58 protein-coding genes and 1 riboswitch (1 of these 59 running past the window's edge) are annotated in these 56986 nt (G+C 73.5%); of the genes, 26 read left to right on the top strand and 32 right to left on the bottom strand.

Annotated features, from left to right (window positions below; translation table 11 throughout):
- The 6 genes from SJY07_RS18150 to mgrA all read right to left on the bottom strand — a co-directional run.
- On the bottom strand, positions 1-321 hold the 5' portion of the coding sequence (locus SJY07_RS18150; protein WP_380161007.1) for an acetate/propionate family kinase. 906 nt of this gene lie to the left of the window's left edge; only the first 321 of its 1227 coding nucleotides appear in the window; it begins with the start codon at positions 319-321; its stop codon lies off the left edge, out of view.
- A 54-nt stretch (positions 322-375) separates the two neighbouring features.
- Positions 376-1041 carry a TenA family protein gene (locus tag SJY07_RS18145; protein ID WP_380161006.1) on the bottom strand — a complete coding sequence of 222 codons (666 nt, stop codon included), beginning with the start codon at positions 1039-1041 and terminating at the stop codon, positions 376-378.
- The gene (gene thiD / locus SJY07_RS18140) at positions 1038-1883 is read right to left on the bottom strand and encodes a bifunctional hydroxymethylpyrimidine kinase/phosphomethylpyrimidine kinase (protein ID WP_380161005.1); all 846 of its coding nucleotides are present in this window, start codon (positions 1881-1883) and stop codon (positions 1038-1040) included. The genes SJY07_RS18145 and thiD overlap by 4 nt, the downstream gene beginning before the upstream one ends.
- Complete coding sequence (gene thiE, locus SJY07_RS18135; RefSeq protein WP_380161003.1) at positions 1880-2506, bottom strand: thiamine phosphate synthase; 627 nt, start codon at positions 2504-2506, stop codon at positions 1880-1882. The genes thiD and thiE overlap by 4 nt, the downstream gene beginning before the upstream one ends.
- Positions 2503-3330, bottom strand: coding sequence for a hydroxyethylthiazole kinase (gene thiM / locus SJY07_RS18130; protein ID WP_380161002.1), 828 nt, complete (start codon positions 3328-3330; stop codon positions 2503-2505). Before thiM ends, thiE begins: the two co-directional genes overlap by 4 nt.
- A riboswitch (TPP riboswitch) is annotated at positions 3324-3424 on the bottom strand. Its footprint overlaps the gene before it by 7 nt.
- A 47-nt stretch (positions 3425-3471) precedes the next feature.
- Positions 3472-4506, bottom strand: a complete 1035-nt coding sequence (gene mgrA, locus SJY07_RS18125; RefSeq protein WP_380161000.1) for an L-glyceraldehyde 3-phosphate reductase — start codon at positions 4504-4506, stop codon at positions 3472-3474.
- Between the two features lie 77 nt (positions 4507-4583).
- Here mgrA and SJY07_RS18120 point away from each other — a divergent pair, with 77 nt between their 5' ends.
- Positions 4584-5297, top strand: coding sequence for a GntR family transcriptional regulator (locus SJY07_RS18120; protein WP_380160998.1), 714 nt, complete (start codon positions 4584-4586; stop codon positions 5295-5297).
- 43 nt (positions 5298-5340) lie between these two features.
- Here SJY07_RS18120 and manD read toward each other — a convergent pair whose 3' ends face one another.
- Positions 5341-6552: a D-mannonate dehydratase ManD gene (gene manD, locus SJY07_RS18115; RefSeq protein ID WP_380160996.1), complete on the bottom strand. Its 1212-nt coding sequence runs from the start codon at positions 6550-6552 to the stop codon at positions 5341-5343.
- A 58-nt stretch (positions 6553-6610) separates the two neighbouring features.
- Positions 6611-7333: a DUF2993 domain-containing protein gene (locus SJY07_RS18110; RefSeq protein ID WP_380160995.1), complete on the bottom strand. Its 723-nt coding sequence runs from the start codon at positions 7331-7333 to the stop codon at positions 6611-6613.
- Positions 7334-7411: 78 nt separating this feature from the next.
- Between SJY07_RS18110 and trxA the strand changes: the two genes are divergently transcribed.
- Both trxA and SJY07_RS18100 read left to right on the top strand, forming a co-directional pair.
- On the top strand, positions 7412-7849 hold the full coding sequence (trxA, locus tag SJY07_RS18105; protein WP_328292827.1) for a thioredoxin: 438 nt from the start codon (positions 7412-7414) through the stop codon (positions 7847-7849).
- Positions 7850-8011: 162 nt separating this feature from the next.
- Entirely contained in the window at positions 8012-10162 is a 2151-nt protein-coding gene (locus tag SJY07_RS18100; protein WP_380160993.1) for a SpoIIE family protein phosphatase, read from the top strand.
- Between the two features lie 24 nt (positions 10163-10186).
- On the opposite strand, the gene SJY07_RS18095 is transcribed toward SJY07_RS18100, so the two are convergent.
- Both SJY07_RS18095 and SJY07_RS18090 read right to left on the bottom strand, forming a co-directional pair.
- Entirely contained in the window at positions 10187-10975 is a 789-nt protein-coding gene (locus SJY07_RS18095; protein WP_380160991.1) for a TIM barrel protein, read from the bottom strand.
- Positions 10972-12024 (bottom strand): Gfo/Idh/MocA family oxidoreductase, encoded by a 1053-nt coding sequence (locus SJY07_RS18090; protein WP_380160989.1) that lies wholly within the window; start codon positions 12022-12024, stop codon positions 10972-10974. Before SJY07_RS18090 ends, SJY07_RS18095 begins: the two co-directional genes overlap by 4 nt.
- Positions 12025-12151: 127 nt before the next feature.
- Between SJY07_RS18090 and SJY07_RS18085 the strand changes: the two genes are divergently transcribed.
- From SJY07_RS18085 to pdxY, 3 genes are all read left to right on the top strand, one after another.
- Positions 12152-13141, top strand: coding sequence for a LacI family DNA-binding transcriptional regulator (locus SJY07_RS18085; RefSeq protein ID WP_380160987.1), 990 nt, complete (start codon positions 12152-12154; stop codon positions 13139-13141).
- Between the two features lie 221 nt (positions 13142-13362).
- Positions 13363-13671 (top strand): hypothetical protein, encoded by a 309-nt coding sequence (locus SJY07_RS18080; RefSeq protein WP_380160985.1) that lies wholly within the window; start codon positions 13363-13365, stop codon positions 13669-13671.
- 66 nt (positions 13672-13737) lie between these two features.
- Positions 13738-14589 carry a pyridoxal kinase PdxY gene (gene pdxY / locus SJY07_RS18075; protein ID WP_380160983.1) on the top strand — a complete coding sequence of 284 codons (852 nt, stop codon included), beginning with the start codon at positions 13738-13740 and terminating at the stop codon, positions 14587-14589.
- Positions 14590-14598: 9 nt separating this feature from the next.
- Here the strand turns inward: pdxY and SJY07_RS18070 are convergent, their stop codons facing one another.
- Complete coding sequence (locus SJY07_RS18070; protein WP_380160981.1) at positions 14599-15276, bottom strand: SDR family NAD(P)-dependent oxidoreductase; 678 nt, start codon at positions 15274-15276, stop codon at positions 14599-14601.
- Positions 15277-15396: 120 nt separating this feature from the next.
- Here SJY07_RS18070 and SJY07_RS18065 point away from each other — a divergent pair, with 120 nt between their 5' ends.
- The gene (locus SJY07_RS18065) at positions 15397-17511 is read left to right on the top strand and encodes an HD domain-containing phosphohydrolase (RefSeq protein ID WP_380160979.1); all 2115 of its coding nucleotides are present in this window, start codon (positions 15397-15399) and stop codon (positions 17509-17511) included.
- Positions 17512-17530: 19 nt separating this feature from the next.
- Here the strand turns inward: SJY07_RS18065 and SJY07_RS18060 are convergent, their stop codons facing one another.
- The gene (locus tag SJY07_RS18060) at positions 17531-18730 is read right to left on the bottom strand and encodes an MFS transporter (RefSeq protein ID WP_380160977.1); all 1200 of its coding nucleotides are present in this window, start codon (positions 18728-18730) and stop codon (positions 17531-17533) included.
- 238 nt (positions 18731-18968) lie between these two features.
- Here SJY07_RS18060 and SJY07_RS18055 point away from each other — a divergent pair, with 238 nt between their 5' ends.
- Positions 18969-20039, top strand: a complete 1071-nt coding sequence (locus tag SJY07_RS18055; protein ID WP_380160975.1) for a cell wall-binding repeat-containing protein — start codon at positions 18969-18971, stop codon at positions 20037-20039.
- Between the two features lie 43 nt (positions 20040-20082).
- On the opposite strand, the gene SJY07_RS18050 is transcribed toward SJY07_RS18055, so the two are convergent.
- From SJY07_RS18050 to SJY07_RS18040, 3 genes are all read right to left on the bottom strand, one after another.
- Positions 20083-20880: a thioesterase family protein gene (locus SJY07_RS18050; protein WP_380160973.1), complete on the bottom strand. Its 798-nt coding sequence runs from the start codon at positions 20878-20880 to the stop codon at positions 20083-20085.
- Positions 20881-20920: 40 nt separating this feature from the next.
- On the bottom strand, positions 20921-22342 hold the full coding sequence (locus SJY07_RS18045; RefSeq protein WP_380160971.1) for an MDR family MFS transporter: 1422 nt from the start codon (positions 22340-22342) through the stop codon (positions 20921-20923).
- Positions 22343-22496: 154 nt separating this feature from the next.
- Positions 22497-24239 carry a SpoIIE family protein phosphatase gene (locus SJY07_RS18040; protein ID WP_380160969.1) on the bottom strand — a complete coding sequence of 581 codons (1743 nt, stop codon included), beginning with the start codon at positions 24237-24239 and terminating at the stop codon, positions 22497-22499.
- Positions 24240-24571: 332 nt separating this feature from the next.
- Here SJY07_RS18040 and SJY07_RS18035 point away from each other — a divergent pair, with 332 nt between their 5' ends.
- The gene (locus tag SJY07_RS18035) at positions 24572-24856 is read left to right on the top strand and encodes a KTSC domain-containing protein (protein ID WP_328292841.1); all 285 of its coding nucleotides are present in this window, start codon (positions 24572-24574) and stop codon (positions 24854-24856) included.
- 30 nt (positions 24857-24886) lie between these two features.
- On the opposite strand, the gene SJY07_RS18030 is transcribed toward SJY07_RS18035, so the two are convergent.
- Positions 24887-25903: a HAMP domain-containing sensor histidine kinase gene (locus SJY07_RS18030; RefSeq protein ID WP_328292842.1), complete on the bottom strand. Its 1017-nt coding sequence runs from the start codon at positions 25901-25903 to the stop codon at positions 24887-24889.
- A 1-nt stretch (position 25904) separates the two neighbouring features.
- Positions 25905-26612 (bottom strand): response regulator transcription factor, encoded by a 708-nt coding sequence (locus tag SJY07_RS18025; protein WP_328292843.1) that lies wholly within the window; start codon positions 26610-26612, stop codon positions 25905-25907.
- Positions 26613-26737: 125 nt separating this feature from the next.
- On the opposite strand from SJY07_RS18025, the gene SJY07_RS18020 reads away from it, so the two are divergent.
- Positions 26738-27577 (top strand): DUF4232 domain-containing protein, encoded by an 840-nt coding sequence (locus SJY07_RS18020; protein ID WP_328292844.1) that lies wholly within the window; start codon positions 26738-26740, stop codon positions 27575-27577.
- Positions 27578-27602: 25 nt separating this feature from the next.
- Here the strand turns inward: SJY07_RS18020 and SJY07_RS18015 are convergent, their stop codons facing one another.
- From SJY07_RS18015 to SJY07_RS17990, 6 genes are all read right to left on the bottom strand, one after another.
- Positions 27603-28247 (bottom strand): hypothetical protein, encoded by a 645-nt coding sequence (locus SJY07_RS18015; protein ID WP_380160966.1) that lies wholly within the window; start codon positions 28245-28247, stop codon positions 27603-27605.
- Positions 28244-30094, bottom strand: a complete 1851-nt coding sequence (locus SJY07_RS18010; RefSeq protein ID WP_380160965.1) for a VWA domain-containing protein — start codon at positions 30092-30094, stop codon at positions 28244-28246. Before SJY07_RS18010 ends, SJY07_RS18015 begins: the two co-directional genes overlap by 4 nt.
- Entirely contained in the window at positions 30091-30552 is a 462-nt protein-coding gene (locus SJY07_RS18005; protein ID WP_380160963.1) for a hypothetical protein, read from the bottom strand. The genes SJY07_RS18010 and SJY07_RS18005 overlap by 4 nt, the downstream gene beginning before the upstream one ends.
- A gap of 1 nt (position 30553) precedes the next feature.
- Positions 30554-31456, bottom strand: coding sequence for a DUF58 domain-containing protein (locus SJY07_RS18000; RefSeq protein ID WP_380160961.1), 903 nt, complete (start codon positions 31454-31456; stop codon positions 30554-30556).
- Positions 31453-32424, bottom strand: a complete 972-nt coding sequence (locus tag SJY07_RS17995; protein WP_328292849.1) for a MoxR family ATPase — start codon at positions 32422-32424, stop codon at positions 31453-31455. Before SJY07_RS17995 ends, SJY07_RS18000 begins: the two co-directional genes overlap by 4 nt.
- Positions 32425-32594: 170 nt before the next feature.
- Entirely contained in the window at positions 32595-33572 is a 978-nt protein-coding gene (locus SJY07_RS17990; protein ID WP_380160959.1) for a pyridoxal-phosphate dependent enzyme, read from the bottom strand.
- Between the two features lie 190 nt (positions 33573-33762).
- Here SJY07_RS17990 and SJY07_RS17985 point away from each other — a divergent pair, with 190 nt between their 5' ends.
- Positions 33763-34536: a peptidase gene (locus tag SJY07_RS17985; RefSeq protein ID WP_380160957.1), complete on the top strand. Its 774-nt coding sequence runs from the start codon at positions 33763-33765 to the stop codon at positions 34534-34536.
- Between the two features lie 93 nt (positions 34537-34629).
- Here the strand turns inward: SJY07_RS17985 and SJY07_RS17980 are convergent, their stop codons facing one another.
- Both SJY07_RS17980 and SJY07_RS17975 read right to left on the bottom strand, forming a co-directional pair.
- Positions 34630-35844 (bottom strand): MFS transporter, encoded by a 1215-nt coding sequence (locus SJY07_RS17980; protein WP_380160955.1) that lies wholly within the window; start codon positions 35842-35844, stop codon positions 34630-34632.
- Between the two features lie 94 nt (positions 35845-35938).
- Entirely contained in the window at positions 35939-36577 is a 639-nt protein-coding gene (locus SJY07_RS17975) for a cyclophilin-like fold protein (RefSeq protein WP_380160953.1), read from the bottom strand.
- Between the two features lie 254 nt (positions 36578-36831).
- On the opposite strand from SJY07_RS17975, the gene SJY07_RS17970 reads away from it, so the two are divergent.
- The gene (locus SJY07_RS17970) at positions 36832-37923 is read left to right on the top strand and encodes a PQQ-dependent sugar dehydrogenase (RefSeq protein ID WP_380160951.1); all 1092 of its coding nucleotides are present in this window, start codon (positions 36832-36834) and stop codon (positions 37921-37923) included.
- Between the two features lie 115 nt (positions 37924-38038).
- Here the strand turns inward: SJY07_RS17970 and SJY07_RS17965 are convergent, their stop codons facing one another.
- Positions 38039-38956, bottom strand: coding sequence for an AraC family transcriptional regulator (locus tag SJY07_RS17965; protein WP_380160949.1), 918 nt, complete (start codon positions 38954-38956; stop codon positions 38039-38041).
- A 175-nt stretch (positions 38957-39131) separates the two neighbouring features.
- Between SJY07_RS17965 and SJY07_RS17960 the strand changes: the two genes are divergently transcribed.
- Together SJY07_RS17960 and SJY07_RS17955 are read left to right on the top strand one after the other, a co-directional pair.
- Positions 39132-39899: an SDR family NAD(P)-dependent oxidoreductase gene (locus SJY07_RS17960; protein WP_380160947.1), complete on the top strand. Its 768-nt coding sequence runs from the start codon at positions 39132-39134 to the stop codon at positions 39897-39899.
- A gap of 32 nt (positions 39900-39931) precedes the next feature.
- Positions 39932-40936 (top strand): NAD(P)-dependent alcohol dehydrogenase, encoded by a 1005-nt coding sequence (locus SJY07_RS17955; RefSeq protein ID WP_380160945.1) that lies wholly within the window; start codon positions 39932-39934, stop codon positions 40934-40936.
- Between the two features lie 57 nt (positions 40937-40993).
- Here SJY07_RS17955 and SJY07_RS17950 read toward each other — a convergent pair whose 3' ends face one another.
- A complete protein-coding gene (locus tag SJY07_RS17950; RefSeq protein ID WP_380160943.1) occupies positions 40994-42196 on the bottom strand; it encodes an MFS transporter in 1203 nt (400 codons plus the stop codon).
- A gap of 187 nt (positions 42197-42383) precedes the next feature.
- Here SJY07_RS17950 and SJY07_RS17945 point away from each other — a divergent pair, with 187 nt between their 5' ends.
- Complete coding sequence (locus SJY07_RS17945; protein WP_380160941.1) at positions 42384-43493, top strand: alpha/beta hydrolase; 1110 nt, start codon at positions 42384-42386, stop codon at positions 43491-43493.
- Positions 43494-43561: 68 nt separating this feature from the next.
- On the opposite strand, the gene SJY07_RS17940 is transcribed toward SJY07_RS17945, so the two are convergent.
- Entirely contained in the window at positions 43562-44488 is a 927-nt protein-coding gene (locus tag SJY07_RS17940) for a helix-turn-helix transcriptional regulator (protein WP_328292860.1), read from the bottom strand.
- Positions 44489-44681: 193 nt separating this feature from the next.
- On the opposite strand from SJY07_RS17940, the gene SJY07_RS17935 reads away from it, so the two are divergent.
- From SJY07_RS17935 to SJY07_RS17895, 9 genes are all read left to right on the top strand, one after another.
- Positions 44682-45704, top strand: coding sequence for a zinc-dependent alcohol dehydrogenase family protein (locus tag SJY07_RS17935; RefSeq protein ID WP_380160939.1), 1023 nt, complete (start codon positions 44682-44684; stop codon positions 45702-45704).
- A gap of 29 nt (positions 45705-45733) precedes the next feature.
- Positions 45734-46144: a cupin domain-containing protein gene (locus SJY07_RS17930; RefSeq protein ID WP_380160937.1), complete on the top strand. Its 411-nt coding sequence runs from the start codon at positions 45734-45736 to the stop codon at positions 46142-46144.
- A gap of 67 nt (positions 46145-46211) precedes the next feature.
- On the top strand, positions 46212-47327 hold the full coding sequence (locus SJY07_RS17925) for an alpha/beta hydrolase (RefSeq protein WP_328292863.1): 1116 nt from the start codon (positions 46212-46214) through the stop codon (positions 47325-47327).
- 70 nt (positions 47328-47397) lie between these two features.
- Entirely contained in the window at positions 47398-48063 is a 666-nt protein-coding gene (locus SJY07_RS17920; protein ID WP_380160935.1) for an SDR family NAD(P)-dependent oxidoreductase, read from the top strand.
- The gene (locus SJY07_RS17915; RefSeq protein WP_328292865.1) at positions 48060-48944 is read left to right on the top strand and encodes a 3,4-dioxygenase subunit beta; all 885 of its coding nucleotides are present in this window, start codon (positions 48060-48062) and stop codon (positions 48942-48944) included. Before SJY07_RS17920 ends, SJY07_RS17915 begins: the two co-directional genes overlap by 4 nt.
- A gap of 70 nt (positions 48945-49014) precedes the next feature.
- Positions 49015-49509, top strand: a complete 495-nt coding sequence (locus SJY07_RS17910; protein WP_380160933.1) for a hypothetical protein — start codon at positions 49015-49017, stop codon at positions 49507-49509.
- A gap of 13 nt (positions 49510-49522) precedes the next feature.
- Positions 49523-49966, top strand: coding sequence for a DUF2243 domain-containing protein (locus tag SJY07_RS17905; RefSeq protein WP_328292867.1), 444 nt, complete (start codon positions 49523-49525; stop codon positions 49964-49966).
- Positions 49963-50691: a cytochrome c oxidase assembly protein gene (locus tag SJY07_RS17900; protein WP_380160931.1), complete on the top strand. Its 729-nt coding sequence runs from the start codon at positions 49963-49965 to the stop codon at positions 50689-50691. The genes SJY07_RS17905 and SJY07_RS17900 overlap by 4 nt, the downstream gene beginning before the upstream one ends.
- A 90-nt stretch (positions 50692-50781) precedes the next feature.
- Positions 50782-51252, top strand: coding sequence for a hypothetical protein (locus tag SJY07_RS17895; protein WP_380160929.1), 471 nt, complete (start codon positions 50782-50784; stop codon positions 51250-51252).
- 21 nt (positions 51253-51273) lie between these two features.
- On the opposite strand, the gene SJY07_RS17890 is transcribed toward SJY07_RS17895, so the two are convergent.
- Both SJY07_RS17890 and SJY07_RS17885 read right to left on the bottom strand, forming a co-directional pair.
- Complete coding sequence (locus SJY07_RS17890; RefSeq protein WP_380160927.1) at positions 51274-52071, bottom strand: MBL fold metallo-hydrolase; 798 nt, start codon at positions 52069-52071, stop codon at positions 51274-51276.
- Positions 52072-52175: 104 nt separating this feature from the next.
- Positions 52176-52736: a hypothetical protein gene (locus SJY07_RS17885; RefSeq protein ID WP_328292871.1), complete on the bottom strand. Its 561-nt coding sequence runs from the start codon at positions 52734-52736 to the stop codon at positions 52176-52178.
- 80 nt (positions 52737-52816) lie between these two features.
- Here SJY07_RS17885 and SJY07_RS17880 point away from each other — a divergent pair, with 80 nt between their 5' ends.
- A complete protein-coding gene (locus SJY07_RS17880) occupies positions 52817-53416 on the top strand; it encodes a TetR family transcriptional regulator C-terminal domain-containing protein (RefSeq protein WP_328292872.1) in 600 nt (199 codons plus the stop codon).
- 43 nt (positions 53417-53459) lie between these two features.
- Here the strand turns inward: SJY07_RS17880 and SJY07_RS17875 are convergent, their stop codons facing one another.
- Together SJY07_RS17875 and SJY07_RS17870 are read right to left on the bottom strand one after the other, a co-directional pair.
- A complete protein-coding gene (locus SJY07_RS17875) occupies positions 53460-54962 on the bottom strand; it encodes a methyl-accepting chemotaxis protein (RefSeq protein WP_380160924.1) in 1503 nt (500 codons plus the stop codon).
- 386 nt (positions 54963-55348) lie between these two features.
- Positions 55349-55600 carry a type B 50S ribosomal protein L31 gene (locus tag SJY07_RS17870; RefSeq protein WP_328292874.1) on the bottom strand — a complete coding sequence of 84 codons (252 nt, stop codon included), beginning with the start codon at positions 55598-55600 and terminating at the stop codon, positions 55349-55351.
- 93 nt (positions 55601-55693) lie between these two features.
- Here SJY07_RS17870 and SJY07_RS17865 point away from each other — a divergent pair, with 93 nt between their 5' ends.
- Complete coding sequence (locus tag SJY07_RS17865; RefSeq protein WP_380162400.1) at positions 55694-56890, top strand: threonine aldolase family protein; 1197 nt, start codon at positions 55694-55696, stop codon at positions 56888-56890.
- Positions 56891-56986: the final 96 nt, after the last annotated feature.

The following is a 56986-nucleotide window of genomic DNA, read 5'->3' as shown; positions in this document are numbered from 1 at the left end:
GACGCGGACGGAACCGCGGAACACGGCGCCACCCTGGACGACGCGGTGCCCGACGCCGAGCAGCGGCGGCAGGTCGAGGTCGAGCAGGCGCTGCAGGACGTGCGCGAGGGCGCCGCGGTGGGTGGTGGCGGCCGGGGTGATCGTGCGCGTTCTCAGCTCACCGTCAACGGCGGTCGTCATGTGGACCACGGCGTCCGGGGACCCGATCCGCTCCCCGAGGCAGCTGAGCGCCCGCTCCCCCGTCACCGGGTCCACGAGCGCCAGCTTCACCGAGGAACTGCCGCAGTTCACGACGACGACGGAACCCTGACTGGTCGACACGCTGATCTCCTCACGGTGCTCGTCCCGCCCGTGCGGAACCCCGGATCGACCCTCTCACGCAGCGGGCCAGCCCTCACGGGTGTGGGCGGTCTCCCAGAACATCCACTCGTAGCGCGTCGCGGTCGCGAACGCCTCGTGCATCGCCTCGACGTCACCCGGGGCGGCGAGCGCCGCCTCGTCCACGAACCGCCGGGCCCGCTCCACCGAGAGGTGGAACTCCGGGGCGTCGTAGGCCGCGACCCACCGCGCGTAGGGGTGGTCGGCGACGAGGTCCGCGTGGGCGGCCAGTCGTCGCCCGGCGTCGGCGTAGATCCAGAAGCAGGGCAGCACCGCGGCGGCGGCGACGGCGTAGGGGGCGGTCGCCGCGGCGGCGACGAGGTAGGAGACGTAGCCGAGCGTCGTCGGGGACGCGAGGGCCGGTCCCGTCGGCTCCGGCAACCGCCCGCCGGCGAGGAGGTCGGCGTGCAGGGACACCTCGACGCTCGCGGCGCCGTGCGCGGAACCGGCCCAGAACCCCGCGCTCTCGGGTCCCGGCGCGCGGGCCGCGAGCAGGGACAGCGCCCGGGCGTAGCCGGCGAGGTAGATCGTGTCCTGTTCCAGGTAGTGCCGGAACGTCGCGGGGTCCAGCGACCCGGCGCCGAGTTCGGCGAGGAACGCGGAGTTCTCGACCGCCGTGCGCAGGCCGGCGGTGCGGGTCCAGGTGTCGTCGGTGAAGCTCACGAGCGGTGCTCCCTGAGGGCGTGGGCGTGGTCCAGCGGTCCGTGCCCGGACCCGACGTCGAGGCGGGCTCCGGCGAGGAGGGCGGCCTGCAGGTAGTCGCGGGCGGGTTCCACGAGGACGTCCCAGCCGGTTCCGGGGTGCAGGGCGACCTGGGCGGCCAGCGCCGAGGACAGCGTGCAGCCGGTGCCGTGGGTGGCGGTGGTGTCGACCCGGTCGCGCCGGACGAGCACGGTGGTCTCGGGGCTCCCGGGACTCGCGAGCACGTCGACGCTGGCCTGCCCGCTGAGGTGCCCACCCTTGAGCAGGACGGCGGTGCCGCTGCGCCGCGCCAGTTCCTGCGCCTGGTCCCGGCACTGCGCCACGGAGGTCGCGGCGTCCACGCCCAGCAGGGCCGCCGCCTCGGGGACGTTGGGGGTGACGAGGTCGGACAGCGGCAGCAGCACGTCGCGCACCGCGGCGACGGCGTCGGGGTCGAGCAGCGCGTCGCCGCTGGTCGCGACCATGACGGGGTCGAGGACGACCGGTCCGAGCGCGCGGGAGCGGAGCACCTCGGCGACGGCGAGGACGACGTCGGCCCCGGCGAGCATGCCGATCTTGGTGGCGTGGACGGTGATGTCGTCCAGGACGGTGTCCAGCTGCAGACGGACGAACTCCGCGGGGACCGCGAGGATGCCCCGCACCCCGTGGGTGTTCTGCGCCGTCAGCGCGGTGACGACGCTCGCCCCGTAGACCCCGTGCGCGGCGAACGTCTTGAGGTCCGCCTGGATCCCCGCTCCCCCGCCGGAGTCGCTGCCCGCGATGGTGAGAGCTACGCGGACGGGAGGGGGAACGGGTGCGCTCACGATCCCCACCGGGTCCGCAACGACCGGGCGGCGACCTCGGGGTCCTCGGCGGCGCAGATCTCGGACACGACGCAGAAACCCGCGATCCCCGTGCCGTGCAGCTGCTCCAGGTTCTCGGGGTGGATCCCGCCGATCGCGACGCAGGGCACGGGAGAAGCCCCCACCACGGTCGCGAGACCTGCGGGGCCGAGCGGCGCGGCGGCGTCGGGTTTCGTCGGGGTCGCCCAGACCGGTCCGACCCCGAGGTAGTCCACGACGCCCGGGTCGATCGCGGCGACCTCCTCGGTCGTCGAGACCGACACCCCGAGCAGCATCCCGGGGGCGATCCGCCGGACCTCCTCGACCGGCAGGTCGGACTGCCCGAGGTGGACCCCGTCGACGCCGGCGATGAGGGCGATGTCGACGGCGTCGTTGACGAACAACGGGACACCGCTTCCCCGCAACGCCTCCTGCACGGCCAGCACGAGCGCGAGGCGTTCGCGGTCGCCACCGTCCTTGGCCCGCACCTGCACGGCGGTCACCCCGCCGGCGACGGCCGCACGGACCACCGCGGGAACTCCGCGGGGTCGGCACTGGGCGGTGTCGGTGACGAGGTAGAGCGTGGGGTCGAAACCCCGCCTCACGCGATCCGCCCGGAGCGCGCGAGGTCGTCGCGGACCGCATCGGCGTCGACGGCGTCGAGTTCGTCCAGCCAGCGGATCGCGAAGGTCCCCGGCCCGACCCCCTGCGCAGCCGCGCGTTCCGCGGCGACGGCGACGTGGACGTGGGCGGCGACGGCCGCGACCAGGGGGTCCTCGGCGACGGCGGCGTAGGCGGCGACGAGGGCCCCGAGGGAACACCCCGCCCCGGTCGTGCGGGTCAGCAGCGGGTGGCCACCACTCACCCGGACCGTGCGTCCACCCTGGACGACGACGTCGACGACCCCGGAGACCGCCACGGCTCCCCCGGTGCGGTCGGCGATCTCGCGGGCGGCCACCAGGGCCTCCTCGACGCCGTCGGTGGAGTCGACCCCGCGACCGCCGGCTCCCGCGCCGGCCAACCCGAGGATCTCGGAGGCGTTGCCCCGCACCACGGTCGGGGCGTGCTGGAGCAGCTCGCGGGCGACGCGGGTGCGGAACTCCAGCCCACCCACGGCGACGGGGTCGAGGACCCAGGGGGTTCCGTTCCGGTGGGCGGACTCCGCCGCCAGCGACATCGCCCGGGCCTTCTCGTCGTCGAGGGTGCCGACGTTGACGAGCACGGCGGAGGCGAGCTGCGCGAACGTCGCCGACTCGTGGACGTTGTCCACCATGGCCGGGGAGGCACCGGCCGCCAACAGGACGTTCGCGGTGATCGTCTGCACGACGGAGTTCGTGAGGCACTGCACGAGCGGGGCACGCTCGCTCAGCGCGGCGCGCGCCGCCACGACCTGCTCGGGACGGACGTGTTCTGGTGCAACGGCGGTCATGGCCGCGACATCCCTTCGTCAGCATTACCTGCGTCAGGTTCGACGGGTGTGTTCTCAGCTCCGTGATCTGCGCGGAGCACCCCGTGTCGCGGCCGACAGTAGCACCGTCAGGCCATGGTCAAACGCTGGGTCGGCGCTGGGTCAGTTCTCCCCGCCCGCGCGTGCCTGGGCCCACAGGTCGACGCCGGAGTCGACGGCGAACTCGTCGATGGCCTTCAGTTCCTCGTCGCTGAACTCGAGGTTCGACACGGCGGCGACGTTGTCCTCGACCTGCTGGACGGAACTCGCCCCGATGAGCGTCGTCGTGACGCGACGGTCGCGCAGCACCCACGCCAGCGCGAGCTGCGCGAGGGTCTGACCACGACCGTCGGCGATCTCCTGCAGGCCGCGGATGCGGGCCAGGGTGTCGCCGCCCAGGATCGAGGGGTCGAGGGACTTCCCCTGCGCCGCACGGGAGTCCTCGGGGATGCCGTTGAGGTAGCGGTTGGTCAGCAACCCCTGCGCCAGCGCGGTGAACGGGATGCAGCCGACCCCCTCCGCCTCGAGCACGTCGAGCAACCCCGACTCGATCCAGCGGTTGAACATCGAGTACGAGGGCTGGTGGATCAGCAGCGGGGTGCCGAGGTCGCGCAGGATCCGCGAGGCCTGCAACGTGCGCTCGGGGCCGTAGGAGGAGATCCCGACGTAGAGCGCCTTGCCCGAGCGGACGACGGCGTCGAGCGCCCCCATCGTCTCCTCGAGCGGGGTGTCCGGGTCCGGTCGGTGGTGGTAGAAGACGTCGACGTAGTCGAGGCCCATGCGCTGCAGCGACCGGTCCAGCGACGCCGTGAGGTACTTGCGGGAACCGTGGTCGCCGTAGGGACCGGGCCACATGTCCCAACCGGCCTTGGAGGAGATCATCAGCTCGTCGCGGTAGGGCTTGAAGTCCTCCGCGAAGAGCCGGCCGAAGTTCGTCTCCGCCGAGCCGTAGGGCGGGCCGTAGTTGTTGGCGAGGTCGAAGTGGGTGATCCCCAGGTCGAAGGCGCGGCGGGCGATGTCGCGCTGGGTCTGGAACGGCTTGTCGTCGCCGAAGTTGTGCCAGAACCCCAGCGAGAGGGCCGGCAGTTCGATCCCGCTGCGGCCGCAGCGGCGGAAGGGCATGGACTCGTAGCGTCCAGCGTCTGCGGTGTACGTCACCCGCCGATCCTGCCACGACCACCCCGTGGGAGGCACTGCCGGGCGAGCACGTCGGGCCTCCCTGCGAGACTGGTCCCGTGAGCCCGCCCCCCGCACGGACGTCCCGACCCGCGCAGCGCGCGGGGAGTCCGCGGGGAGCTCGCGCGCTGGTCCTGGACGAGCTGCGCCGCCGCATCGTCGGACTGGAGTACCCGCCGGGCACCCCGTTGTCCGAGAACGAACTCGCGGCCGCGCTGGGGGTCAGCCGGACCCCGGTGCGCGAGAGCCTCATCCTCCTCGTGGAAGACGGTCTGGTGAACGTCGTCCCCCAGGTCGGGACGTTCGTCTCCCCCCTGCGCGAGAGCGACATCGCCACGGCGCAGTTCGTCCGCGAGGCCCTCGAACTGGCCTCGCTGGAACAGGCCGTCCCGCAGGTGGGCGAGGACGACGTCGAGGACCTGCGCCGCTCACTGGAGGACCAGCGCCGTGCGGCGGACCGGGGCGAGCACGACCGGTTCTTCGCCCTGGACGAGGATTTCCACCTCCGCCTGCTGACCGTCTCGGGGCACGCCGCGGCCTGGCGTTCGGTGAGCCGGGCCAAGGCCCACCTGGACCGGGCCCGCCGGTTGTCCCTCCCGCTGCCCGACCAGCTCGGCGTGCTGATCGACCAGCACGAGGCCGTCGTGGACGCGGTGGCCGCGCACGACGCGGACACCGCCGCGACCGCCCTGCGGAGCCACCTGCGCAAGGTGTTCGACGACATCGCCGTCGTCCGGGCCGAGCACCCGGAGTTCTTCTCCGACGACCGCTGAGCACGGTCACCGAGCCGTGCGGCTCGGTGATCGTCGGAGTCGCTCACCAGTCGTGCATGCTCCCGTCGAGTCGACGGTTCACCGGCAGGTAGCGGGGTTCGTAGGGGAACCGCGCGGCCGCCGCCTCGTCGAACTCGACGCCGATCCCGGGGACGTCCCCGGGGTGCATGTACCCGTCGGCGAAGGAGTACGTGGAGCGGAACACCTCCCCCGCGGGATCCCGGTGCCCCATGTACTCCTGGATGCCGAAGTTCGGGATGGCCAGGTCCAGGTGCAACGCCGCGGCGTGCGCGATGGGCGAGAGGTCACCCGCGCCGTGCGCCCCGGAGCGGACGCCGAACAACTCCGCGAGGGCGTACACCTTGCGCAGGTGCGAGATCCCCCCGCTGTGCGACACCGACATCCGGACGTAGTCGATGAGGCGTTCGGTGATGAGGGTCTGGACGTCCCAGATGGAGTTCAGGACCTCCCCCACCGCGAGCGGGGTGGTGGTGTGGGCGCGGATGGTGCGGAACGCCGACTGGTCCTCGGCCGGGGTCGCGTCCTCGATCCAGAACGGCCGGTACGGTTCCAGCGCGCGGCCGAGGCGAGCGGCCTCGATGGGCGTCAACCGGTGGTGGACGTCGTGCAGCAGGTGCACCCCGAACCCGAAGCGTTCCCGGACGGCCTCGAAGACGGTCGGGGCGAAGTCGAGGTAGGCCGAACTCTCCCAGGACCCCTCCTCGGGGCGGTCGGAGTTCGCGGGTTCGTAGATGCGTCCGTCGTGGACGGAGACGCCGTAGGTCTTGGCGACCCCCGGTACCGCGGCCTGGATGCGGACGGCCTTGTAGCCCTGCTCGAGGTACTCGGCGAAGCGGTCGAGGAGCTCGGGGACGTCGTGGCCGTCGGCGTGCCCGTAGACCATGACCCCCGAACGGGAGGCACCGCCCAGGAGTTCGTAGACGGGCAACCCGGCGACCTTGCCCTTGATGTCCCACAGCGCGACGTCGACGGCGGCGATCGCGGTCATGCCGACCGGTCCCCGCCGCCAGTAGGCCCCCTTGTAGAGGTACTGCCAGGTGTCCTCGATGCGGGCCGGGTCCCGGCCGATGAGCAGCGGGCAGACGTGGTCGCGCAGGTAGGACGCGACGGCGAGTTCCCGGCCGTTCAGGGTGGCGTCGCCGACCCCGACGACACCGTCGGAGGTCTCGAGCACGAGCGTGACGTAGTTGCGTCCCGGCGACGAGACGACGACCCGGGCATCGGTGATCTTCATCGGACCCTCCGCGGTGGACTACTGCCACACTAGTGCACCAGCACCAGGCGGGCGAGGGTCAACCGACGTCCACCGCGCTCGCCCCGAGGGTCCCGCTGACGAGGACGCCGGAGTCGGCGACCTGGAACGCGTCGAGGTCGACCTGGGGCGGCACGTCGGACAACGCGATCGACCAGCCGCCGAACCCGGCCGCCTCGAGCAGTCGTTCCGCCCGACTCAGGGGTACCTCCGCCCCCGCCACCTCGGCGCTCACCGGATCCAGCGTCACGGACGCGCCGTCGAGTTCCGGACGGACCGTCACGGCCAGCTCCACCCCGAGGGTGAACACCCGGACCGTCGTCGTCGCCCGGATCGCGTCCCCGGCACGCGCCAGGGCCACCCGCAGACCACCCGGGGACACCTGCTGCGCGAGGTCGGCGTAGGACACCTGTCCCCGGACGGTCCCGGCCGCCAGGTCGACCGTCCCGGACCCGCCGACGAGGACCCCGAGCGGGACGTCGACCTCGGGGATGCGCACCCGCACGTCGCGCAGCGTCACCTTGCCCGCGGGCATCTGCCCGACGTCGACGGTGACGTCGTCGAAGCGTCCCTGCACCGCCTGCCACAGGAACGACCCGCCCGCCACGGTCACCGTGGGGTCGGCGGGCAGGTCGTACGCGGTCCGCAGCTCACCGGCGAACCGTCCGGTCGCGTAGCTGCGGGCGGCGAGGTCGCCCGCGACGAGGATCACCCCGAGCGCGACGACGGTCACCAGCAGACGGATCAGACGGGAACGGGCCACCCGCCCACTGTGCCTGACGGCCCTGGACGGGGAGGACGGAGCGGGAAGTCTTCACGGGTCCTCGTGGTTGGGAGAGGCATGAGCACTCAGGCCCTGACCCTGGAGACCCACGACGACACCGTCAAGGACGGGATCGTCCTGATCGACTTCTGGGCTGACTGGTGCGGTCCGTGCAAGCAGTTCGCCCCGGTCTTCGAGAAGGCGTCGGAGTCGCACGGGGACATCACCTTCACCAAGGTGGACACCGAGGACCAGCAGCAGCTCGCCGCCCGCTACGGCATCACCTCGATCCCGACGCTCGTCGCCTACCGCGACGGCATCCCCGTGTTCGGTCAGCCCGGTGCGCTCCCGGCGCCCGCCCTCGAGCAGCTGATCGAGCAGGTCCGCTCCCTGGACATGGACCAGGTGAAGGAGCAGTACGCGCAGGCCGTGCAGGAGCAGGCCCGCCAGCAGACCCAGGCCGCGCAGCCGTCCCGCGAGGGCGTCCGCGCGGGCACCGACCCGGCGGCCTTCTGAGCGCAGACGCTCCACCGTCACCCCGTCCCCCACCAGGGGGGCGGGGTGTTCTGCGTCCACGGCGAGGAGAACGTCGAGGAGGAGGTCGAGGAGAAACCCTGCGCGAGGTGGTCGCAGGTGGTTCGATGACACCGCTGCGTCCCCGGCCGGCAGGAGGTCCCCGTGCGCTCCTCAGGGCAGGTGCCCGACGCCGTCAGGGCCGCCGTCTTCCGCGCGCTGCCGGCCGGCTACGTGGTCCTCGGCCCCGAGCAGATCGTGCTCGACGCCACGGACGAGTTCCTGCGCCTGGTCGGGCGTCACCGCGCGGACCTCGTCGGCCGTCCGCAGTCCGAGGTCTTCCCGCCGGGACCGGGGAGCCTCCCCGAGCTGTGCGAACGGGTCCTGGCCCACCGCCTCCCCGACGCCGTCCCGCTGGTGCGCCACGACCTCCCGCACGACCTCCGGCACGAGGACGCGCCCGAACCGGCCGAACGCTGGTGGTCGCTGACGGCGACGCCCGTCCTAGACGCCGACGGACGGGTTCAGGCCGTGGTCGGCGGCGCGCAGGACGTCACCGCGTCCGTGCTGGAGCACCGACGGACGGGACTCACCGGGCACCACGCGGCGCTCGACACGTCCCTCCGGACGGCGCTCGACACGTCCCTCCGGTCCCGGGTGCAGGACTCGCGCGAGGTCTCCGCACTGGCCGACGTGGGGCTCCGCCTCAGCGCTGCGCGAACCCTCGACGACGTCGTCCGCGTCGTCTCCCAGGGGCTGACCACCCTGGGTGCGGACGGCAGCGGGATCGCCGTCCCGGCCGAGGACGGGGGGTGGCGCCTCGTCGGCAGCAACGCGTTCGACGACGACTACCGCGCGCGGTGGGAACACGTCCCGCACGACAGCCCGCTCCCGGTCTGCCACAGCGCCCGCACCGGGGAGCGTCTGCTGCTGCCGGACGCCGCCACCGCCGACGCCTACCACCCGGTGATGCCCGCGGTGCGGGAGCAGAGCGGACGCAACGCCTGGGCGCTGTTCCCGCTCGTCGTCGGCGGCGGGGTGCTCGGGGCGCTGGCCGTGGCCTGGACGCAGGACCACACCTGCAGCGCGGACGAACTGGAACTCCTGGAGGGTTTCGCCGCGCAGTGCGCGCAGGCCGTCGAGCGGATCGGCAGCGAACGCGTCGCCGAGGACGAGGTCCGGGCCGTGCGACGCATGGCGGAAACGCTGCAGCGCAGCCTGTTGACGCAGCCGCCACTGCGCGAAGGACTCCAGCTGGCGACGCGCTACCAGCCCGCCGCCCGCGGGGCGCAGGTCGGTGGCGACTGGTTCGACGCCTTCCCCACCCGCTCCGGCGGCACGGTGCTCGTCGTCGGCGACGTCAGCGGTCACGACCAGACCGCGGCGGCCGCCATGAGCCAGGTGCGCAACCTCGTCCGCGGCATCAGCTACGACGGTGACGACCGACCCGCGAACCTGCTGGCCCGGCTCGACCAGGCGATGGCGGGGCTGGGCCTGGAGACCCTCACGACCGCCGTGCTCGCCGTCCTCGACGCCCCCGTCAACGGGGTCGCCGGTCGTCGGCTGCGCTGGGCCAACGCGGGGCACCTGCCGCCCCTGCTGCGCCACCCCGACGGCCGGGTCGAACGGCTCGGGCCGAGCGGGGACCTCCTCCTCGGCCTGGACCCCACGACCGTGCGCCGTGAGCACACCGTCACCCTCGTCCCCGGCGACGTCCTGGTCCTCTACACCGACGGACTGGTCGAACGCCGCGACGGCGACCTCGACGACGGCATCGCGACCGTCGCCGACGCCCTCGCCGCCCCCGACGGTGTGACCGCCGGCGCCTGGGCGGACTTCCTGCTGGGAACCCTCGGCCCAGCCGGGACCGCCGACGACACCGCGCTGCTCGTCGTCCGGATCGAGACCGACACGAGCCCCGACACCCTGCGCTCCCCCGCCGGGGACCCCCAGGAGATCGTGCTGCCCGCCGATCCGCGCTCGGTGCGCGACGCCCGCCGCCTCGCCCGCCGGTGCTGCCACCGCTCGGGTCTGCCCGACTCCGTCGCCGAGACCGCCGAACTGCTGACCAGCGAACTCGTCACCAACGCGATCGTCCACGGCCGCAGCGACACCCGGGTCCGGATCACCGCCACCCCCGACCTCGTGCACGTCGAGGTCTCCGACGACAACGACCGCCGCCCGCTGCTGCAGGCCCCCGACGACGACGCCCTCTCCGGACGGGGCCTCAGCATGCTCGAGACCTCCGCCAGCCGGTGGGGCGTCGACGACGCCGACATCGGCAAGGTCGTCTGGTTCACCCTCGACGCGGTCTGACCCCGCTGACCCCGGGAGCCGGGTTCACAGCGTGAACGCGTTCCGGAACGCCTCGACCGCCGCCCGGCTGTCCCCCGAGGCGAACGCCTCCATCCCCACCGTCCCGCGGTACCCCGCACCGGCCAGCGCGGCCGCGACGACGGGGTGGTTGATCTCGCCCGTCCCCGGCTCGCACCGGCCCGGGACGTCGGCGACCTGGACCTCCCCGATCAGGTCCACGCAGCCCCGGAGGAGTTCCACGAGGTTCCCCTCCCCGATCTGGGCGTGGTAGAGATCCAGGTTCATCCGCAGGTGCGGACTGGCGACCGCCGCGACGAGCGCGCGGGTGTCCGCCGCCGACGCGAACGGGGTCCCCGGGTGGTCCACCGCGACGTTCAGGTTCTCCAGCGTGAACACCACGTCGTGGCGTTCCCCGAGTTCCGCGATCCGGACCAGGGTGCGCTGCGCCGCGAGCCACATGGCCCCCGTGACCTCGACCACGGGACGCACGGGCAGTCCCCTCCCGTCCAGGCCGGTACCGTGCAGGTTGAGGTTCGGACGGCCCCGGCCGCTGAGCGCCTCCGCCGCCGCGATCGAGCGCTCGGCGCTCGCCAGCAGCCGGTCCGCACCGTCGGGGTCGACGAGTTCCCCGTCGACGTAGCCGGTCATCGAGGTGAACCGCGCCCCGGTGGCCGCGAGCGCGAACAGGTCCTTCGTGGTCCAGTCCCAGATCTCGACCGCGAAACCCGCGTCGTGCAGCGTCCGCACCCGGTCCGCCAGGGGCAGGTCCCGGAACACCATCTCGGCGCAGACCGCCAGCGTGAAACCGCTCACCGGGTCCTCGCGTCCACCGTCGCGGCCACGACGGCCGGGTCGACGGGACCGCCGCTGCGCACCGAGGCGATGCAGGACAGAGCGATCGACAGCGCACGCCGGGCGTCGCGACCGGTGACGGAGGGAGTTCGACCCTCGCGGACGGCGGCGACGAACTCGGTGAGTTCACCGGTGTAGGCGTCGGCGAAGAGTTCGACGTCGGAGCGCGGGGTGGGACTGTGCCGGCCGTCGGCGTCGAGGACCTGCAGGGCCGATCGTGGCCCCTCACCGATGCTCAGCATCCCCGCGGACCCGAAGACCTCGCCCCGGACGTCGTAGCCGTAGCTGGCCGAGAAGTTGGCCTCGGCGACGGCGATCGCGCCGTTGTCGAACCGGATCGTGACGACCGCGGTGTCGAGCAACCCGGCGTCCTTGAAGTCCGGGGCGATCAGGGCGTCGGCCACGGCGTAGACGGAGACCGGTTCCGCACCGGGGTTCAACCAGAGCAGGGTGTCGAAGTCGTGGATGAGCGTGAGGACGAACACCGCCCAGGCCGGGACCACGGCGGGGTTCGGCAGCCCCGGGTCGCGGGTGAGGGACCGCAGCAGTTGCGGGCGACCGATGCGGCCCGCGTCGATCGCGGCGCGGGCGGCGGCGAACTCGGGGGCGAACCGTCGGTTGAACCCCACCTGGAACGCGACACCCGCGGCGTCGGTGGCCGCGATGCCGCGGTCGATCTCGGCCATCGAGAGCCCGGCGGGTTTCTCGCAGAACACGGGCTTCCCGGCCCGGGCGGCGGCCTCGACGAGGTCCGCGTGCGCCTCGGTGCTGGCCGTCACCACGACCGCGTCCACGTCGGGGCGCGCGAGGAGTTCCGCGGGGTCGGTGAGCCCGACCGCACCCAGGGGTCCGGCCAGCGCCGCGGCGACGCCGGGTCGCGGGTCGGCGACGGCCGCGAGCCGTGCGCCGGGAACCCTGGTCGCCACCAGCCGGGCGTGCGAACTGCCGATGCGGCCGGCCCCGATCAGGCCGATCCCGGTGCTTCTCACGTCGCCGTCGACGTCGGACATGCGTTCGCCTCTCGTCCCGCCGGGTCTTGCGACCCGGCCTCACCCTAGAGCGCTCTAGGTCTAGATCGGTCCAGGGTGACCGGGTACGGGCCGGACGTCAAGCGGTCGGGCCGTTAGGGTGCGGTGGGTGACGCGTCCGCAGCCGGTGACCATGGCCGACGTCGCCGCCCGGGCGGGGGTCTCCCGGGCCCTGGTGTCCATCGTGTTCCGCGGAGTTCCCGGGGCGAGCGCCGCCAACCGGGAACGGGTGCTGAGGGCCGCAGCCGAACTCGACTACCACCCCGACGAACGCGCCCGCCTGCTCGGCTCCGGTCGCAGCCGGACGCTCGGCGTCGTCCACGGCCTGCACGTCCCCTTCCACGGCGAACTGGTGGAGGCGCTCTACGACGCCGTCGCCGACTCGCCCTGGCGCCTCAGGCTCGAACCGCGCGGGCGCTCCCGCACCGAAGCCGCGGCCGTACGGGCCCTGCTCGACCAGCGGGTCGAGGCCCTGGTCCTCCTCGGCCCGGGCGCCGGGCGGAGCGAACTGCAGGAACTCGCCGCGCGGCTCCCGGTCGTCGTCCTGGCCCGGGCCCTGCGCCAGGTGGACGCCGGGGTCGTCCGCACCGACGACGAGACCGGCGCCCGACTCGCCGTGGAGCACCTGGTCGGGCTCGGGCACCGCCGGATCGTGCACCTGCACGGCGGCCGGGCGCCGGGGGCGACCGAACGCCGCGCCGGGTACCGCCGGGCGGTGCAGGCCGCGGGGCTTCCCGCCGACCTCCGCCCGGGCGGAGCGGACGGCGCGAGCGGCGAGGCCGCGGCCGCGGACCTGCTGCGCGACGGGGTGCCCGACGCCGTCCTCGCCTTCAACGACGAGTTCGCCGCCGGGCTGCTGCACGCCCTGCGCGCCGCCGGGGTCGCCGTCCCGGGCGCCGTCTCGATCGTCGGCTTCGACGACAGCGCTGTGGCGGCCCTCTCGACGGTGTCGCTCACGACCGTGGGGCAGGACCCCGCCACCCTCGCGCGGCACGCGGTGGAGCAGGCCATCGCCCGGGTGGAGGGGGCCGCCGAGGTCCGTCGCGAGGTGGTCGTCACGCCCCGCCTCGTCGTCCGGGGGACGACGGCCGGTACGTGACCCTCGCCGCCGGGGTCTTCTCGCTGCTCGCCGAGACCACGCACCGACCCGAGGGGTAGACCGTGATCGTGGCGCTGAACGGGCTCCGCCTGCTGCGACGCTCGGCCTGGGACGACCGGCCGTGGGGACTGGTACGACCTCTACCGCCGAGGGGTTCCGTGGGCCACACTGGGACCGACGCCGGGACCCCGGAGAACGGCCGACGAAGGCAGGCTCACCCCATGGACCAGTCGAGCTCCACCTCCCGTTCCGAGGCCGTGATCTCCGGGCAGGACTACGCCGTGGACGAGATCGTCCACGCGGGTTCCTCCCGGGTACCGAGTTCCCTGGACGAGTTCTGCGGTGACGTGTGCTTCCAGGTCTCCCACGGCCCGCACCGCCACGAGGTGGTGGGCGTGGGAAACCTCACGGGGGACATCGCGCTCGTGCACGAGAAGATGGGCGACGCGGGCGGGCGCGACGTCCGCGTCTGGCACGTCGCACCGGGCGCGGACGGGTTCCTGGCCCGTCACGTCCCGCCCACGGGCTGAGCACCGTCGACAGCGGGTACGGCAGCCGCTGAGCCCATCACCCCCGGATGCGCGAGGATGGAGAGCATGAAGGTGCTCTCCATCCAGTCCGCCGTCGCCCACGGCCACGTCGGCAACTCCGCAGCGGTCTTCCCGCTGCAGCGCATCGGGGTCGAGGTCCTGCCGGTGTACACCGTGAACTTCTCCAACCACACCGGGTACGGCGCCTGGCGGGGTCCGGTCATGTCGGCCCAGGACGTGGCGGACGTGATCACCGGCATCGAGGAACGCGGAGTGTTCCCCGAGATCGACGTCGTCCTCTCCGGGTACCAGGGCGGCACCGGCATCGGTGACGTGATCGTCGACGCCGTGCGCCGGGTCAAGGCCGCGAACCCGACGGCGGTCTACGCCTGCGACCCGGTCATGGGCAACGCCAGGTCGGGCTGCTTCGTCGCCCCGGAGATCCCCGAACTGCTGCGCGACCGCGTCGTCCCGGTGGCCGACCTCATCACCCCGAACCAGTTCGAACTGGGCTACCTCACCGGCACCGAACCCTCCACCCTCGAGAGCACCCTCGCCTCCGCCGACCTGGCCCGGGCGATGGGCCCGTCCACGGTGCTCATCACCAGCGTCGAACGTCCCGACGCCGAGGAGGGCACCCTCGAGATGGCGGTCGTGGAGGAGCAGGGGGCGTGGATCGTGCAGACCCCGCGGTTACCGTTCAAGGCCAACGGTTCCGGTGACGTCACCGCGGCACTGTTCGCCGCGCACCACCGCGCCACCGGTGACGCCGCCCTCGCCCTCGAACGGACCGCCTCGGCGGTGTTCGACCTCATCGAGGCGACCTACACCGCGGGATCCCGGGAACTCCTCATCGTCCAGGCCCAGCAGTTCTTCGCCGAACCCCGCCTGCAGTTCCGCGCGGAACGCCTGCGCTGACGCCCCGGCTCAGAACGAGGTGACCCCGCGGACGCGGTGACCGACGGCGATGGACTCGCCGGTCACCGCGTTGAGCGGGGAGGCGAGGAACGCGAGCAGGTCGGCGACCTGCGCCGGCGTCGACTCCCCAGGGGCGCCGACCGCCACGGCGGCCTGCGGGTCGGCGGTGACCAGACCCGGGTTGACGGCGTTCACCGAGATCCCGGTCCCCGCCAGGTCGTCGGCGAGGTTCTTGGCCACCACGATCGTGGCGGCGTTGCGCACCGAACCGGTGATGTTGCCGGTGAGCAGGGCGTTCTGCCCGCTCACGACGACGATGCGGCCGAACCCCGCCGCACGCATCGACGGGACCACCGCGTTGGCGATCCGGAGGAAGACCATCGCCTTGCCGTCGAACGCCTCCAGGACCTGCGCCGGGTCGGACCGGCGCTCGGGGTCGAGGGTCCGCGCCGAGGGGGCGGCGGTCACGACGACGGCGTCGATGCGGCCGTGGGTCCGCAGCACCTCCTCCACCCCCGCCTGCACGGACGCGTCGTCGCTGCCGTCCAGCACCACCCCCTCGCCGGGGTTGCGGGAGGCGACGACGACCGTGGCCCCCTCCGTGCGGAGCCGGTCGGTGAGGGCCGCACCGATGAGGCCCCTCCCCCCGACGACGAGGACGACGCGGTCGCGGAACTGGAGATCCATGGGGGCACGGTATCCCCGGGTCCGTCCCTGCTCCCCCGTTCGGGTGGGGCCGCGCGACCGGGCGGGTGAACCGGCGGCCGAGCGCTCAACGTCCCCTTCCGGTGACCCGATCAGGGATTCGTGGCGAGTGGACCGACCCAGAACTACGACGGCGCCGAGGCGCTGGGGTGGCGCCCTCGGCCCGTCCTCGCGCGTCTGGTCCGCGCCGCCGCGTCGTTCGGGCCCGTGCTGTTCGCCCTGGCCGTCGGCGCAGTCGCCGCGCGCTGGGCCCCGGCGTCCCGGATCGGCGTGCCGGGCACGGTCTGGCTGCTCCTCGTCGTGGTGCTCTCCTCCCTCGTGCTCGTCCTCGTCTCCCACCTCACACGGCGGCTCGTCCCGCTCTCGGCCCTGCTCCGGCTGAGCCTCGTCCTGCCCGACCGCGTGCCCAGCCGCTTCGACGTGGCGCGCCGCACCTGGTCCCCGTCCCGACTGCAGCAGGCCGGGCCCCCGGAGCACGACGGACCCGTCGACTGGTTGCTGGCCCTTGTCGGGAGCCTCGCCGAGCACGACGCGCGCACTCGTGCGCATGGGGAGCGCGTCCAGGCCTACGCGGCCCTCATCGGCGCCGAACTCGGGCTGTCGCGCGAGGACGTCGACCGGCTGAGCTGGGCGGCACTGCTGCACGACGTCGGCAAGGTCCACGTCCCCGTCGAGGTCATCAACAAGAAGGGCCGCCCCGACGACGAGGAGTGGGCCTCGCTCCAGCAGCACCCCGCCCACGGCGGGCGCCTCGTCGAACCCCTGCGTGGCTGGCTGGGTCCGTGGCTGGACGGGGTGGAGCAGCACCACGAACGCTTCGACGGTGCCGGCTACCCCCGCGGTCTGCACGGGACGGACATCTCGCTGGCGGCGCGCGTCATCGCCGTCGCCGACACCTACGACGTCATCACCTCGGCCCGCTCCTACAAGAAGCCGCTGTCCGCCGAACAGGCCAGAGCCGAGATCACCCGCTGCGCCGGAGCGCAGTTCGACCCCGACGTCGTCCGTGCGTTCCTCACCGTCGGCGTCGGACGGCTGCGGCTCATCGCCGGTCCGGCGACCCTGCTCGCCGCGTTGCCCGGGGTGGGTTCCCTCCCGGCGCAGGCCGTGTCGAACGTCTCCGCCGTGGCCCACACCGTCGGCGGGCAGGTCCTCGGCGCCGTCCTCACGGCCGGGGTCGGGGTCGGAGCGGGTTTCGTCGCGACCGACGCCGCCGCGGCGGACCCCGTTCCCGTCGTGGCCGCCGCGCCGTTCTCCGACGTGAGCGAGAACTCCCCCGCCGCGGCCGCGGTCCCGAGCCCGTCCGGAACCCCCACCACCAGCCCGAGCGACCTCGTGACCTTCCGGGCGCGGGGGACCGACCCCTTCACCCCGATCGAGCCGCTCTCCGCGCGGACGCCGGAGCGCTCCGTACCCGGTTCGACCGCAGCTCCGGTGGCCCTCGCCGCGACGGCCTCACGCCCGGAGACCTCCACCCTCACGGCCACGCCCACGGCCACCCGATCCTCGACCTCCCCGGGGGCGACCGCCCGCCCGACGCAGGCCGTGCCGACCGCGACCGCGGTCCCCTCTGCCGTGGCGACGACCCCTCCGACCCCGACCACAGGGAACCCCGTCACCGCCACGGCGACCACCATGCCGACCGCGGCACCGTCCACCACGGCGACCGCGACATCGACCACCACGGCGACCGCAGTGCCGACCACCACACCGACCACCACGGCGACCGCAGCGCCCACCAGTTCCCCGCCCACCAGTTCCCCGCCCACCAGTTCCACGCCCACCAGTTCCACGCCCACCAGTTCCACGCCTACCAGTTCCACGCCCACCAGTTCCACGCCGACCACGACCCCGGTGCCCACGCCCACCACGACGGATTCCTGCTCCGCGGCCCACCACGGCGCCACCCGGCTCGAGGACAAGGACCTGCGCGGGTGCGACCTGCAGCTGCAGACCCTCACCGGGAACTGGCGCGGGGCGAAGCTCCAGGGGGCGAACCTCACCGGCGCCACGCTGCTCAACCTCGACCTGAGCCACACCGACCTGCGGACGGCCGACCTCGACCTCACCCGGCTCGTCGCGGTCGACCTCTCCCACGCGGACCTGCGGGGCACCAGCTTCCGCGGCGCGGTCCTGACGGGGGTGGACCTCACCCAGGCGAAGTGGGACGCGCACACCTTCGACGGAGCCGTCCTGGTCGGCGTCACCGGGATGTAGGGCACCGGGGGCGCCGGCGTCACCGCTCCCGGGGAACTGCGCCCACGTGGGCGGGCTCGGGGACACGGATCCGTCCGGCCAGGACGGCGACGAAGGCCGACGTCACGACGAGGAGGCCCAGCGCGAACCGCAGGGAGGACAGTTCGGCGACGAGGCCGATGACCGGCGGCCCGAGGAAGAACGCCGGCCACTCGCCCAGGTTGACCAGCGCGACCGCTCGTCCGGCGGGCACGTCGGGCTGGTTCCCGGCCAGACCCATGATGGTCGGGAACACGCAGGCGCACCCCAGGCCGACGAGGGCGAAACCCACGAGGGCCAGGGGGACCGAGCCGGTCAGGACGGCCAGCAGCACCCCCGTCGCGGTCACCGTCGCCGAGAACCGGATGAACCGCACCCGGCCGAAGCGGTCGACGAGGCGGTCCCCGAACGACCGCGTCAGCGCGATCGCCAGCGAGTAGCACACCAGGGTCAGGGAACCCGTGGCGACGGTGGCGCCCAGCGAGACGGAGTACTGGGCGCTCCACTGCACCGCAGAGCCTTCGGTGACGGCGGCGAGGAGGGCGAGGCCCGCCAGCAGGACGATCTGCCGGGTCGGCCGTGCCCGCCGGGGGGCCGGTCCGGATCCCCCGGCAAGGGGAGCCTCGGCCCCCCGGGGCAGGGCCGTCGCCGTGACGCAGAGGACGACGGCGAGGACCAGGTCGCAGATCGCGATCTGCACCCACGGATCGGTCCCGAGGTGCCCGGCGAGGGCCCCGGCGAGACCACCCCCCAGCTGCCCGACGCTGAACCAGGCGTGGAAGGAGGACATGATGCTGCGGCCGTAGCGGCGCTCGACGGTGACGGCGAGGGCGTTCATCGGGCTGAACAGCAGACCCGTCGCCAACCCCTGCAGCGCCAGCGCCGGGACCAAGAACGCCGGCGAGGGCGAGGCCGCGGCCAGCGGGACCACGACGAGCAGCAGCACGGCCCCGGGCAGGGCCAGCGCACGCGGGCCGGTGCGGGAGATGACCCGGGTCAGCACCAGCAGGGCGAGCAACGTCCCCGCCGGTTGAGCCAGCACCACGAGTCCCCACCCCGCGTCGCTGAGACCGAGCTGGTGCTTGATCGTCGGGATCCGCCCGGACCAGCCACCCATGACCGCGCCGGCGATGAGGAACAGCGTGACCACGGCACTTCGGGCACGCAGCGGGCTCACGGTGGTCGGGGGCGTTGCGGGCACGGGGCGTTGCTCCTCCTGGTCCGCCGTCGTCAGCATGACCGACGCGAGCCTAATCCGGGCCTCCGTCGACCGCTGCGTCCGCACCCGGCTGCACCGCCTTGGGGCTGCACCCACCCGTTCCGCTGACCGGGTGAACATCCGGTTTCCTCGAGCAACTCAGCGGGACTGTGTCCTAGTTTCGCGATCAACCGGGGGCGAGGTCGCCCCCGGCTCGGTCGCGAACGAAGGAAGAAACCCCATGCGCCTCGCGCGTCGCCTCACCCTCACCGCCCTCACCGGGGCGGCGCTCCTCGGAGCCTGCACCTTCACGGGGACCGCGGCCCAGGCCGCCGCTCCGGAGCCCGGCGTCTCTGGCGCCACGCACACGGCCGTCCCGAAGGTCGGTACCCCGTTCCCCTACGTGGGCCTCGTCCGCGCAGCCGGCGCCGACCGCTACGAGACCGCCGCCGTCATCGCCCGTGGTTCCTTCCAGCCCTCGGCCGGTTCGGCCGTCTTCGTCACCAGCGGTGAGGCCCCCGCCGACGCCCTGACCGCAGGACCCGCCGCGGCCTCCCTGGACGCGCCGCTGCTGCTGACCCAGGCCGGTTCCCTCCCCGCGGCGACCGCCGCGGAACTCACGCGCCTCACCCCGGCGAAGGTCTACGTCGTCGGCGGCACCGACCGCATCTCCGACACGACCCTCGCCGCGATCACCGCGGCCTCCCCGGGAGCCACCGTCGAACGCATCGCCGGTGCGACCCGGTACGACACGGCCGTCGACCTCGCGGAGAAGTTCTTCCCCGCGGCGAAGGGCGTGGTCCTCACCCGGGGCGACACGTTCCCGGACGCGCTCTCCGGCGGAGCCGCGGCGGCCGCCGCCGGAGTCCCCCTCATGATCACCGAGCCCGGGACCCTGCCGGACCCCGTGGCCTCGTGGTTGAACGGGCAGACGTTCCAGGCCGCCGTCGTCGTCGGGGGCCCCACGTCGGTCAGCGAGGGCGTGGCCACGCAGCTCGCCGCGCACGTCAGCGACGCCACCGCGATGACCCGCCTCGCCGGGGCCGACCGTTACGACACGGCCGCGGCCGTCGCCGCGAGCGTCTTCCCCGACGCCACCACCGCGGTCATCGCCACCGGGGAGAACTTCCCGGACGCGCTCGCCGGAGTTCCGGTCGCGGCCCTGAACCAGGCCCCGATGCTGCTGCTGCCGCAGGCGTGCACCCCGGTGTCCCTGTACGACTACGTCTCCACGAGCCAGATCAGCAGCGAGATCGTCCTGGGTGGCCCCACCTCGGTGACCCCGGAATCGCTCCTGACCAACTGCTCCTGACCCACCGGGGTGGCCCCGACCGGGGCCACCCCGCCGCCGCGGCTCAGCCGTGGTGGGGCCGCACCGTGAGGGCCTGGGCCAGGGTTCCGAAGGGCCCCAGTTCGTCGTGCAGGACGCTGCTGGTCAGTCCGATGCCCTGGGCGCCGAACGACACCGAGGTGTCGAAACCCAGCCACCCACGCTGCGGAACCCTGAACAGGTGCGCGGTGAGGTCGATGTTGGGGAAGGCGACGTCACGCGGGTCCGCCCGCACGGTCATGCCGTTCGCGACGTCGAACAACCCCGCGGTGGCGGCCAGGGCGCTGACCTCCTCGCCGGCCACGAGCGTCGTCGCGGTCCTCGCCCAGGAACTCGCCCGGCCGGGTTCCAGTTGTCGACGGCGCACCTCCAGCGACGCGACGAGACCACCGGGCCACACCGAGGTCACGTCCCAGGGCGGCGTCTCCTCGGGGGACGGGATCCGCGGCAGAGGGGTTCCCCCGAGTTCCGCGGTGTCGCCCGGTCGCAGGAGCCACGCCCGCAGCCGGAGGAAGTCCCGGCCGTCGTGGGCCAGGCACGCCTCGACGAGTTCGATCGTCCGACCCGGCCGGAGAACGCTGACCCTCGCGTCGACGACGTCGACGGGCACCGTGCCGAGGATGTCGAAGGAGAGCCGGCCGAGGACCAGGCCGTCGTCCCGCCGGGTGTCGCGGTCGAGTTCGACGACGTGCACGGACAACCCCAGCGCCGCGGCGATGTGCTGCTCGTGCTCCCGCCACCCGCCACCGACGTGCTCGGTCGCCCGGAACGCTGCCGCGCCGACCCTCTCGAAGTAGGCGGGGGTCCCCGGTGCGGTGGTCACGACGACGGATCGTAGACCCCGCAGCGGAACCCGACCCGGCTCAGCCGGGCCGACGGTCTCCGCGCGGCATGCAGACGACCGCGACCAGGAGGAGCACGGCCACGGCCACCGTCGCGAGGAAGACGTGGTGCACGGCCTGCGTCAACGGGCCCGCCCCGACCCCGGAACCCTCGAGGGAGGCCACCCCGAGGGTGGCGTTCACGACCGCGCCGAACGTCGCGACGCCGACCGCGCTGCCCAGCGAACGGAAGAACATGTTGACCCCCGTCACGACGCCGCGCTGCTCCCAGCCGACCGCCGACTGCGCGGCGATGAGCGTGGGGGCGGCGGTGACGCCCATCCCCAGTCCGATGGCGAAGCAGGTCAGGGCGACCTGGAGGATGCTGGAGGTGGCGTCCAGCAGCAGCAACGACGACGAGGCGGCGAGCACGACGAGCGACCCGATCAGCGCGGTGGCCCGGATCCCGATGCGCAGGTAGAGCCGACCGGCCTGCGAGGCGGAGATCGGCCACCCGATGGTCAGGGCGGCCAGCGCGAACCCGGCCACGAGGGGACCGGCCCCCAGCGCGTCCTGGACGTAGGTGGGGACGTAGGTCGTGAGGCCCAGCAGCACGGCACCCACGCAGGCCGAGACGAGGCTGGTGGCGGTGATCAACCGGTGCCGCAGCAGACCGAGCGGAAGCACCGGTTCGGCGGCGCGCCGCTCGACCTGCACGAAGACCACGAGGAACACCGCGCCGAGGCCGAGCACCAGCAGGCTCGGCGGCGCGTCCCACGCCCACGCCTGACCGCCCTCGAGCAGGCCGAGCACGAGGAGGGTGAGGCCGACCGTGAGCACGGCGGCCCCGAGGTAGTCGACCTGCGGCCGGCTGCGCCGGACGGTCTCGTGGAACCGCCGCCACACCACGGTTCCGGCGAGGAGGCAGAGCGGGACGTTCACGAAGAAGATCCAGCGCCAGCTGACGTACTCGGAGAAGACCCCACCCAGCGTCGGTCCCACGACCGAACTGACCGCCCACACCCCGGCCAGGTAGCCCTGGACCTTCGCCCGCTCGGCGAGGGTGTAGAGGTCACCCACGATCGTCAACGACATCGGTTGCACCGCACCGGCTCCGACACCCTGCAGGGCCCGGAACGCGATGAGCGCCCCGATGTTCCAGGCGAATCCGCAGAGCACGGACCCCAGCAGGAACAACCCGATCCCGAAGAGCATGACCGGTTTGCGGCCGAAGAGGTCGGCCAGCTTGCCGTAGACGGGAACCGTGACCGCCTGCGCCAGCAGGTAGATCGAGAACAGCCAGGGGAACTGCGCGAAACCCCCGATGCTGCGCACGATCGAGGGCACGGCGGTCGCGATGATGGTCGAGTCGATCGCCACGAGGGCGGTCGAGAGCATGACCGCGATGAGCACCGGTCCCCGTTCGGAGCGGAAACCCACACCCGCCGCTGTCGCCGACGTCATCCAGCTCCTCCTCCGTCCGGCCCGGGTCGTCACCGCCCCGGCCCGCCGGACGACGGGTGCCGGGTGCCGGGGGCAACCGTACGAGGTGTGGCGGCGTCTGGCCCGGTGGCGGATGGGACGGTGGTGACGTTCCCGGCTCCTCAGCGGGAGCGGGTCACCGCGTCCCCCGGTCCAGCGCGAACCAGACGACCTTCCCGGCGGGCCCGTGGCCCTCGACCGGACGGCAACCCCACTCGTCCGAGGCGTTCTGCACCAGGTGCAGACCGCGGCCGGAGAGGGCGGCCGCGTCGTCGGGCAGCAGCACCGGCATCCGTTCGTTGCCGTCCTCGACCTCGACCAGCAACCGGTGGGCCGTCGTCGAGGCGGTCAGCCGCAGGTCGCTGCGGCCGTGGATGACGGCGTTGGCCACCAGTTCGCTGACCAGGAGTTCCGCCGTGTCCACGTCGTCCTCGCCCCACCCGCCCGTCGTGGCCAGCGACCGGACGAGGGCACGTGCCACCGGTGCCGACGCGGCCTCGGGCCGGAGCAGCACGACCCGGCTCGTCCTGCCCCCGTCCACGCCGGAACCCCCGGCGCGGGAGGCGTCGCCGTGCCCGGAACTCCCCGGGACGACCGTCGTCGGGAGGGCGCGGACCACCAGCACCGTCCGGTCGTCCACGGGGTCGAACGAGCCGTCCCGCGGTCCCGGCCCCCCGGGCGGACGCGGGGAGGTCGTCGCGTCCTCCAGGTGGTCGCGCGTCCGTTCCGCCACGGTGCCGGGCCCTGCGCCGACGTCCGCGGCGGTGCCCAGAGCGGCCGCGAGGTGGTCGACCCCCACGGCCAGGGTGTGCTCGCGCGTCTCCAGGGCTCCGTCGGTGACCGCGACGAGGGTCGTCCCCGGTGACAGCAGCCGGCGGTGCCCCCGGCGCGGCGACGGCCAGTCGACACCGAGCAGCGGGTCGTCGTGGCCCCCGAGGACCTCGACCGCACCGTCAGGGCGGCGCAGCAGCAGGGGCGGGTGACCTGCGCTCGCCCAGCGCACGTCGAAACCCGCGTCCGCACGGCGGGTCAGGGTGAGCAGGACGGCCGTGGCGGTGGTGCCCGGTTCGAGGGCGGCCGTCGAGCGGTCGAGGCGGTCCAGCAGGGGTGCCGGACCGTCGTCGCTGTCCCAGGCGACCCCCCGCAGCATGGCGCGCAGCTGGATCATGGTCGACGCCGCCACCTGGTCGTGACCGGCGACGTCGCCCACCACGACGACGACGTCACCGTTGCGCCGGGCGAAGACGTCGTACCAGTCCCCCCCGATGGCGGCACCGTCGACGCAGGGCCGGTAGGCGACGGCCAGTTCCAGCCCGTCGAGGGTGGGGAGCTGGGTGACGACCCCTCGCTGCAGGGCCGTGGCGAGCCGTTCCGTCGCCCGGTTCGAGCGCCGCTGCACCTCGCCGGCGAGGACCCGTTCGACGCTGGGGGCGCAGTGGGCGGCGAAGGTGCGCAGCGCCGCCTCCTCGTCCTCCGTGAACGGGGCGGGCGAGGTCCAGGAGACGGCCAGGGCGCCGACCACCTCCGCACCGACCCGCAGCGGCAGGAGCGCCCACCGCGGCCGTCCGCTGAGGTCGACCACCTCGGCCATCCGCGGGTGGACCTCGACGGCGCTCGCCCGGTCGGGCAGGAAGAAGTCCACGTCCTCCCGGGCCGCGCGACACGCGGGCAGCGGGCTGTCGTACGGCTCGTAGTCGAACCGGGCGCGCAGCAAGGGTCCGAAGGACGTGCTGGCCCCCAACTGCCAGCCACCGTCCTGGGCCCGGGTGATGATCCCGAGACCGGCCGCCGACAACGCCGGGACGCCGAGGTCGACGAGGGAGGTCACGACCTGCTCGACGGTGGACGCGACGCTGAGGACCAGACCGAGTCTCGCCACCGCGGACCAGAACCCTGGTCCCGGCTGCTCGGACTGCCCGTCAGACATCATCCACTCCCAGGCCCGGGCGCGGGCCGAGGGATCCGCGCGGCCACCACTCCAGCACACCGACCACTTGGCAGCAACGGCTGCGGCGGCGTGGACGGACCGGTCCGCCGGGGAGGCCCGCGGCACCGGTTCCCCGGCAGGGGCGTTCGACCCGGGCGCGAGAGCTCTCGCGGCATCCCCATCCCCCGAAGGAGAAGCGCGAGCTCTCCCGCCCGGGTCGAGCCAAACGGTACCGAGTGCATAAGTTTTGTCAACCAGGTCATCCACGCGGACGATGACCGTTAGTGTCCCTCCGTTCGGCCGGAACTCCCGAGGAGACGACGATGCTCACCCACGACGCCCTCCACGGCGACGCACCGCAGGTGCACGACGTGGTCTGCGACACCGTCCACACCGTCGGCTACGACCCCGCGACCCAGACGCTGCGCGTCGCCTTCCACACCGGCGAACTCCACGACTACCACGACGTCCCGACGGCGTTGTTCCGCGCGATGCTCGACCCGAACCCCTGGAGCCGGGTCGGCGTCCTCGTCACCGCCCACGACAGCACCCCCGTCGCCCAGCCCTGACGTCCGGTCCTGACGTCCGAGGGTTCCGCGTCAGCCCTCCACGGAGTTCCGCGTGGGCGCGACCACCTGGTTCTCGGCGACGGGGAACAGGATCCGCACAACGGTCCCCTCCCCCTCCCGGCTCTGCGCCGACACGGTGCCCCCGTGACGTTCCACGACCGCCCGGACCAACGGCAACCCCAACCCGCTGCCCGCCACCACCCGGGCGGAGGGACTGCGGAACAACTCGTCCCACACGTGGGGCAGGTCCGCCGCGGGGATCCCCTGCCCGGTGTCCGCCACCTCCACCAGAACCCCCTCGGGGGTCTCGCGACCCCGGACCTCGACGCGCCCCCCGACGGGCGTGTACTTGACGGCGTTGTCGACGAGGTTCACCAGCGCCAACGAGATCAGGTCCTCGTCACCGGGGACCAGGGGCAGCGGCCACGGGGCCCGCGGCAGGTCCAGGCTGATGCGGTGCCCCTCGGCGCGGGGTTGTTCCCCGACCACCTCGACCGCCTCCTCCAGCAACGCCGTCAGGTCGACGGGACGACGGGCCAGCGGACTGGTCTCCACGTCCGCGATCTTGCGCAGGTCGGCCGTCAGGCGACTCAGGCGCAGGACCTGTTCGTCGATGCTCCCCAGTCCCCGGTCCCGTTGCGGGGCAGAGGAATCGTCCGCACTCACGTTCGCCAGCGCCAACCGGATGGCCGTCAGCGGGTTCTTGAGCTCGTGGTCGAGACGCCCCAGCAGCAGTTGTCGGTCCCGGGTGGCCTGGGCCGCGACGCGGGCCCCCTCGCGTTCCGCGGCGCGGAGGACGGCAACCCGTTGCCGGTGCGCCCCCCGGAGGAGGAGCAGCAGCAGGGCGGACAGGACCACACCCAGGAAGAGCGACCAGTCACCGGGTCGCGCACCGGCCCGGACCACGACGCGGTCGTCCCCGCCCGAGAACCACCCGACGGCCCAGGCGAGCCGGGCCAGACCACCCAGCGCCAACGGGACGAGGGCCGGCAGGAACCGCAGGACCCGTTCCCTCCGGGACGTGCGGACGGGTGGTGCAGAGATCACGTCAGGCCTTCTCGACGTGTCCGGAGAACCGGTAGCCGGTGCCCAGGACGGTGCTGATGAGTTTCGGGGCGGAGGAGTCGTCCTCGAGTTCGCGCCGGAGTTCGGCGATGCGGGTGTCCACGGACCGGGTGGACGTCTGGAAGCTCCACCCCCACACGGCCTCCAGCAGCCGCTCGCGGGTCATCACCTCGTCGGGGTGGGTCATGAGGTAGGCGAGCAGGGCCGTCGCGCGGGGGGTGAGCACGACCTCCCGGCCGTCCTTCCACACGCGCTGGGACACCCGGTCGAGGAGGACGCTGCCGCTGCGCAGACGCTGGAACTGCCCGAGACCGCCACCTCCCCCGCCCTCCCGGCGGCGCAGCACCGCACGGATGCGGGCCATGAGTTCCTGAGGGTCGAACGGCTTGTTGAGGTAGTCGTCGGCGCCCTCCTCCAGGGCCATCGCCCGCTCGCTGGACTCCCCGACCTGGGTGAGCAGGATGACCGGCGTCGCGAACCGCTCCTCGCGCAACCGGCGCAGGACGGCCCGCCCGTCCAGGCGGGGCATCATCACGTCGAGGACCACGAGGTCGGGGGCACCGGCGCGCAGGCGGTTCAACGCCTCCTCCCCGTCGTGGGCGACGACCACCTCGAAACCCGCCCGCCGCAGCAGCGGCGCGAGGTTGTCCGTGATGGCCGTCTCGTCGTCCGCGAGCAGGATGGTCGGCACCCCCCGATGATGCCGTGTCGCGAGGGTCCCGACGGCGACCGGGACGACGTGTGTCCAGGTCGTGGCGGGTGTGTCCGTCCTGACACACGCTCCCGTGCCGTCCCCGCGGTTCCTAGGATGGCGACGTGCGGCGCTCCTCCTCCTTCCCGGTCCTCCTCGGCCTCACCGTGGTCACGGCGCTCGCGGGGTGCTCGGCCGGGGTGGACCTCACGGTGGAGCCGGCCGGTTCCCGGCACGCCCCGGAGGTGGGGGTGGCCATCGAGCAACCCCGGGGCGGTGGAGGTCCCGTCGTGGCGGGACCGGCACCGACGAGCGGCTCGACGGCGACCGCGGCGCCCACGACGACCCCGCCGGTCACGCCGGCCCCCACCGCGGCGTCCCCGACGAACCCCGGTCCGACGACACCCGTCCCGACGCGACCCGTTCCGTCGCAGACCGTTCCGACGCAACCCTCTGCGTCGCAACCCGTTCCGACGCGTCCCGGCCCCACCGGGTCCACCCCGCCCTCGGTCCCGAGTCCTTCGCCCACGGCGTCTGCACCCGTGACCTCGTGCACGACCGCCCAGCTCGTCGGGGAGGTGTCCGACGTCACCGCCGGCCCCGGGACCTCCACGGCGACCGTTGTCCTCACGAACACGAGCGGGCTGACCTGCCGCGTCCGGGGTTTCGGCGGGATCTCCCTGAGCCGCAGCGACGGTGTCCCCGTCCTGTCCCGCCAGGTCCGTTCCGGTACGGCCACCTCGACGGTCACCCTGACGCCCGGACGTTCCGCCCGGTCGACGATCAGCTGGTCCACCACGGCGAACACCGCCGTGGGAGAACCCGCGGTCGGCGACTGCGAGGCCGTCCCGACCTCGTTGCGCGTCATCCCCCCGGACCAGATCGCAGAGATCGCCGTCCCGTGGTCGGCCGGACCGGTCTGCGACCAGGGGACGCTCACCCAGTCCCCCTACACGGGCGCCTGAGGTCCTCCTCCGCAGCGGTGGGGCCTCACCAGGGGGTGCTCGAGGACTCCTGGTCCTCGGCGTTGAACTGGTCCCGGGCCGCCTGGGCCGCCCGTTCCGCGGCGGACTGCTGCGCGGTGCGGGCGATGGCGTCGAGGGCGTCCTGGTCCGGCGGGACAGCCTGCTGCGGTTGGTCGCTCGGCACCGGGGTGCCGTCGGAGGGGGCGACGACCAGCGCGTCGACCTGCGCCTGCTGCGCCGCCGCGGAGATGTCCTCCAGGGTCTGCGCGTCGGTGCCGGCACAGGTCTCACCTCCTCCGCTCTCGGCCGTCTGCACCGCCTGGGCCAGCGAGCGGAAACCCTGGTGGCGGTCCGTCCCGACGGTCCCCTGCCCGTACAGGAACTGCGTCAGAGCGAGGTTGACCCGGACCAGGCAGCGGGCACCGTCGTCCGGCGCGCGGTCCAGCGCCGTGCCGAACTGCTCCTCCGCGGCCCCGAGGTCCCCGTCGGCGAAGTGGCGGTCACCGCGGGCCAGGCTCGACTTCCAGGGTTCGACGACGTCGAGCACGGCGAGGAGTTCGGGGCGGTGGTGCAGGGCCGCGTTCAGGCTCAGCGCCTTACCCGCGCCGAGCAGGAACACCACCGCGAGCGGTGCGGCGAGCAGGACCCGTCGCCGGGGACCGGACCTCACGAGCGCCTCCTGGTCCACCAGTGCAGCCCGTCCGCGGCCAGGACGACCAGCAGCACCCCCGCCACGATCCAGCTCAACGGCGTCGCGCTGCCCAGCGCCGCCCGCACCGGTCGCAACCGGCCGGGGACGGCGTCGGCGACGACGGCGTCGAACCCGGTGCTCCCGGTCCGCTGCACGAACGGGACGCCCAGCTCGTCGGCGATGCCCTGCAGCGTCTTCCGGTCCTCCCGCGAGATCGCGTTCCCCAGGTGCCCGGGTCGGGTGTCCCGCACGTACGTCGACTCTCCCCCCACCAGCGGGGCGTCCCGCATGGGGCCACCCGACGCGGTCCCGTAGCCCAGGACCGCCCCGCCGCCGGCCCCGTCGGCGCTGAACCTGCCCGCGGACGCCGGCCGGGTCGCCTCACCGTCCCCGAAGTAGAAGACCAGCTGCGCCCGGCCCGGCGCCTGGCGGGCCCCGGCGCTCAGCAGGCGGTACAGCAACGCCGAGGCCTGTCGGGGGTCGCCGCCCTGCGCGGACCCCGCGCTGGAGGGGACCAGCGACGCGACCGACGTGAGGGCGGCCGCGGTGTCGGTCGTCAGCGGCATCGTCTGCAGCGCGGTGCTGCTCGACACGATGGTGGAGAACCTCGCCCCCGCGTAGCGACGCGTCAGTTCCCCCACGTCGGCCTGCACCTCGCTCAACCGGGTACGACCGCCCGCGCCGTCCTCCGCCGCCATGCTGAGCGTCCCGTCCACGACGAGGTACACGTCCACGTCACGGCTGCGCAGCGCCGAGGTCCCGCCCGGCACGGTCGGCGCCCAGACCAGCACGCCCGACAGCCCGACCAGCACGACCGTGACGACGACTCCCCGGCGAGCTGGTCGGCCGCCTGCGAGCGCCCGCGCGACCAGCAGCACGAGCACGGCCGCGCCGACGACGACGCCCACGCTCCGCGACGCGTCGACCGGCACGAGGCGCGGGGTCCCGGTGGCGCGGGCCGCCTCCCGGGCCCGGAGGCCGGTGACGACGCCCGGGACGGCGCCGGGCGAGGTCACCTCGGCGTACGTCCCGCCCGAGAGGGTGACCGCGGCCTGGAACTGCTGCGCCGCGGCGCGGGCCGTGTCCGTCGTCGGCGCGGCGGGGTTGAGGCCGTAGAGGCGGACCCCACGGGCCAGCGCGAGGTGGCCGACGTCGTCCAGCGTCACGCGCTGGGGGCCGCCGGCGATGTCGTCGGTGGCCAGCACGACCGAGCGCGACCGTGGCGAGTCGAGACGGTCGAAGGCGCTGACGCAGGTCGCCGCGCCGTCGCCGATGACGGAGGTCCCCTCCCCGCCCGTGGTTCCCGCCCAGGCGGGTGAGCCGACGTTGGCCGTGTCGTAGGCGGCGCGGACCTTCGCCAGTTGCGTGGAGACGTAGTCGGCGTCGTCGGTGAGGGGGAACACCTGGACGGGGCGGCTGTCGAAGAGCACCAGACCGATGCGGTCGCCGGGGCTGTCCCGGGCGATGCGGGAGAAGGCGTCGAGCACCGCCGCGTCGGTGGGGGCCATCGAGGAGGACACGTCCAGGCAGAGGACGACGTCGCGGCTGCGGCTGTCCTGGTCCACCGCGACCACGGTGACCGGGCGGGCGACCAGCACGGCGCAGCCGACGACGGCGACGACCGCGGCGACCGTCGCCACCGCCAGCGCGGTGCGGTGCCGTCGGTGGGCGCGGCGGTAGGCCGGCAGCGCCGTCAGGCGGTCGGCGTGGGCGAGCACGGGCACGGATCGGCGCGAACGCCGGTCCCGGCGCACGACGACGGCGCAGAGGACTGCGACCGGCAGGAGCGCGACCGCGAGGACCCACGGGTGCAGCAGTTCCGTCACGACCCGCCCTCCTCGGCCGCGGCCCGGGCGGCCCGCAGCAGGAACTCAGGGTCGGCCGGGGGCCGGGGCGCGAACTGGAACGGCAGGCAGGCGGTCAGCGCCGGGGAGTCGGCGGGGACCTCGAGCGAACGGAGGACCGCCGCGGTGCGGTGGCCCACGTCGCGGGCCGAGAGCGTGCCGGTCCGGAACCCCTCCTCGATCCGGGCCAGGGCCTCCCGGGCCGCGCGGTGCCGGTCCTCCCCGGACCGCGCGGGGGCGGCACGGGCGGCGGTGACCTCGGGCGGGGTCGGGCGGGGGCGGCGCCGGCGCACGGCCCAGGCGAGGACCACGACGGCGAGGAGCAGCAACCCCACCCCGACCACGGTCCAGCCGCCCCAGAACGGGACCGGGGCGTGCAGTTCCCCGGCACCCGGCACCACGTTGGAACCCACGTCGAAACCCGCGTCGAGGGTCAGCACGTCAGCCCCGGGCCCGGGCGTGCTCGCGCACCAGGGCGTGCAGACCCGCCATGACGCCGTGGGGACCGTCGACGCGTCCCACGCTCACCCCGTTGCGGCGCAACAGGCTCACGGCACGGCGACGGCGCTCGCGGTCGGCGGCCAGGTGGGCGGCGCGCACCCGGGCCGCCCGCCGGGCCCGGACCGGGAGGAGGCGCGGACCGCCGAGGGCTCCCAGGGTTCCCTCCACCCCGGTGGGGTCGACGTCGGAGATCGTCACCCAGAGGACGTCGTGGCGGATCGCGAGTCGCCGGACGGCCTGCTGGAGCCCGGCGTCGACGTCGACGTCGTCCGCGACCACGACGACGACGGCACGTCGCCGCTGGTAGCGGGCCGCCCGCTCCAGCACGGTCCCCACGTCGACGGGTGGGTCGTCGATCGCCGCGGTCAGCGACGAGACCACCCGGGCGCGGTGGGCGGCCCCCCTCCGCGCGGGGAGGACGGTGAGCGCGTCGGGACGTCCGGCGACCAGCGCGACGCGGTCGCCCCGGGCCTCGGCGACTCCCGCGAGGACCTCGACCACGAGGCGGGCGGCGACGAGCTTGGGTTCCCCGCCGACGCCGGCCGCGGCGAGTTCCGCCCCGGTGGGGACGAGGAAGAGGACGGTCTGGTCGCGCCGGGCGACGTAGCGCTTGACCAGGGGCACGGGGTTGCGCGCCGTGGCCGACCAGTCGATGTCGCGGACGTCGTCGCCCTCGACGTAGGGCCGCAGGTCGTCGAAGTCGTGGCTGCGACCGGGGAAGACCGCCGCCCAGTCGCCGTCGAGCTGGCCGTGGCTGCGCCGGTGCGCCGGGATGGCCAGCAGGGCGGCGAGACGGGGGGAGACCTGCCCGGGCCCCCGTCCGGCGGGAGGACGGGCGGTCACGGCGCGGGGACCTGCTCGAGGAGGCGGTCGACGACGTCGTCGGCGCGGACGTCCTCGGCGAGGGCCTCGAAGGTCAGGCCCATCCGGTGGCGCAGCGCCCGGTGGGCGAGGGCCCGGACGTCGGCCGGCAGCACGTGGTCGCGGCCCTGCATCAGGGCGCGGACCTGCGCCGCGCTGGTGAGGGCGATGCTGGCCCGGGGGCTGGCCCCGAACTCCGTGGCGGGGTCCGCCCGGGAGGCGCGCACGAGCGCCACGACGTAGCCGACCAGCGAGACGTCGACGTGCACGCGGCGGGCGAGGTCCTGCAGGAGGCGGACGTCGTCGAGGGAGACCGAGGACGGCTGGAGGTCGGGCGCCGACCCGGTCCGGTGGGCCCGGACGATCTCCTCCTCCTCCGCCGCGCTGGGGTAGTCGAGGACGTCGTGCAGCAGGAACCGGTCGAGCTGGGCCTCCGGGAGCGGGTAGGTCCCCTCGCTCTCCACCGGGTTCTGGGTCGCGACGACGAAGAACGGCTGCGGCAGCGGGTGGGTGACGCCGGCGATGGTGACCTGGTGCTCCTGCATCGCCTCCAGCATCGCGCTCTGGGTCTTGGCGCTGGAGCGGTTGATCTCGTCCAGGAGCACCACGTTGGCGTGGACCGGACCCAGGCGGGTGGTGAACTCCGCGCGGACGGCGTCGTAGACCTGCGTCCCGACGATGTCGCTGGGCAGCAGGTCGGGGGTGCACTGGACCCGTCGGAAACTGCCGCCGAGGGCGTTCGCGATCGTCGACGCGGCCGTCGTCTTGGCCAGACCGGGCATGCTCTCCAGGAGGACGTGCCCACCGGCGACCAGGGTGGCGACGAGCGTCTCGAACAGGCGGTGCTGCCCCACGATCCGGGCGGAGAACGCACGTCGCAGTTCGGTGAGGACCGCCGCCGCCCGGTCGAGCTCGGCGTCGTTCGGTGCATCGTTCGGTACGGCGGTCACTGCGCTCCTCGCTGGTGCTCAACGCTGTCGCGGCCGTCGACCAGCGTGGGTCGTCCGGCCCGGGCGGTGGACGGGTGACCCGTTCGAGACGACGTCAGGACGGGCTCGCGGGTTGCCCCGGACCGGCACGAGTTTCGCAGGCGTCACGCGCGCGGTCCGGTGGACCCGGTTCAGCGCACCAGTTCCGGGGCCTGGGGGTGGCCGAACAGTCCCGGGAGGCCCCCGCTGTGCAGGAGCACGGTGCGCTCGCCCGCCGCGACGTCTCCGGCCCGGACGGCGGCGACGAGACCCGCGGCGGCGCGTCCGGTGTAGACGGGGTCGAGCACGATGCCCTCGGTCCGCGCGACGAGCGCGACGGCCTCCGCGACAGCCGGTGTGAGCACGCCGTAGCCCTCGCCGACCTGGTCGTGGCGCATCCGGGGCCTACCCGGGTCCGCGGTCCCCGCCTCCCGCGCCAACCCGCGGGCCAGGTCGGAGACCCGGGCCTGCGCGTCCTGGACCGCTCCCGTGTCGACCCCGAGCACGCGGTCGACACCGAGGGCGTGCACCAGCCCGGCCATGGTGCCTCCGGAACCGATCGCGGTGACGACGGTGGTCAGGTCGGGCGCCTGGGTCAGCAGTTCCGCCCCGGCGGCGACGTAGCCGCGGGCCCCGACCACGCTCGATCCTCCGAAGGGGATGACCTCGGTCGGGGTGCCGTTCTCGCGCAACGATTCTGCCTCCCGCTCGACGCGGGCGGCCAGCGTCGTCGGGTCGACCTCGCCCGCCCAGACGATGCGCGCGCCCAGCAGGGCGTCGAGCAGGAGGTTCCCGCGCGCCTCCGCCGGTTCGTCGCCCTCGAGGACGAGCACCGCCTGCAGACCCAGGCGCGATGCTGCGGCAGCGGTCAGCCGGGCGTGGTTGCTCTGCGGAGCTCCGCTGGTGACGACCGCCGCGGCCCCGGCCGCCAGGGCGGCGCCCAGGGTGTGTTCCAGCTTGCGGACCTTGTTGCCGCCGCCCCCGAGCCCGATGAGGTCGTCGCGCTTCACCCAGAGGTCCTCCGGTCCGAGACCCAGGGCCTGCGCGAGGCGCGGCGCGGGTTCCAACGGGGTCGGCCAGGACCCCAGGACGACCGGCTGGTGGACCGGGGCGGGAAGGTGCTCGGGCACCGCGTCTCCTCCGTGACGACCTGCGCGGTCGTCGACCTCGTGGGCCGTGTGTCGAACTCGACACACGCAGTGCCGGAACGGTGTCGGCGCCGACACCACGGTGCCACACCGGATCTCTAGCGTTCTGGGTGTGGCCGCAACGGCGACCACGACACCGGTCCCCGGACCGAACCGTCCTAGGAGAAACACCATGCGTACGAAGATCACCGTCGCCGCCGCCGCACTCGTCGCCGCCGCCGGGATCGCCGGCGCCGGCGCTGCGTCCGCGTCCTCCACCCCGGCCGTTCCCACGGCCACGCCCATCCACTTCGCCCACGGCGCGACCTCGGCCCACGTCAGCGGTCACGTCGCCGCGAACGGCGACCGCCGCTACACCTTCCAGGCCCGCGCCGGGCAGACGGCGACGTTCCACCTCTCCCGCAGCACCTCGGCCATGACCTGGACCCTGGTGGGGCCGACCGGGCCCTCGGTGCACAACGCGCACAGCCCGCGCCAGAGCGACTTCACCTACCGCCTGCCCGAGAGCGGCACGTACTACGTCGACATCGTCTCCACCCGCTCCGCCAGCTACGACCTGTCGGTCGCGATCCCGGCAGCGGCGTCGGGTGGTGCGGCGTCGGGTACGGCCGCGACGAGCGCCACCCAGACCGTCGCGGGCGAGAAGATCCGCTTCGCTCCCGGAGCGACGTCGACGACCATCACCGGTGGGGTCGGCACGACCGGTGCCGCGCACTTCCACTTCGACGCCACCGCCGGTCAGCGCGCGGTCGTGACGTTCCAGGACATCTCCGGGAAGGGGACCTGGTCCCTGGTCGCTCCTGACGGGTCGCCGCTGCACACCAGCATGAGCGAGGAGCAGGGCCACGCGACGATCGCCCTGCCGCAGACGGGTTCCTACCGCCTCGACCTGCAGATCCCGTCGGGTGCCACCTACACCCTGTCGCTGTCCATCCCCCGCGGCTGACCTCCCGCTCCGGCCGACCGGAGCACCGTCGGGTCCGCGCGCCGGAGGGGACGCGCGGACCCGGCGGCGCTCAGGGGGTCGGCTGCCGTCGCGTCAACCCCGCGCCGGGAAGGCGTGCCGGCGCGCGAGCGCCACGACGAGCAGCGCCGCGCCCGCGAGGACGACCATGAGCAGGGGCAGGGTGGAACCGGCCGAGCCACCGCCGATGAGCACCGCGCCGAAGACCCCGGCGCCGGCGATGGCGAGGTTGAAGGCCACCCCGATGAAGGAGTTCGCGACGTCGGCGTTCTCCCCCGCCGCGTGGGCCATCGCCGTCTGCAGCTGGGCGGCCGCGCCACCGAAGGCGAGACCCCAGGCGACGACGGCCGCGAGCACCGCGGCCCGGGAACCCCCGGCCACGAGGAAGACGCCTCCGGCGAGGAGGAACGTCACGAGGCTGCCCAGGACCAGCGACCGCAGCGACCGGTCGATGAGTGCGCCCGTCAGGAGGAGACCGACGAGGGCGCAGGCGCCGAAGAGGACCAGCACCCGGTCCACCGGCAACGGCACGGAGACCGCCCGCAGGTAGGCGGACACGTAGGTGTACATCGTGTTGTGCGCGAGCATCCACAGGGGGATGACGACCAGGATCGGCGCGACCCCCGGGATGCGCAGCACCCGGCGCAACGGCAGCTGCGCCTCGGGTCGCCCTCCGGGCGCGTCGGGCAGGACGAACCGACCCACCACCACGATCACCAGGGCCAGCGCGGACGCGAGCAGGAACGACCACCGCCAGCCGAACGAAGTGCCCAGCCAGGAACCGAACGGGGTACCGACGGCCAGACCGACCGGAGTTCCCAGGGAGGCGATCGACAGGGCCCGGCCCGCCGAGGCGGGCGAGGAGATCCGCCGGGCGTAGCCTGCCAGCATCCCCCACAGCAGACCCGAGCACGCCCCGCACACGAAACGCATCACCAGGGTCAGGACGAGGTCGCTGGACACGGCGACGACGGAGTTGGCCAGCAGGAACACCCCGACCGTGACCAGCAGCACCTTCCGGCGTCCGACCCCACGGGTCAGCGCAGCGGCCGGGACGGCGCAGACGACGGTTCCCAGGGCGTAGCTGCTGACGTACTGACCCGCCAGTCCTTCGCTGACCCCCATCCCCGCGGCGATCTCCGGGAGCAGCCCGGCAGGCATCGTCTCGGTGGCGATGAGCAGGAAACCCGTCACCGCCATCACCAGGAGCGCCGTCAGGGGGAAACCCTCCGCAGGGGTCGTCGTCGCCGGGGAACTCCGTCGGGCTCCGCGGGTTCGCAGTCGAGGCACGGACCCACCGTAGCCGCGGACGTCCGGCGTCCACCGCGCTCCGGGGTTCCCTGTCAGGGCACCTCAGGGGGCGACACCGGCCCGGTGGTGCAGGTCACGGCACGACGTCGACGCTCACCGCACCGCCCTCCAGCAGTTCGAGCTGTTCGGCCGAGGCTTGGTAGGTCCCGAGGTGCAGCGTGTCGTCGGCGTACTCGATGCCGGAGGCGTCGTAGTAGAACCCGAGGTTCCCCCAGGGGGTGAAGTAGATGAGATCGCCGTCCTCGGGATCGGACCCCGGGGACCCGGCGTGGTCCAGCTCCCGGGGGAGGTAGCTGATCTTCTCCCGGCCCGCGAGGTCCTCCACCGGGAGCGTCAACGGCAGCATCGAGAGGAAGTCCCGGGTCGCGGGGCTGTCCTCCCCGATCGTCACGTCGACGCTCGTCCGCGGGGAGGTGAAGCGCACGACCGTGCCCACCACGTCGGTCGTGGCGGGAAGCGTCACGGTGGCGGCCTCACCCGCCGAACTGCCCGCCGAACTGCCCGCCGAACTGCCCGCCGAACTGCTGGGCGGTCCGGTGACCGGATCGCCGGCCGGGGCGGCGGTCGGCGACGAACTGCAGGAGGTCACCGCCACAGCGGTCAGGAGGACCGCCGCGATCAGCAGGGCCCGCGGGCCCGTCACGGCAGACGCTCCGCCGCCGCGAGCGGCCCCGGTCGTCCCGGTCCGCTGGTCGTCGATCCGCGTGCTCACCTGTCGTCTCCCCTTCGTCGTCCCTCGCCACCGTCGTGCCCGACGGTTCCGGGAACCGTTCGACCGGAAACCCTCCGCCCGGACCGGATCCGGCCACACCCCTCACCACGACCACGTCCCCCGAGGAGTTCCTCCTCTGAGGCGCACTGACAGGGCACCCCAGGAACCCCCGGCTCCACCGGTCGGCGTCGTAGCGTGAGGTCCGGGCCGCGAGGGTCCCGGCCCCGGTCCCCCTCATCGGAAGAAGGACGAACGTGGCGAAACCTCCTGCCCGCGAACCGATCGCCGGCTCCGGCCTGCGCGCCCTCGCGGCGGTCGGTGCCGCGGCCTTCCTCGGGCTGACGGCCTGCACCAGCGCGACTCCCGCCGGCCCGCCGTCGACGGCCGGGACCGCAGCGAGCGGTGTCGAGGTCGTCAGCACCGACCTCGAGGCACCGTGGTCCCTGGCGTTCCACGAACGGACCGCGCTGGTCACCGAACGCGACAGTGCCCGGGTCCTGGAGATCGCGGACGACGGGACCACCCGCGAGGTCGGGGTCGTCGACGGCGTCGGGGGCAGCGGCGAGGGCGGGCTGCTCGGCATCGCCGTCCTGGACGGGGACCTTTTCGCGTACTCCACGGGCGAGGGGGAGAACCGGGTCGAACGCTACGAACTCACCGGGGAGCCCGGGGACCTCTCCCTCGGGGAGGGCGAGACGATCCTCGCGGGGCTCGACGCCGCGGGCTACCACAACGGGGGCCGCATCGCGTTCGGCCCCGACGGGATGCTCTACGTCACCGTGGGGGACGCGGGTGACCGGAGCAGCGCCCAGGACCTGAACTCCCTCTCGGGCAAGATCCTGCGCATCGCCCCGGACGGTTCGATCCCGGTCGACAACCCGTTCGCGGGGTCCGCGGTGTGGAGCTACGGCCACCGCAACCCGCAGGGCATCGCCTGGGACGAGGACGGAACCCTCTACGCCAGCGAGTTCGGGCAGGACACCTGGGACGAGCTCAACGTCGTCCGGGCCGGCGGGAACTACGGCTGGCCGACCGTCGAGGGCGTGGCCGGGCAGGAGGGTTTCGTCGACCCGGTGCAGCAGTGGGCACCCGAGGAGGCCAGCCCCAGCGGCATCGCCGTCTCCGACGGCGCGATCCACATCGCCAACCTGCGTGGTCAGCGGCTGCGCGACGTCGCGCTGGACGACCTCGGGAACGCCACGGAACGTTTCGCTGGAGAGTTCGGCCGCCTGCGTGACGTCGTCGTCGCCCCCGACGGGAGCCTGTGGATGCTCACGAACAACACCGACGGCCGCGGACGGCCGTCGGCGGGCGACGACCGCGTCCTGCGCGTGAGCGGTGGCTGACCCGCGGCGCGGTGCGATCCCGAACTCCCTGGACCCTCCCGCCGCTCGAGCGGCGTGGGCCGCCAGTTCCGCCTCGTCGGGGAATCCGCGGCGGTCGGTGGGGAGGTGGGGGACGTCACCCAGCCGGGCGGTTCTGCTTCCGGTAGGCGGTGGGGGTGAGGCCGAAACCGTCGAGGAACCGGCGGTTGAAGTTCGAGAGGTTCGCGTACCCGACGTCGGTCGCGATCGCGTGCACCGGCCGGTCGGTGTCGACCAGCAGGGCCGCCGCCTGGGTCAGGCGCAGCTTGCCGACCATCTCGGTGAACGTCAGCCCGCTGGCCCGCTTGAAGTAGCGCGAGAACGCCGACTCGCTCATGCCCGCGTGCGCGGCGGCCACGGGCAACCGCACGCCACCCGTGAGGTTGTCCAGCACGTAGGCCAGAGCCTCGCCGATCACCTCCTCGGCCCGGGGGTCGTTCACCTGGGGTTCCCACACGCCGGAGATCAGGCGGTACTCGTCCTCGGGCGCGGTGTTCAGCAGGTGGAAGAGGGAGAAGACGTGGGCGAGCCGGTCCGCGCCCCGCGTGAGGCCGATGCTCTCCAGCGCCAGCGCGCCCGCCTCGGCGGTCCGGCCGCTGAACTCCACGCCGGACCGCGAGCGCGCCCACAGCGGCGCCAGCGTCCGCAACTCCGGCAGCAGCTCCTCGCACTGCTCCAGCCAGCGGCCGTGGAACTGGAACACGACGTCGCGTCCCTCGATCACCTCCCCCGGTCCGAGGTCGCTCATCCAGTCGTGCGGAACCTCCGGGCCGACGAGGGCGAGGTGACCGGCACCGAACCGGCCCACGTGGTCCCCGACGATGAACCGCCCCGGCCCGGACCGGGCCAGGTGGATCTCGTACTCCGGGTGGTGGTTCCACCGCGCGAAGGGTCCCGGGTAGTCGTGGACGTGCCAGCGGGCCGACAGCCGCGGATCCGGGGGAACCACCTCGCGGACGGCGCGGGCGCTGCCCCAGCGCCGACCGACCTGGGCGTGAGGTTCCGACGGGGTCATACTGATCTTCCTCCGATCGGCAGCGGCGGCCCGGTGTTGCGGCTTCCTGGTGCAGGAAAGTACCAGGATCGAGCGTCCGAGTCGCTAGTCGCACGACCCGTGGATACCTACGCTCGCCGTGCGGGCGCGGGGTGGCGCGGCTCGGACGAGGACGACCGGAGGATGGACGACGATCTTGAGGCTGTCCGACAGGTTCGATCTCACGGGTCGCACGGCCGTCGTCACCACCGGGACGGGGGGCGTGGCCGGCGGCTGCGCGCACGCGCTCGGACTGGCCGGCGCCCGCGTCCTCCTGGCCGGTGGTGACACCGAGGAGGGCGAGCACCTCGTCCAGGCCATGCGCGCCGACGACATCGCGGCGGAGTTCCTGCACGTCGAGGTCACCGACGTCCACGACGTCGAGCGGACGTTGAGCACGGCCGTGGACCGGCACGGCCGGGTCGACGTCCTGGTCAACGCCGTGGACGTGCGCGCCCCGTCCGCGGCGCTCGACGTCACCGCGCCCGACTGGCGACGGGTCGTCGACGGCAACCTGGACACCGTCTGGCTGTGGTGCCAGACCTTCGGGCGGGCGTTCGTCGCCCAGCGCGCCGGCGTGATCGTGAACATCGGTTCGACCGCCGGGATCATCGCCGGCCGACCGCACTGGGACCACGCCGCGGCGGCGTCCAAGGCGGCCGTCCACCACCTGACCCGCAGCCTCGCCGCCGAGTGGGCCCCGTTCGGGGTGCGCGTCAACGCCTTCGCCCCGGGTCACGTCGCCACCGACGGAGCCGCCGTCGAGGACCCGCGGACCCGCCGCCACGTCCTGGAGGACACCCCGATGGAACGCATCGCCACCCTCGAGGAGATCACCCCGGCCGTCGTGTTCCTCGCCAGCGACGCCTCCTCCTTCACCACCGGGACGGTCCTCGTCGCCGACGGCGGCTACACCACCTGCTGACCCCGACACCACGACCGACCCCTGGAGAACCCGTGAACACCAGCGCCGTCCTGCACGCACCCCGGTCCCTGGTCATCGAACAGCGCGAGCGACCCGTCCCCGCCGCCCACGAGGTGCTCGTCCGCGTCGAGGCCGTCGGCATCTGCGGGTCCGACGTGCACTACTACGAGCACGGCCGGATCGGCGGCTACGTCGTCGAGACCCCCATGGTCGTCGGCCACGAGGCCGCCGGGACCGTCGTGGAGGTGGGTGCCGACGTGGACCGCGGCCGCCTCGGGGAACTCGTCGCCCTCGAACCGGGAGTCCCCGACCGCACCTGCGAGCAGTGCCTGGCCGGTCGCTACAACCTCTGCCCCGCGGTGGTCTTCTTCGCCACCCCACCCGTGGACGGGGCCATCGCGCAGTTCGTCACCCTCGACGCGGCGTTCGCGCACCCCGCACCCGCGGGGCTCAGCGCCGAACAGGCCGCCATGGCCGAACCCGTGTCCGTGGGGGTCTGGGCCGCACGCCGCGGCGGCATCACGCCCGGCGACCGCGTCCTCATCACCGGCGCCGGACCCATCGGGTTGTTCACCGCCCAGGTGGCACGGGGTTTCGGAGCGACCTCGGTGACGCTGACCGACGTCAGCGAGTTCCGCCTGGAGGTGGCGCGGGGCCTCGGGTTCACCGCGCTCCCGGCCACGGAACCCCTCACGGGAACCTTCGACGTCCTCCTGGAGTGCTCCGGCGCCGCGGCCGCGTGGCGCTCCGCGGTGGAGGTCCTCGCCCCGGCCGGCCGGGCCGTCCTGGTGGGCATGGGCGCCGACGAACTCCCCCTCCCGGTTCCGCTCGTCCAGGGCCGGGAACTCACCATCACCGGGATCTTCCGCTACGCCAACACCTACCCCACGGCGCTGTCCCTCATCGCCTCCGGCGCCGTCGACACCACCCCGCTCATCACCCACCGGTTCCCGCTCGCGGAGACCGAAGCGGCGCTGACCCTCGCCCGCCGCGACGCCCGGTCGCTGAAGGCCGTCGTCGAGCCCCACTCGGCCTGAACCCACCTCGAGGGGAACCCGTGCACCTGTTCCTGGCCGTCGGGAAGTTCCCGGCCTTCAGGCCGTCCTCGCCGGAGCGTGCTGCGGGTAGACGGTGCGGAGGCCGAGGACCAGGACAGCGAACGCGGCCCCGCCGCCCACGGTCATGGCCAGGGGGAGCAGTCGGTCGCCGCCCGAGGCGAGCACCAGCGCCCCCAGCACGCCCGCTGCGAAGATCGCGACGTTGAAGGCGACGGGGAGGAAGGAGTTCGCCACGTCCGCGTCCTCCCCGCCCGCGGCGGCCAGCGGACGCTGCAACTGCGGGGAGGCCCCGCCGAAGGCGACGCCCCACACGGCGACCGCGCCGTGGACCACGACCGGGGAGTGCGGGAAGAGCACGAGCACCACCCCGGACAGCGCGAACGCGCCGGCGCAGCCCAGGACCAGCGCCCGGGGCGCCCGGTCGATGAGCGCCGTGGTCAGGGCGATCCCGACGATCGAGGCGAGGCCGAAGACCAGCAGCAACCCCTCCAGGGGAACCGTCGAACCACCGGCGCGGAGGAAGGGGGCGATGTAGGTGTACGTCGTGGTGTTCCCCAGCATCCACAGGACGATCACGACGAGGGTGAGGGCGACCGCGGGGATCCGGACGACCTGCGACGCGGGCCGGTGCGACGCGGTGGACTGCCCGTCGGCGGCGGGCACCACGGCGACGACCAGGACCAGGACGACCACGGCCAGGACGCTGAGTCCGGCGAAGGACCAGCGCCAGCCGAACGTGGTCCCGAGCCACGTCCCCAGTGGCGTTCCGAACGCGATCCCCACGGGAGCGCCCACCGAGATCAGCGAGAGGGCCCGGCCGGCCGCCGCGGGCGGGGCGATGCGCAACGCGTACCCGGCCAGCATCCCCCACAACGTCCCCGAGCAACCCCCCGCGACGAACCGCGAGACCAGGGAAAGCGTCACTCCACCGGAGAGGGCCGTGACCGTGTTCGCGAGGAGGAAGGCGAGGATCCCCGTGATCAGCAGGCGCTTGCGGGGCCAGGAGCGGGTCAGCGCGATCGCGGGAACGGTGAGCAGCACGGTTCCCAACGCGTAGGCGCTGACGAACTGACCCACGACCCCCTCGGAGGTTCCCATCCCGGACGCGATCTGGTGCAGGACACCGGCCGGCATGGTCTCGGTCGAGATGAGGGTGAAACCCAGCAGAGCCAGCACGCCGAGAGCCGCCCGGGGGAAGGGCCGTTCGACGGGGGTCGAGACGGATGACGGTGTCGGCACGGGACTCCAAGGGAACTGGTGGGCTAGCACGACCGGACGGGCATCCCCACGATCCAAGCGCATCCGGCGTCCCGGCGCGCCCCACCAGGGGTACCCCAGCAGTACCTCTACCCGCAGGGACTTCTCCCGCGACCGCGACCGACCTTCGATGGGAGCTCGACGCTCCGCGAACTCCAGGAAGGCCATCATGACCTCGACGTCCCACGAGTCCGACACCGCCGAACTGCTCCCGCCGGGTTTCTCCCGTCGCCGCGTCCTGACGATGAGCGGCGTGGCCGCCGCGGCCGGAACGCTCGCGACGGTTCCGAGTTCGACCGCGGCCCACGCCGAGGAACCCGCGCCGGAGGACACGTGGGACAAGACGTTCCCCCGGAGCGCGGCCGTCGACCACCAGAAGGTGACCTTCACCAACCGGATCGGCATCGAACTGGTCGCCGACCTCTACCGTCCCCTGGACCTCGTCGGGCCGGCGCCGGCCCTCGTGGTGGGGCATCCCTTCGGCGGGGTGAAGGAGCAGACCTCCGGGCTGTACGCGCAGACCATGGCCGAACGTGGTTTCGTCACGCTCGCCCACGACGCCTCCTACAACGGTGAGAGCAGCGGGTGGCCGCGCCACATCGCCTCCCTCGAGGCCTTCGTCGAGGACTTCAGCGCGGCCGTCGACCACCTCGGTACCCGCCCCTACGTGGACCGGGACCGGATCGGCGTCCTCGGTGTCTGCGCCAGCGGAGGTTTCGCCCTCTCCGCAGCTCAGGTCGACCCGCGCCTCAAGGCGGTCGCCACCGTGAGCATGTACGACATGGGCCGCGCCTACCGGGACGGTCTGGGGTACGCACCGGTCCCGAGCGAGGTCAACACCGTCGAGGAACGGCAGCTCGCCCTCGCCGAGGCCGCCGAACAGCGGTGGGCGGAGTACGAGGGCGCCGAGGTGCGCTACGGAGGCGGCGACGCCGTGGCGCTGAAACCCTCCCAGCAGGCGGCGGCCGACGAGTTCGCCGCCTACTACACGACGCCGCGGGGTGCCCACCCGCGTTCGCACGCGCTGTCCCTCACCAGTCTCGGCGCGATCACCGGCTTCGTGCCGCTGGCCCAGCTCGAACTCACCGCACCCCGTCCCCTGCTGCTCGTCGCCGGCGAGCACGCGCACTCGCGCTACTACACCGAGGACGCCTACGCGCAGGCCCCGGAACCCAGGGAACTGCTCATCGTCCCCGGCGCCGGGCACGTCGACCTCTACGACCGGGTCGACCTGATCCCCTGGGACAGGCTCGCGGGGTTCTTCCACGAACACCTCTGATCCCCACGTCCTCCCCCTGGGGCCACGGCCGGGGGGACGACGGGGAACGTGAGCCCGTCCGGGTCGGTCTACCGCTGCTCGAGGCTCTGCGACGCCTCGTGCCGGGCGGAGGCGGGTTCCCGGGCTTCGAGGCGGGTCGCGGCCCACGACCCGAGGAGCTGCAGCCGTTCCGCGGTGACGCTGCTCGGCTCCGCCGCGTAGATGGTCAGGGTGAGACCCGGTTCGGAGACCATCGAGGTGGACTCGTAGGCCAGTTCGAGGTCACCGACGGCTGTGTGGTTGAAGGTCTTCGTCCCCGAACCGTGGTGGCGGACGTCGTGGGTCCCCCAGAGCCGACGGAACTCCTCGCTGCGGGTGGACAACTCCCCCACCAGGTCGTGCATCTCCTTGTCGCGGGGATCGGCCCCGGCGGTGGTGCGCAGGATGGCGACCGCGATCGCGGCGGCGACGTCCCAGTGCGGGTAGAAGCGGTGGGAATCGGGATCGAGGAAGGTGTAGCGGGCGAAGTTCGGGGACGCGCCGGCGACCGAGGCGTGGACGGACTCGTACACCGAGGAGTGCATGGCCGCGCCGACCGTGTTCGCCGCCAGCAGGTCCATCCGCCCGCTGACCACGATCGCCGGCACGGTGATCGCCTCCAGCGTCCACTGCAGACTGGGACGCGGCGTCCAGCGCGTCGTGGACCGTCGCCGCGGACGAGCCAGCGCGGAGGTTCCGTCGGCGGCCTGGGCCAGGGCGAACAGGTGCGTGCGTTCGGCGTCGTCCAGCCGCAGCGCCCGGGCCAGCCCCTCGAGCACCGAGGCGGACACCCCGCCGAGCGCACCGCGCTCGAGCTTCGCGTAGTACTCGACGCTGACCCCGGCCAGGGACGCCACCTCGGCCCGCCGCAGCCCGGGAACCCGGCGCTGACCGGCGTCGGGCAGACCGACCTGGGCCGGGGTGACCTTGGCCCGGCGGGTGGTGAGGAAGTCGCGGACCTCGGCGCGGTTGTCCATGGTGGCGACGGTAGGTGCTCCCGGCGTTCGCGGACACCCCGCAGGCGCACCCTGGCGAGGGGTGTACTGCCGGTGAACCCCTCACCAGGGCACCGCTCCCGGGCGGTGCGGGGACCGGGACGGGGCCACCATCGAGGTGTCCCAACCCGGCCTGACGAGACCGTGCAGGCCGACCGAACCGAGGAGAACCCCTGTGCGCGCCGTCGTGATGCACGCCCCCGGAGACGTCCGTGTCGAGGACGCCGACCGCCCCACGATCGTGGAACCCACGGACGCGATCATCCGCCTGGCCGCGACCTGCGTCTGCGGGTCCGACCTGTGGCCCTACCGCGGCTCCGACGAGGTGACGACGCCGCAGCCGATGGGCCACGAGTACTGCGGGGTCGTCGAGGAGGTCGGCGCCGACGTCCGGAACGTGGCGGTCGGCGACTTCGTCGTCGGGTCGTTCTTCGCCTCCGACAACACCTGCGAGATCTGCCTGGCCGGCTACCAGACCGGCTGCGTCCACCGTCAGCCCGGTGCCCCCAGCGGCGCCCAGGCGGAGTACGCCCGCATCGCCCTCGCCGACGGCACCCTGGTCGCCACCCCGGGCCAGCCGGACGCCGACCTCGTCCCGTCTCTGCTGGCCGCCTCCGACGTCCTCGGCACCGGGTGGTTCGGGGCGGTCGCGGCCGAGGTCGGCCCCGGCAAGACCGTCGCCGTCGTCGGGGACGGCGCCGTGGGCCTGTGCGCGGTCCTCGCGGCCCGCCAGCTCGGCGCGGAGCGGATCATCATCTCGAGCCGTCACGCCGACCGGCAGGCCCTGGCCCGCGAGTTCGGCGCCACCGACGTCCTCGCCGAGCGCGGCGAGGAGTTCGTCGCCGCGGTGAAGGAACTCACCGGCGGGTTGGGGGCGCACTCCGCGGTCGAGGCGGTGGGGACCCACGAGTCGATGCACCAGGCCATCGGGGCCACCCGCGCCGGTGGGCACGTCGGCTTCGTCGGCGTCCTGCACGACGTCGCCATCACCGGCGACGACATCTTCATGACCCACGTCCACCTCCACGGCGGACCGGCTCCCGTGCGCCGGTTCCTGCCCGACCTGATCCAGCTCATCTGGGACCGGAAGATCGACCCCGGCAAGGTCTTCGACCTCGAACTCCCGCTCGACGACGCCGCCGAGGCCTACCGGGCGATGGACGAGCGCCGCGCGACCAAGGTGCTCCTGCGGCCCTGACACCCCCACCCCACCAGGAAGGAAGAACCATGCAGCTCAGCACCCCCGCGGCGACCCAGAGGATGACGGCCACGTTCACCGGCGAGGTGCTGATGACCCCGCTGGCCGCGGGCGAGGCGCCGTCCCGGGTGGGAGTCGCCCACGTGCGGTTCACCCCCGGCGCACGCACCCACTGGCACGTCCACCCGATGGGCCAGGTCCTGCACGTCACCGACGGCACCGCCCTGGTGGTCACCCGGGACGGGTCGGTGCTGCGGGCCCGGGCCGGGGACACCGTGGTCTGCTCCCCGGGCGAGGAGCACTGGCACGGCGCCACCGCCGACTCCTTCGCCGCCCACCTGGCCATCCACGAGGCCGCCGACACCGACGACGGTGGCACCAGCCCCGTCACCTGGCTCGAACCGGTGACCGACGAGGACTACGCACGCGCCCAGGCCTGAACCGATCGGCCCGGTGCTCGCGCGAGCGCCCGGAGAACGACACCCGACCTTCCCCAGGAGATGACGCATGTCGATCGAGACCACGCCCACCGCCCGCTCCGACCGCCGACCCCCGAGCCGACGGGGTGTGCTGGCCGCGGCCGGCGTCGGCACGCTCGCGACCGCCGCCGTCGCCGTCGGCCCGCAGGACGACGCCGTGGCGAGCGAGGCGGAGCACGTCACGGGTGCGGACAACTTCCACACCAGCGACCGCGTGACGGTCCGCCGCGTGACGTTCCTCAACCAGTACGACATGACGTTGGCGGGCAACCTGTTCACCCCCGTGGACCTGCCGGAGGACGCCGCCGCGCCCGCGCTGGTGGTGGGTCACCCCATGGGGGCCGTGAAGGAGCAGAGCGCGAACCTCTACGCCACGAAGATGGCGGAGCGGGGCTACGTCACGATGTCGTTCGACCTGCCCTTCTGGGGCGAGAGCGACGGGTGGCCGCGGCAGTCGGTGTCCCCCGACCTCTACGCGGAGGCCTTCAGCGCCGCGGTGGACTTCCTCGGAACCCGGGCTCCCGTCGACCGCGGACGCATCGGGGCGATCGGCGTCTGCGGCAGCGGGGGTTTCGTCCTCAGCGCCGCCAAGCTGGACCCGCGGATGCGGGCGATCGCCACCGTGAGCATGTACGACATGGGCGGCCTGCACCGCGACGGCCTCGACGGCACGCAGTCGGCACAGGCCCGCCAGAGCTGGCTCGCGGACGCCGCCGAACAGCGCTACGCCCAGGTCGACGGCGACGACGTCGAGTGGGGCTACGGCACCCCGCTGGAGCTGACGGCCGATTCCACCGACATCGAGCGTGAGTTCTTCGACTTCTACCGGACCCCGCGCGGCGAGTTCACCCCCGCCGGCGCCTCCCCGGACCGCACGACGATGCGGCCGATCACGCAGGAGGCGAGGTTCGCGAACTTCCACCCCTTCGACGACCTCGAGACGATCTCGTCGCGGCCGCTGCTGTTCGTCGCCGGGGACCAGGCGCACTCCCGGCGGTTCAGCGAGGACGCCTACCGGCGCGCGGCCGAGCCCAAGACGTTGCACTGGGTCCGCGGGGCCGGGCACGTCGACCTCTACGACCGGGTGGACCTGATCCCCTTCGACCTGCTGGGAGAGTTCTTCGACCAGCACCTGGCCGGCTGAGCACCACGCGCTACCGTCCGCCGACGGGTTCCCCGTCCCCACCGCTCGAGCACCCTCCTGGAGGAACACCGTGACCACCATCGCCGTCGTCGGAGCAGGTAACGGCCTCGGAGCCGCGGTCGCGCGGAGGTTCGGGGCCGAGGGGTTCGCCGTCGCCCTCGTCTCCCGGACCCTCGCCCACGTCGAGGAGCTGGCGGCCGGGCTGCGCAGCGGTGGGACCGCGGCGAGCGGGTTCGAGGCCGACGTCCGGGACACCGCGTCCCTGACGGTGGCGCTGCGGGCGGCCCACGAGGAACTGGGTCCGGTGGAAGTGCTGCAGTACAGCCCGATCCCGGCGCAGAACTACCTGCGTGCCGTGGGTGAGACCACGAGCGCCGACCTCGCCGAGGCCGTCGCCTTCTCGGTGGTCGGGCTCGCGACGAGCGTCGAGGCGGTGCTGCCGGGCATGCGCGCCCTGGGCCGCGGGTCGATCCTCCTCGTCAACGGTGGCAGCGCCGTCCGTCCCCGGCTCGCGGTCACGGGGACGTCGGTGGCCTTCGCCGCGGAGAGCACCTACGGGGCACTGCTGCACGAGGGTCTGGCGGCCGACGGCGTCCACGTGGGTCAGCTGATCGTCCCGGGTGCGATCACCCCCGGTCACCCGACGCACGATCCCGAGGTCCTCGCCACGCGGTTGTGGTCGATGCACGCCGGACGTGAGCGGTTCCGCGAGTTCGCCGAGGCGATGGACTCGTGACCGACGTGCCGCGGAACCCGCCGGAGTTCGAGGGCAGGACCCTGCCGCGACCCCAGGACGACCTGGACGAGCAGGGCCTGGGTTTCGACGTCGTGACCGTGCTCACCCGTCGGCGTGCCCTGGGGGTCCTGGGGCTCGGACTGTCGGGGACCGGGTTGGTGGCGTGCTCCGACGACGAACTCGCTGCTGCGCCGGCCACCGGTCGTGGGGCGGGCGGGACGTCCGCCACGATCGCCGAGATCCCCGCGGAGATCGCCGGACCGTTCCCCGGTGACGGGTCGAACGGGCTGAACGTGCTGCAGCGCAGCGGAGTCGTGCGCGGTGACATCCGGTCGAGCTTCGAGATCAGCGCGACGACCGCGCCGGGGATCCCCCTGACGCTCACCCTGACCGTCCTCGACCTGACCCGGGGCGGGGTTCCGTTCGCCGGGGCCGCCGTGTACGCCTGGCAGTGCGACCGGGAAGGCCGCTACTCCCTGTACTCCCCGGAGTTGAAGGGCGAGAACTACCTCCGCGGGGTTCAGGTGGCCGCCGCGGACGGAACGGTGACCTTCACCTCCGTCTTCCCCGGGTGCTACACGGGACGGTGGCCCCACGTCCACTTCGAGGTCTACGCCGACCTCGCCGCGATCGACGACTCAGCCGACGCCCTCACCACGTCGCAGCTCGCGCTGCCCGAGGCCGACTGCACCGCCGTCTACGCCACCACCGGGTACGAGCGGTCGGCCGTCGAACTGGCCGGCGTCACCCTCGCGGACGACCTCGTCTTCCGCGACGACCTGGGCGTGCGGCAGCTGGCCACCGTCACCGGGGACCCCGGGGACCCCGGGGACGTGGCGGCGGGCTGCACCGCCACCCTGACCGTCGGGGTCGGACGCTGACGGGTCTGCAGGTCCCGGGTCCGGCGGCCCCCCTCGGTTTCCGCCCACCCTGCACGGGTAGCTCCCCGGTGTGAACGATCACGATCGCCGGCGCTACCTGACCGTCTACCTCAACGACCACCTCGCCGGGGCGACGGCGGGCCGGGCCCGCTTCGCCCGCAGCGCCCGGGCCCACCGGGGGACCGAGACCGGGCGCGCGCTGGACCACCTGCACCACGAGATCGTCGAGGACCGGCAGAGCCTGCTGCACTGGATGCGGGTCCTCGGCGTCCCCGTGGAGCGCCCGTTGCAGTACGCCGGCCGGGTCGGGGAGGCGCTGGGAGCGCTCAAACCGAACGGGCACCTCGTGCGGCCCTCACCGCTGCGGACGGTCATCGAACTGGAGGGTCTGCTGCTGGGGGTCCAGGGCAAGGCCGCCGGGTGGCGCAGCCTGCGGGAGCTGGCCCTGACCGACGAGCGCCTGGACGCCGAGGCCCTGGAGGAACTGGTCCAGCGCGCCGACCGTCAGGCCGCCGAGCTGGAACGGCTGCGGCGCGCTGCGGTCCGCGACGTCCTGGGGGGCTGAGGCTCCGGTGGTCGTGGCGCGACGCTCGCTGCCCGTGGGGGTCCTCGTCGGGATCGGGGTCGCGGGGTTCCTGGACGAGACGGTGTTCCACCAGCTCCTGCACTGGCACCACTTCTACGACCGCTCCACGTCGACGGTCGGTCTCGTCTCCGACGGCTGGTTCCACGCCGGCAGCTGGATCGCCGTCGTCGCCGGCCTGTTCCTCTTCGCGGACCTCCAGCGGCGTCGGGCCGTCGTGGGCCACCGCGTGCTGGCTGGCGGCCTCTTCGGCTGGGGCGGGTTCCAGCTCTATGACGGGCTCCTGCAGCACAAGGTGTTCGGCCTGCACCAGATCCGCTACGGCGTCGACCTGTGGCCCTACGACGTGGCGTGGAACCTGGCCGCGCTGGCCGGGTTGGCGGCCGGCACCGTCGTCCTGCTGGTGGGACGTCGGCGCGGGCGGCGGCGGGACGCGTGATCCCCGGCTGGGTGCTCCTGCTCGCGGCGGGGGTGCTCCTGGCGTCGTACCTGGTGGCGGAGGGCGGTCTGCACCGGCGGGGTGACCGGTGGCCGGTCCCGCGGACGGGTGCCGCCGTCGCCGCGGCGGTGGCGTGGGCGGTCGCCGGGTTGTGGCCGGTCCGCGGGGCCGTCGACGACGTCGTCGTCCACCTGCTGGTGACGATGGCGGCGCCCGTGCTGCTGGCGTTGTCGGCCCCCGTGAGCCTCGCCCTGCGGACCGTCCCGCCCCGGCTGCGCGGACTGCTCGTCCGGGCGCTGCACCTGCACTGGTCGCGGGTGGTCACCTGGCTGCCGGTCGCGACCGCCCTCGAGGTCGGCGGTCTCTACCTGTACTACCTGGTCCCGGTCCCGCCCTCGGTGCACGGCCTGCTGATGGTCCACATGGTGGCGGCGGGGTGGCTGTTCGCGACGGTCCTCGTGGGTCCCGACCCCGTGCCCCACCGGCCGGTCCTCGCGGCCCGGGCGGTGGCGCTGCTGACCGTCTTCGCCGCCCACGACGTCCTGGCCAAGCTGCTCCACGCCCGCGGGGGCGGAGCAGCCGCCGAACTCCTGTTCTACGGCGGTGACGTCGTCGAACTCCTGACCGCGGTGGCGCTGTTCGGCCGGTGGTACCGACGGTCCCGCCCCCGTCCGGTCGGCCGTCCGCCACGTCCCGGTGCCGTCCGGGACCGCGCCACGCGCTGAACCCGGCACGGAGCACTTGCGGGCGCGCCCGGTCGGGGTCATCGTGGCGGGAGGTCGAGCCGGGGCCGTCGTCCGAGCCCAGGAGCAGCCGTGCAGCAGCCCACCTCGCAAGAGCGTCTCGAACACCTCACCCGGTCCCTCGTGCTGCACCTGCGGGACGTCCTCGACCAGTACCCCGAAGGCGCCGTGCTGCTCCCGCAGCAGGACGGCGAGCTCTCCGCCTGGTCGTCGCGGGTCCCGGGGTTCCCGGGTCCGATCGCCGTCGGGGTCTGCGCACGGTCCGCCCTGGAGGGCCCCCTCGCCCACGCCGTGGAGGAGGCGCACGACGGTGGAGGTGTCCTGGTCGTCTGCGACGTGACGGACACCCCGACGGGTCAGTCCCGTTCCGTGATCCAGCTCCCCGACGACACCGACGTGGTCGAGGTGCACCACCCCTCCGAGATCGCCGGCGCGGTCATCGAGGCGCTGGCCGGGGACGTGCCCCTCGTGCTCGACGTCCGACTGAGCCAGGAGGAAGGTGCGTCGATGTTCTCCTCGGGACGGGGCGCCGAGGTGCACTGACCGCCGGACCGGACCGCCCCGTCAGAACTCCGCCGTCTCGCCCCGGGCGACGTAGCGCACCACCGGTCCGAGCCCGCGGCGTTCGACCTCGGCCCGGAAGTCGGACAACGGCGAACGGAAGACCCCGTAGTCGTCGTGGTGCACGGGCACGGCCTGCGCCGGACGCACCAGCTCGAGGACGTCGGCTCCGGCCACACCGTCCAGGGTGACCACCACGCCCCCCGGCAGCGTGGTGCCGCCGAGGTGCAGGACGGCGAGGTCGACGTCGGGGTAGCGCGTGGGGATCTGCCGCAACTCCGGGACGTTCAACGTGTCGCCCGACAACCAGACCCGGCGCTCCACCGCTCCCCCCACCCGGGAGAACTCCAGCACGCTGCCCATGACGGGGGGCAGGAGGGACTCCACCGCCCCGAGGGCGTGCCGAGCCGGGGTCGCGGTGACGACGACCTGGTCCGACCCGGTGGTGAGCGTGCTCGACTCCCACGTGAACAGGCCACGGACGTCACCGAAACCGTGACGGCCCGCGAGCCGTCGACGCGCGTGCGGGGTCGTGACGATGGGCACCCCGTGGTCGAGGCCCCGCCGGGCCACCCGGTCGAAGTGGTCGCCGTGCAGGTGCGAGAGCACCACCCCGCTGAGCGGTGGCAGTTCCGCCACGGACAGCGCGGGTTCGGTGAGACGGCGGGACAGGAGCCCCTTGCCGAGGTAGGCGAACTGGCCCCGGTGCAGGAAGTTCGGGTCGGTCAGCACGGTCAGGGCCCCCCACCGGAGGAGGACGGTGGCGGTGCCGACGAACGTCAGCGAGAGAGGTCGGTCCACACCGTGCAGCTACCCAGCTGCGGGCCGGACACTCGTGACCACTCGCAGGTGACCCACCAGCGGAGCGCGAACCCGTCCCGAGGGGTGACGTCGCCAGGCCGGGTTCACTCCCTCCCCCGGCCGCCGGCGGTCACCGGGCCACCGCCCGGCGCTGATCGCGGCCACACCGTGTACCCGACCGCCCACAGGACCTCGACCGCCACCACCACCCCGAGCACGGGGTGGAACTGCTCCAGCGCAGCGGTCCGGGAAGGGTCGTCGATCCAGGCGCGAACCCCCAGGAGGAGCGCGGTCGCCACGAGGGCTCCGGCCGCGGTGCGCAGCACGTCGGCCCAGCAGTGGCGCGCGTAGTCCCAGCGGTACAGCGCCACCGGCGCGGGACCGCCCGCGAAGCGGTGGGCGAAGCGGAGGTCGGCCCAGGCCACCAGCCGGCGGCCGTAGGCGAGCGTGAACCCCAGGTAGACCGCGGCGAGACCGTGCGCCCAGCTCGCCTGCGCGCCGGCTCGCAGGTGCGCGGCGGTCGCGACGAGCAGGACGAGGTCGACCAGCGGAACGGCCGACAACAGCACGGCACCGACCGCTGGTGCCCGCAGCGGGTAGCGAGCCAGCAGACCCGCCACGACCAGCAGCCAGAAACCCACCTCGCAGGCCGCGATGAGCAGCACCACAAGAACCCCTCCTTTGCGAGTACGATCGTACTAACAAGTAAGTTAGCACGGTCGTACCAGCAACGTAGGGTTCCCTCGTGCCCAAGCTCATCGACCACACGGCCCGCGAGATCGAGGTCGCCGAAGCCGCCTGGCGGGTCGCCGCGCGTGACGGCGTCCGCGGGGTGTCGGTGCGCTCCGTGGCCGCCGAGGCCGGCCTCGCCCCCGCCTCGCTGCGACGGGCCTTCCCCACCCAGGCCGCGCTCCTGGCCTACTGCCTCGACCTCATCCGTCGGCGCGCAACGGCCCGCATCACCGCGCTGGCCGAGATCACCGACACGGCGTCCGCCGCCGCGGTGCTCGAGGAACTGCTACCCCTCGACGAGGAACGTCGCCTGGAGGCGGAGGTGCAGTTCTCCCTCGGAACCGCAGCCCTGGCCGACCCGTCGCTGAGGACCGTGGCCGACGCCGCGCACCGGGACGTCGCCCACGCCTGCCGTCTCGTCGCACGGGTCCTCACGACACCGCCGCGGACGGAACGCACCACCGCGACGTTGCACGCCCTCCTCGACGGTCTCGCCCTGCACCTGATCCGTCAGGGGAAGGACGAGTCGACCGACTGGGCGGTGGAGGTCCTGCGGCGACAACTCGCCGACCTCCACCCCGACGGCGGCGGTTCGCGGAACTCGGGGGCGTGACGGTCCGGGACAGGCCCGCCCCGGAAGGCGCCGGTGGCGACCGTCAGTGCCCGTAGTCGCCGGCCAACTGCTCCTGCTCGGACAGGACCGCCGCGATGTCCGCCTGGACGACGTCCAGCTCACCGATCACCCGGCCCGTCTCACCGATCCCCGCCGCGACGCTGCGACTGCTGGCCTGGATGTCCGCGATTTGCTCGCCGACCCGCTGGGTGGCCTCCGCCGTCGCCCGTGCCAACTCCTTCACCTCTCCCGCCACCACCGCGAAGCCCTTCCCCGCCTCGCCGGCACGAGCGGCCTCGATGGTGGCGTTCAGCGCCAGCAGGTTCGTCTGCCCCGCGATCGAGGAGATGATCTTGATGACGTCGCCGACGGACGTGGTGACCTGCTCCAGCGCTTCCACCTCCTGCACCATGGCGCTGGCCTGGTCGCGCGCGGCCCCCGCCACCCGGTCGGAGTTGTGGGTGGCCTGGCGCAGCCGCGACACCGTGTCCATGAGCGACCGTGCCGAGGAGGCGTCCTGCTCCGCACGGTGCAGCATCTCCAGACGCTGGGACAGCAGCTGCGCGACGTTGCGCAGCGCCTCGGCCCGCGTGGCGGACAGCTCGATGCTGTCGGTGGTGAAGAAGTCCATCGTGCCCACCACCTCACCCCCGCTGAGCAGGGGGAAGCAGACCCCGGAGCGCACCCCGGCCCGCTGGGCCGCCGGTGCGCGCACGCAGTCGGTCATCTCCGCCAGGTCCGCGACGAAGACCAGGTCGCGCGCCTTCCACGCCCGGCCCGACAGGCCCACCCCCTCGGCGAAGGAGGCGCGCAGGGTGACGTCCCGGAACTCCTGCCCGGCCGAACCGGACTCCAGCTGGAACTTCAGCGTCCGGTCCGTCTCGTCCAGGGCCCAGAACGAGCCGTAGGCCCACCCGAACGCGCTGCGGACCGTCTCCAACGCGGTGCGCAGGGCGCTCGCGGCGTCCGGTGCCTCCCCGACCCGGGCGATGACGGTCGTCACGGCCTGGCGGTCGTGGAGGGTCTCCGCGAGCGCCGCGGCGGACAGCGCGTGCTGCACGCCGTAGGCCACGACGCGGCTGATGGCCTTCCACTTCTCCGTGCGGACCCCGAAGAAGGGCAGCGGGGCGCTGCCGTAGTACTCGTGCAGCGCCACGACGCGACCGCCCACGACGACGGGGAGGATCGCGCCCTGACCCGCACCCGCACGCGCGGCGACGGTCCAGCGCTGGTAGGTGGGCACCTCGGCGGTGGAGGACTCGTCCAGCACGGCCATGGTGTGGGTGGCGGCCCACTGCAGCTGGTCGGGGTTCAAGGTGATCGTGTCGCTGCCACTGCGCCCGAGCACTTCGCTGAACGCTCCGGTCTCCGCGACCAGGCGGAAGGGGTGACCGACCCCGGTCGAACCTCCGGGGGCGGGCAACCACACCGCCCCGTAGCCCAGCCCCAGCGCCTTCGAGAGGGCCACGACGACCGCACGGTGCGCGTCGACCTCGTCCTCGACGCCACCGGACAGGGCGGCGAGCACCGCTTCGAGGGCTTCCACGTCACGCGGCATCGGCTGCGCGTGGTGGGCAGGACGGGAGTTGCGGCGTCCGAGCACGTGCGGGCACGTCCTTCCGGTCACGAGGTCCGGGGGCGCGGCGCGGCGAGTCCTGACGGAGCTCGACCGAGGAGCCGTGCTGGTACCCGGGGCCGGCTGCTCGACCTGGTGGGTGATCTCGTCGAGAGCGCAGAAGCGTTGTTCGACGGCGCACGCCCGGGGGGTTCCGGGACCACGCCCCCACCACATCGGCAGGTGGGCGGGGATCTGGAGGGGCAGTGCGCTGCGACTTCCACCCGTGGGCCCCGGCGGGGGCGCTGCCCCGGCCGGGGTCCACGGAGTGTCACTGCGCTGCAGCCGGTCCGGGGAACGGACCGTACGCAGGACCCTCAGCTGCGGCCGTACCGGCGACGGAACTTCTCGACACGTCCCTCGGTGTCCAGGACGCGGGCGTTGCCGGTCCAGAACGGGTGGCTGGCGGAGGAGACGTCGACGTCGACGACCGGGTAGGTGGCGCCCTCCCACTCCACGGTGGGCAGGCCGGCGCGCGCGGTCAGCGTGGAACGCGACAGGAACGCGGTGCCGGCGGACTTGTCGCGGAACACGACGTCGTCGTAGGCGGGGTGGGTGTGGAGCTTCACGATGACCTCCGGATGGGGCTGTTCTGACCTTCCCTCATGAGAACTCTTCTCAGTGAAGGGTTGTTCCCGTCCCCGGGCCCGCGCACACCTACGCTGGCGCGGGTGAACAGCAGCAGGAGATCCGGACGTAGCGAACGCGCGGTCCGCGCCGTGCAGCACGCCACCCGCGTGCTGGACCGCCCCGCCACCACCGCCCGCCTGGGGCAGCGCCTGCACGACCTGACCGAGGCGGCGACCGACCTCGCCGCCGACGCGGGTCTCGACCTCGACTCCCCCACCGACCTCTACGGCGACGGCGTCGTCACCGTGCTGGAGCGACGCGTGGCCGATCTCCTCGGGAAGGAGGACGCCGCGTTCTTCCCCACCGGCACGATGGCCCAGCAGGCGGCACTGCGGTGCTGGGCCCGCCGCGGAGGGTCGGACGGTGTCGCCCTGCACGCCCTGTCCCACCCCCGCCTGCACGAGTCCGAGGCCCTCACCCGCCTCGCCGGCCTGCACACCGTCCCCCTCACCACCGCACCGCGACCCACCAGCGCCGAGGACGTCCGCGCCGTCGCCGAACCGTTCGCCACCCTGGTCCTCGAACTCCCCCTGCGCGACGCCGGGTTCGTCCTGCCCTCCTTCGAGGAACTGGTGGACGTCACCGCCGCGGCCCGGACGCGCGGCGCGTCCGTCCACTTCGACGGCGCCCGCCTCTGGGAGACCACCACCCACTTCGGCCGTCCCCTCCCCGAGATCGCGGCCCTGGCGGACAGCGTCTACGTCTCCTTCTACAAGTCCCTGCGCGGCCTCTCCGGGGCCGCCCTGGCGGGACCCGCCGACTTCGTCGAGGAGACCCGCCTCGAACGTCACCGCTACGGCGGCAACGTCTTCCAGCAGTTCCCGGCCGCCCTCACCGCACTGCACGGCCTGCACCGCGAACTCCCCCGGTTGCCCGGCCACGTCGCCCACGCCCGTGTCGTCGCCGAGGCCCTCACCCGAGAACTGGCCGAGCGACCCGACCGGGGGTCCCCCGGTTCCCCCGGGGCCGCGGTCCACCCCGCCGTCCCGCACACCCACCAGTTCCAGTTCTGGTTCCCCGGGTCCGCCGACCGGCTGAACGAGGCCGCCACCCGGCAGGCCGAGCGGACCGGCACCGCACTGTTCGCCAACCCCTGGCGCGAACCCGGACTGCCCCCGGGGTTCTCCTTCACCGAGATCACCGTCGCGGAGGCCGGGCTCGCCTGGAGCGCCGACGACGTGCGCAGCGCCCTGCACGAGTTCCTGGAGTTCTTCGACGCGGGTGCCTGAACGGAGGTCCTCTCCACCACCGCGGCGCGCTCAGAGGCGGAAGGTGTCCACCGCCGACGCAACCGCAGCGACGTCTCCCGCGACGACTCCACGGAG

It is taken from the genome of Kineococcus sp. R86509 (assembly GCF_042466365.1).
Classification (GTDB): domain Bacteria; phylum Actinomycetota; class Actinomycetes; order Actinomycetales; family Kineococcaceae; genus Kineococcus.
The sequence above is the reverse complement of the archived record's forward strand: the minus strand, read 5'-3'. Positions and strand labels throughout refer to the sequence as shown.

What these genes read in the sequence shown, in the direction of transcription:
- thiM (WP_380161002.1), bottom strand. Translation starts at nt 3,330, where the DNA reads ATGACCGCCGTTGCACCAGAACACGTCCGTCCCGAGCAGGTCGTGGCG.
- manD (WP_380160996.1), bottom strand. Translation starts at nt 6,552, where the DNA reads ATGAAGATCACCGATGCCCGGGTCGTCGTCTCGTCGCCGGGACGCAAC.
- trxA (WP_328292827.1), top strand. Translation starts at nt 7,412, where the DNA reads ATGAGCACTCAGGCCCTGACCCTGGAGACCCACGACGACACCGTCAAG.
- SJY07_RS18090 (WP_380160989.1), bottom strand. Translation starts at nt 12,024, where the DNA reads ATGTCCGACGTCGACGGCGACGTGAGAAGCACCGGGATCGGCCTGATC.
- SJY07_RS18080 (WP_380160985.1), top strand. Translation starts at nt 13,363, where the DNA reads ATGGACCAGTCGAGCTCCACCTCCCGTTCCGAGGCCGTGATCTCCGGG.
- pdxY (WP_380160983.1), top strand. Translation starts at nt 13,738, where the DNA reads ATGAAGGTGCTCTCCATCCAGTCCGCCGTCGCCCACGGCCACGTCGGC.
- SJY07_RS18070 (WP_380160981.1), bottom strand. Translation starts at nt 15,276, where the DNA reads ATGGATCTCCAGTTCCGCGACCGCGTCGTCCTCGTCGTCGGGGGGAGG.
- SJY07_RS18055 (WP_380160975.1), top strand. Translation starts at nt 18,969, where the DNA reads ATGCGCCTCGCGCGTCGCCTCACCCTCACCGCCCTCACCGGGGCGGCG.
- SJY07_RS18045 (WP_380160971.1), bottom strand. Translation starts at nt 22,342, where the DNA reads ATGACGTCGGCGACAGCGGCGGGTGTGGGTTTCCGCTCCGAACGGGGA.
- SJY07_RS17985 (WP_380160957.1), top strand. Translation starts at nt 33,763, where the DNA reads ATGCGTACGAAGATCACCGTCGCCGCCGCCGCACTCGTCGCCGCCGCC.
- SJY07_RS17965 (WP_380160949.1), bottom strand. Translation starts at nt 38,956, where the DNA reads ATGACCCCGTCGGAACCTCACGCCCAGGTCGGTCGGCGCTGGGGCAGC.
- SJY07_RS17945 (WP_380160941.1), top strand. Translation starts at nt 42,384, where the DNA reads ATGACCTCGACGTCCCACGAGTCCGACACCGCCGAACTGCTCCCGCCG.
- SJY07_RS17940 (WP_328292860.1), bottom strand. Translation starts at nt 44,488, where the DNA reads ATGGACAACCGCGCCGAGGTCCGCGACTTCCTCACCACCCGCCGGGCC.
- SJY07_RS17930 (WP_380160937.1), top strand. Translation starts at nt 45,734, where the DNA reads ATGCAGCTCAGCACCCCCGCGGCGACCCAGAGGATGACGGCCACGTTC.
- SJY07_RS17925 (WP_328292863.1), top strand. Translation starts at nt 46,212, where the DNA reads ATGTCGATCGAGACCACGCCCACCGCCCGCTCCGACCGCCGACCCCCG.